The sequence below is a fragment of the Saccharomonospora glauca K62 genome, from assembly GCF_000243395.2.
Lineage (GTDB): Bacteria > Actinomycetota > Actinomycetes > Mycobacteriales > Pseudonocardiaceae > Saccharomonospora > Saccharomonospora glauca.
The window spans coordinates 1052981-1108897 of sequence record NZ_CM001484.1; the positions used below are offsets into that span (position 1 = coordinate 1052981).

At 70.2% G+C, this 55917-nt stretch carries 56 protein-coding genes and 1 pseudogene (1 of these 57 running past the window's edge); 39 read left to right on the plus strand and 18 right to left on the minus strand.

Annotated elements, in window-relative coordinates; genetic code table 11:
* Positions 1-7 precede the first annotated feature (7 nt).
* From trmD to SACGLDRAFT_RS05090, 10 genes are all read left to right on the plus strand, one after another.
* Positions 8-787 (plus strand): tRNA (guanosine(37)-N1)-methyltransferase TrmD, encoded by a 780-nt coding sequence (gene trmD / locus SACGLDRAFT_RS05045; RefSeq protein WP_005462309.1) that lies wholly within the window; start codon positions 8-10, stop codon positions 785-787.
* Positions 788-937: 150 nt separating this feature from the next.
* Positions 938-1297, plus strand: a complete 360-nt coding sequence (rplS, locus tag SACGLDRAFT_RS05050) for a 50S ribosomal protein L19 (RefSeq protein ID WP_005462310.1) — start codon at positions 938-940, stop codon at positions 1295-1297.
* A gap of 30 nt (positions 1298-1327) precedes the next feature.
* Positions 1328-2320 (plus strand): signal peptidase I, encoded by a 993-nt coding sequence (gene lepB, locus SACGLDRAFT_RS05055; protein WP_232284074.1) that lies wholly within the window; start codon positions 1328-1330, stop codon positions 2318-2320.
* A 5-nt stretch (positions 2321-2325) separates the two neighbouring features.
* Positions 2326-3165, plus strand: coding sequence for a ribonuclease HII (locus tag SACGLDRAFT_RS05060; protein WP_040918578.1), 840 nt, complete (start codon positions 2326-2328; stop codon positions 3163-3165).
* Positions 3162-3485, plus strand: coding sequence for a DUF2469 domain-containing protein (locus tag SACGLDRAFT_RS05065; protein WP_005462313.1), 324 nt, complete (start codon positions 3162-3164; stop codon positions 3483-3485). The genes SACGLDRAFT_RS05060 and SACGLDRAFT_RS05065 overlap by 4 nt, the downstream gene beginning before the upstream one ends.
* A gap of 186 nt (positions 3486-3671) precedes the next feature.
* A complete protein-coding gene (locus SACGLDRAFT_RS05070) occupies positions 3672-4073 on the plus strand; it encodes a YraN family protein (protein ID WP_157608888.1) in 402 nt (133 codons plus the stop codon).
* A complete protein-coding gene (locus tag SACGLDRAFT_RS05075) occupies positions 4074-5585 on the plus strand; it encodes a YifB family Mg chelatase-like AAA ATPase (protein ID WP_005462316.1) in 1512 nt (503 codons plus the stop codon).
* On the plus strand, positions 5582-6715 hold the full coding sequence (gene dprA, locus SACGLDRAFT_RS05080; RefSeq protein WP_005462317.1) for a DNA-processing protein DprA: 1134 nt from the start codon (positions 5582-5584) through the stop codon (positions 6713-6715). The genes SACGLDRAFT_RS05075 and dprA overlap by 4 nt, the downstream gene beginning before the upstream one ends.
* A 95-nt stretch (positions 6716-6810) precedes the next feature.
* Positions 6811-7830: a tyrosine recombinase XerC gene (locus SACGLDRAFT_RS05085; protein ID WP_232284076.1), complete on the plus strand. Its 1020-nt coding sequence runs from the start codon at positions 6811-6813 to the stop codon at positions 7828-7830.
* Positions 7802-8974: a FliA/WhiG family RNA polymerase sigma factor gene (locus tag SACGLDRAFT_RS05090; RefSeq protein ID WP_040918582.1), complete on the plus strand. Its 1173-nt coding sequence runs from the start codon at positions 7802-7804 to the stop codon at positions 8972-8974. Before SACGLDRAFT_RS05085 ends, SACGLDRAFT_RS05090 begins: the two co-directional genes overlap by 29 nt.
* Before the next feature lie 48 nt (positions 8975-9022).
* Here the strand turns inward: SACGLDRAFT_RS05090 and SACGLDRAFT_RS21780 are convergent.
* Positions 9023-9586 (minus strand): annotated as a pseudogene (locus tag SACGLDRAFT_RS21780) (murein hydrolase activator EnvC family protein); the annotation flags it as partial.
* A 372-nt stretch (positions 9587-9958) separates the two neighbouring features.
* Between SACGLDRAFT_RS21780 and rpsB the strand changes: the two are divergent.
* The 5 genes from rpsB to SACGLDRAFT_RS05115 all read left to right on the plus strand — a co-directional run bounded on the left by rpsB (position 9959) and on the right by SACGLDRAFT_RS05115 (position 13948).
* Positions 9959-10789, plus strand: a complete 831-nt coding sequence (rpsB, locus tag SACGLDRAFT_RS05095; RefSeq protein WP_005462320.1) for a 30S ribosomal protein S2 — start codon at positions 9959-9961, stop codon at positions 10787-10789.
* 42 nt (positions 10790-10831) lie between these two features.
* The gene (gene tsf, locus SACGLDRAFT_RS05100) at positions 10832-11650 is read left to right on the plus strand and encodes a translation elongation factor Ts (protein WP_005462321.1); all 819 of its coding nucleotides are present in this window, start codon (positions 10832-10834) and stop codon (positions 11648-11650) included.
* Between the two features lie 101 nt (positions 11651-11751).
* Complete coding sequence (gene pyrH / locus SACGLDRAFT_RS05105; RefSeq protein WP_005462322.1) at positions 11752-12501, plus strand: UMP kinase; 750 nt, start codon at positions 11752-11754, stop codon at positions 12499-12501.
* A gap of 2 nt (positions 12502-12503) precedes the next feature.
* Positions 12504-13061, plus strand: coding sequence for a ribosome recycling factor (frr, locus tag SACGLDRAFT_RS05110; protein WP_005462323.1), 558 nt, complete (start codon positions 12504-12506; stop codon positions 13059-13061).
* Positions 13061-13948, plus strand: a complete 888-nt coding sequence (locus tag SACGLDRAFT_RS05115) for a phosphatidate cytidylyltransferase (protein ID WP_005462337.1) — start codon at positions 13061-13063, stop codon at positions 13946-13948. The genes frr and SACGLDRAFT_RS05115 overlap by 1 nt, the downstream gene beginning before the upstream one ends.
* Before the next feature lie 9 nt (positions 13949-13957).
* Here the strand turns inward: SACGLDRAFT_RS05115 and SACGLDRAFT_RS05120 are convergent, their stop codons facing one another.
* Complete coding sequence (locus tag SACGLDRAFT_RS05120; protein ID WP_005462339.1) at positions 13958-14800, minus strand: VOC family protein; 843 nt, start codon at positions 14798-14800, stop codon at positions 13958-13960.
* Between the two features lie 70 nt (positions 14801-14870).
* Between SACGLDRAFT_RS05120 and SACGLDRAFT_RS05125 the strand changes: the two genes are divergently transcribed.
* On the plus strand, positions 14871-15659 hold the full coding sequence (locus tag SACGLDRAFT_RS05125) for a class I SAM-dependent methyltransferase (RefSeq protein WP_005462341.1): 789 nt from the start codon (positions 14871-14873) through the stop codon (positions 15657-15659).
* Positions 15656-16777, plus strand: coding sequence for a 23S rRNA (adenine(2503)-C(2))-methyltransferase RlmN (gene rlmN / locus SACGLDRAFT_RS05130; RefSeq protein ID WP_005462342.1), 1122 nt, complete (start codon positions 15656-15658; stop codon positions 16775-16777). Before SACGLDRAFT_RS05125 ends, rlmN begins: the two co-directional genes overlap by 4 nt.
* Positions 16778-16876: 99 nt before the next feature.
* On the opposite strand, the gene SACGLDRAFT_RS05135 is transcribed toward rlmN, so the two are convergent.
* Positions 16877-17137 carry a DUF2631 domain-containing protein gene (locus tag SACGLDRAFT_RS05135; protein WP_005462344.1) on the minus strand — a complete coding sequence of 87 codons (261 nt, stop codon included), beginning with the start codon at positions 17135-17137 and terminating at the stop codon, positions 16877-16879.
* Positions 17138-17233: 96 nt separating this feature from the next.
* Here SACGLDRAFT_RS05135 and dxr point away from each other — a divergent pair, with 96 nt between their 5' ends.
* The 4 genes from dxr to SACGLDRAFT_RS05155 all read left to right on the plus strand — a co-directional run bounded on the left by dxr (position 17234) and on the right by SACGLDRAFT_RS05155 (position 22147).
* A complete protein-coding gene (gene dxr / locus SACGLDRAFT_RS05140) occupies positions 17234-18460 on the plus strand; it encodes a 1-deoxy-D-xylulose-5-phosphate reductoisomerase (RefSeq protein ID WP_005462346.1) in 1227 nt (408 codons plus the stop codon).
* Between the two features lie 3 nt (positions 18461-18463).
* Entirely contained in the window at positions 18464-19672 is a 1209-nt protein-coding gene (locus SACGLDRAFT_RS05145; RefSeq protein WP_005462349.1) for a M50 family metallopeptidase, read from the plus strand.
* A 126-nt stretch (positions 19673-19798) separates the two neighbouring features.
* The gene (ispG, locus tag SACGLDRAFT_RS05150) at positions 19799-20950 is read left to right on the plus strand and encodes a flavodoxin-dependent (E)-4-hydroxy-3-methylbut-2-enyl-diphosphate synthase (RefSeq protein ID WP_005462351.1); all 1152 of its coding nucleotides are present in this window, start codon (positions 19799-19801) and stop codon (positions 20948-20950) included.
* Between the two features lie 345 nt (positions 20951-21295).
* A complete protein-coding gene (locus SACGLDRAFT_RS05155; protein ID WP_005462353.1) occupies positions 21296-22147 on the plus strand; it encodes a GNAT family N-acetyltransferase in 852 nt (283 codons plus the stop codon).
* On the opposite strand, the gene SACGLDRAFT_RS05160 is transcribed toward SACGLDRAFT_RS05155, so the two are convergent.
* Positions 22144-23139 (minus strand): helix-turn-helix transcriptional regulator, encoded by a 996-nt coding sequence (locus SACGLDRAFT_RS05160; protein WP_005462355.1) that lies wholly within the window; start codon positions 23137-23139, stop codon positions 22144-22146. The two genes, SACGLDRAFT_RS05155 and SACGLDRAFT_RS05160, sit on opposite strands and share 4 nt — an antisense overlap.
* A gap of 61 nt (positions 23140-23200) precedes the next feature.
* Between SACGLDRAFT_RS05160 and SACGLDRAFT_RS05165 the strand changes: the two genes are divergently transcribed.
* The 6 genes from SACGLDRAFT_RS05165 to SACGLDRAFT_RS05190 all read left to right on the plus strand — a co-directional run bounded on the left by SACGLDRAFT_RS05165 (position 23201) and on the right by SACGLDRAFT_RS05190 (position 29278).
* A complete protein-coding gene (locus tag SACGLDRAFT_RS05165) occupies positions 23201-23782 on the plus strand; it encodes a DinB family protein (protein WP_005462370.1) in 582 nt (193 codons plus the stop codon).
* A 1-nt stretch (position 23783) separates the two neighbouring features.
* On the plus strand, positions 23784-24221 hold the full coding sequence (locus tag SACGLDRAFT_RS05170; protein WP_005462371.1) for a VOC family protein: 438 nt from the start codon (positions 23784-23786) through the stop codon (positions 24219-24221).
* 111 nt (positions 24222-24332) lie between these two features.
* On the plus strand, positions 24333-25190 hold the full coding sequence (map, locus tag SACGLDRAFT_RS05175; protein WP_005462372.1) for a type I methionyl aminopeptidase: 858 nt from the start codon (positions 24333-24335) through the stop codon (positions 25188-25190).
* A gap of 90 nt (positions 25191-25280) precedes the next feature.
* Positions 25281-26033, plus strand: a complete 753-nt coding sequence (locus SACGLDRAFT_RS05180; protein ID WP_005462373.1) for a 3-hydroxybutyrate dehydrogenase — start codon at positions 25281-25283, stop codon at positions 26031-26033.
* A gap of 46 nt (positions 26034-26079) precedes the next feature.
* Positions 26080-27399, plus strand: coding sequence for an MFS transporter (locus SACGLDRAFT_RS05185; protein WP_005462374.1), 1320 nt, complete (start codon positions 26080-26082; stop codon positions 27397-27399).
* 4 nt (positions 27400-27403) lie between these two features.
* Entirely contained in the window at positions 27404-29278 is a 1875-nt protein-coding gene (locus tag SACGLDRAFT_RS05190; RefSeq protein WP_198283527.1) for a helix-turn-helix domain-containing protein, read from the plus strand.
* On the opposite strand, the gene SACGLDRAFT_RS05195 is transcribed toward SACGLDRAFT_RS05190, so the two are convergent.
* The gene (locus SACGLDRAFT_RS05195) at positions 29249-29929 is read right to left on the minus strand and encodes a FadR/GntR family transcriptional regulator (protein ID WP_005462383.1); all 681 of its coding nucleotides are present in this window, start codon (positions 29927-29929) and stop codon (positions 29249-29251) included. The two genes, SACGLDRAFT_RS05190 and SACGLDRAFT_RS05195, sit on opposite strands and share 30 nt — an antisense overlap.
* 49 nt (positions 29930-29978) lie before the next feature.
* Here SACGLDRAFT_RS05195 and SACGLDRAFT_RS05200 point away from each other — a divergent pair, with 49 nt between their 5' ends.
* Complete coding sequence (locus SACGLDRAFT_RS05200; RefSeq protein ID WP_005462384.1) at positions 29979-31232, plus strand: CynX/NimT family MFS transporter; 1254 nt, start codon at positions 29979-29981, stop codon at positions 31230-31232.
* A gap of 4 nt (positions 31233-31236) precedes the next feature.
* Here the strand turns inward: SACGLDRAFT_RS05200 and SACGLDRAFT_RS05205 are convergent, their stop codons facing one another.
* Positions 31237-32628 (minus strand): mycothione reductase, encoded by a 1392-nt coding sequence (locus SACGLDRAFT_RS05205; RefSeq protein WP_005462385.1) that lies wholly within the window; start codon positions 32626-32628, stop codon positions 31237-31239.
* A 246-nt stretch (positions 32629-32874) separates the two neighbouring features.
* On the opposite strand from SACGLDRAFT_RS05205, the gene SACGLDRAFT_RS05210 reads away from it, so the two are divergent.
* Together SACGLDRAFT_RS05210 and SACGLDRAFT_RS05215 are read left to right on the plus strand one after the other, a co-directional pair.
* Complete coding sequence (locus SACGLDRAFT_RS05210; protein WP_005462386.1) at positions 32875-33660, plus strand: S1 family peptidase; 786 nt, start codon at positions 32875-32877, stop codon at positions 33658-33660.
* Positions 33653-34120, plus strand: a complete 468-nt coding sequence (locus tag SACGLDRAFT_RS05215; protein WP_005462387.1) for a GNAT family N-acetyltransferase — start codon at positions 33653-33655, stop codon at positions 34118-34120. Before SACGLDRAFT_RS05210 ends, SACGLDRAFT_RS05215 begins: the two co-directional genes overlap by 8 nt.
* 9 nt (positions 34121-34129) lie before the next feature.
* Here the strand turns inward: SACGLDRAFT_RS05215 and SACGLDRAFT_RS05220 are convergent, their stop codons facing one another.
* Positions 34130-35317 (minus strand): 8-amino-7-oxononanoate synthase, encoded by a 1188-nt coding sequence (locus SACGLDRAFT_RS05220; protein ID WP_005462388.1) that lies wholly within the window; start codon positions 35315-35317, stop codon positions 34130-34132.
* 41 nt (positions 35318-35358) lie between these two features.
* On the opposite strand from SACGLDRAFT_RS05220, the gene SACGLDRAFT_RS05225 reads away from it, so the two are divergent.
* Positions 35359-36093: a PIG-L deacetylase family protein gene (locus tag SACGLDRAFT_RS05225; protein ID WP_005462389.1), complete on the plus strand. Its 735-nt coding sequence runs from the start codon at positions 35359-35361 to the stop codon at positions 36091-36093.
* Between the two features lie 7 nt (positions 36094-36100).
* Here the strand turns inward: SACGLDRAFT_RS05225 and SACGLDRAFT_RS05230 are convergent, their stop codons facing one another.
* Positions 36101-37426, minus strand: a complete 1326-nt coding sequence (locus SACGLDRAFT_RS05230; protein ID WP_040918588.1) for a DEAD/DEAH box helicase — start codon at positions 37424-37426, stop codon at positions 36101-36103.
* Positions 37427-37707: 281 nt separating this feature from the next.
* On the opposite strand from SACGLDRAFT_RS05230, the gene SACGLDRAFT_RS05235 reads away from it, so the two are divergent.
* Positions 37708-38823 carry an NAD(P)/FAD-dependent oxidoreductase gene (locus SACGLDRAFT_RS05235; RefSeq protein ID WP_005462398.1) on the plus strand — a complete coding sequence of 372 codons (1116 nt, stop codon included), beginning with the start codon at positions 37708-37710 and terminating at the stop codon, positions 38821-38823.
* On the opposite strand, the gene yaaA is transcribed toward SACGLDRAFT_RS05235, so the two are convergent.
* On the minus strand, positions 38810-39553 hold the full coding sequence (gene yaaA, locus SACGLDRAFT_RS05240; protein ID WP_005462400.1) for a peroxide stress protein YaaA: 744 nt from the start codon (positions 39551-39553) through the stop codon (positions 38810-38812). The genes SACGLDRAFT_RS05235 and yaaA overlap by 14 nt on opposite strands.
* A 194-nt stretch (positions 39554-39747) precedes the next feature.
* Between yaaA and SACGLDRAFT_RS05245 the strand changes: the two genes are divergently transcribed.
* Positions 39748-41496, plus strand: coding sequence for a proline--tRNA ligase (locus SACGLDRAFT_RS05245; RefSeq protein WP_005462403.1), 1749 nt, complete (start codon positions 39748-39750; stop codon positions 41494-41496).
* Between the two features lie 11 nt (positions 41497-41507).
* Positions 41508-42491 carry a hypothetical protein gene (locus SACGLDRAFT_RS05250; protein WP_005462405.1) on the plus strand — a complete coding sequence of 328 codons (984 nt, stop codon included), beginning with the start codon at positions 41508-41510 and terminating at the stop codon, positions 42489-42491.
* Between the two features lie 22 nt (positions 42492-42513).
* Here the strand turns inward: SACGLDRAFT_RS05250 and SACGLDRAFT_RS05255 are convergent, their stop codons facing one another.
* On the minus strand, positions 42514-42924 hold the full coding sequence (locus SACGLDRAFT_RS05255; protein ID WP_005462407.1) for a secondary thiamine-phosphate synthase enzyme YjbQ: 411 nt from the start codon (positions 42922-42924) through the stop codon (positions 42514-42516).
* 119 nt (positions 42925-43043) lie between these two features.
* On the opposite strand from SACGLDRAFT_RS05255, the gene SACGLDRAFT_RS05260 reads away from it, so the two are divergent.
* From SACGLDRAFT_RS05260 to SACGLDRAFT_RS05270, 3 genes are read left to right on the plus strand one after another with little or no spacing between them, the layout of a single operon-like run.
* A complete protein-coding gene (locus SACGLDRAFT_RS05260) occupies positions 43044-44150 on the plus strand; it encodes a Re/Si-specific NAD(P)(+) transhydrogenase subunit alpha (protein WP_005462409.1) in 1107 nt (368 codons plus the stop codon).
* Positions 44150-44470: an NAD(P) transhydrogenase subunit alpha gene (locus tag SACGLDRAFT_RS05265; protein ID WP_005462411.1), complete on the plus strand. Its 321-nt coding sequence runs from the start codon at positions 44150-44152 to the stop codon at positions 44468-44470. Before SACGLDRAFT_RS05260 ends, SACGLDRAFT_RS05265 begins: the two co-directional genes overlap by 1 nt.
* On the plus strand, positions 44467-45846 hold the full coding sequence (locus SACGLDRAFT_RS05270; protein ID WP_005462413.1) for an NAD(P)(+) transhydrogenase (Re/Si-specific) subunit beta: 1380 nt from the start codon (positions 44467-44469) through the stop codon (positions 45844-45846). The genes SACGLDRAFT_RS05265 and SACGLDRAFT_RS05270 overlap by 4 nt, the downstream gene beginning before the upstream one ends.
* Positions 45847-45848: 2 nt before the next feature.
* Here the strand turns inward: SACGLDRAFT_RS05270 and SACGLDRAFT_RS22905 are convergent, their stop codons facing one another.
* Positions 45849-46301, minus strand: a complete 453-nt coding sequence (locus tag SACGLDRAFT_RS22905) for an Lsr2 dimerization domain-containing protein (RefSeq protein WP_040918591.1) — start codon at positions 46299-46301, stop codon at positions 45849-45851.
* 121 nt (positions 46302-46422) lie between these two features.
* On the opposite strand from SACGLDRAFT_RS22905, the gene SACGLDRAFT_RS05280 reads away from it, so the two are divergent.
* On the plus strand, positions 46423-47835 hold the full coding sequence (locus SACGLDRAFT_RS05280; protein WP_040918593.1) for a dihydrolipoyl dehydrogenase family protein: 1413 nt from the start codon (positions 46423-46425) through the stop codon (positions 47833-47835).
* A gap of 13 nt (positions 47836-47848) precedes the next feature.
* Here the strand turns inward: SACGLDRAFT_RS05280 and SACGLDRAFT_RS05285 are convergent, their stop codons facing one another.
* Entirely contained in the window at positions 47849-49129 is a 1281-nt protein-coding gene (locus SACGLDRAFT_RS05285) for a hypothetical protein (RefSeq protein WP_005462419.1), read from the minus strand.
* 371 nt (positions 49130-49500) lie between these two features.
* On the opposite strand from SACGLDRAFT_RS05285, the gene SACGLDRAFT_RS05290 reads away from it, so the two are divergent.
* Positions 49501-49992, plus strand: a complete 492-nt coding sequence (locus tag SACGLDRAFT_RS05290) for a DUF3145 domain-containing protein (RefSeq protein WP_005462420.1) — start codon at positions 49501-49503, stop codon at positions 49990-49992.
* A gap of 87 nt (positions 49993-50079) precedes the next feature.
* Here SACGLDRAFT_RS05290 and SACGLDRAFT_RS05295 read toward each other — a convergent pair whose 3' ends face one another.
* From SACGLDRAFT_RS05295 to aceE, 6 genes are all read right to left on the minus strand, one after another.
* The gene (locus SACGLDRAFT_RS05295) at positions 50080-51327 is read right to left on the minus strand and encodes a beta-ketoacyl-[acyl-carrier-protein] synthase family protein (RefSeq protein WP_005462422.1); all 1248 of its coding nucleotides are present in this window, start codon (positions 51325-51327) and stop codon (positions 50080-50082) included.
* 32 nt (positions 51328-51359) lie between these two features.
* The gene (locus SACGLDRAFT_RS05300) at positions 51360-51605 is read right to left on the minus strand and encodes an acyl carrier protein (RefSeq protein WP_005462424.1); all 246 of its coding nucleotides are present in this window, start codon (positions 51603-51605) and stop codon (positions 51360-51362) included.
* 73 nt (positions 51606-51678) lie between these two features.
* Positions 51679-52659 carry a beta-ketoacyl-ACP synthase III gene (locus tag SACGLDRAFT_RS05305; protein WP_005462426.1) on the minus strand — a complete coding sequence of 327 codons (981 nt, stop codon included), beginning with the start codon at positions 52657-52659 and terminating at the stop codon, positions 51679-51681.
* Complete coding sequence (locus tag SACGLDRAFT_RS05310) at positions 52656-53558, minus strand: ACP S-malonyltransferase (protein WP_269728614.1); 903 nt, start codon at positions 53556-53558, stop codon at positions 52656-52658. Before SACGLDRAFT_RS05310 ends, SACGLDRAFT_RS05305 begins: the two co-directional genes overlap by 4 nt.
* A 152-nt stretch (positions 53559-53710) precedes the next feature.
* A complete protein-coding gene (locus SACGLDRAFT_RS05315) occupies positions 53711-54934 on the minus strand; it encodes a PucR family transcriptional regulator (protein WP_005462430.1) in 1224 nt (407 codons plus the stop codon).
* Positions 54935-55172: 238 nt separating this feature from the next.
* Positions 55173-55917, minus strand: partial view of a pyruvate dehydrogenase (acetyl-transferring), homodimeric type gene (gene aceE, locus SACGLDRAFT_RS05320; RefSeq protein WP_005462431.1) — the end only. Its footprint extends 2072 nt past the window's final position; 745 of the gene's 2817 nt are visible here — the last part of the coding sequence; its start codon lies beyond the right edge, outside the window; its stop codon occupies positions 55173-55175.

A 55917-nucleotide genomic window follows, 5' to 3' on the forward strand; every position in this document is an offset into this window, starting at 1 on the left:
GGAACACGTGAGCGAGCCGAACTCCGAGCGACAGCCACTCCGCATCGACGTCATCACGATCTTCCCGGAATACCTCGAACCGCTGCGGGCCGCGTTGCTCGGCAGGGCCATCGAACGAGGTCTTCTGGAAGTCGGCGTGCACGACCTGCGTGACTGGACGCACGACGTGCACCGTGCCGTCGATGACGCCCCCTACGGGGGCGGTCCCGGCATGGTGATGAAACCGCAGGTGTGGGGTGAGGCGCTGGACGACGTGTGTGGCGAACACACGCGTCTCGTGGTGCCCACCCCGGCCGGACGGCCGTTCACCCAGGAGACGGCGCGGGAGTACGCGACCGAACGACACCTCGTGTTCGCGTGCGGGCGGTACGAGGGCATCGACCAGCGGGTGATGGTCGACGCCGCCCGACGCATGCCGGTGGACGAGGTGTCCATCGGGGATTTCGTGCTCGTCGGGGGAGAGGTCGCCGTGCTCGCCATGGTCGAGGCGGTGGCCCGACTGCTGCCGGGAGTGCTCGGCAACCCGGTGTCGGCCGAACAGGACTCCTTCTCCGACGGGCTCCTGGAGGGCCCCAGCTACACCCGACCGGAGGTGTGGCGCGGTCTCACGGTGCCGTCCGTGCTTCGTTCGGGCAACCATGCGCTGATCGACCGGTGGCGCCGTGACGAGTCGTTGGCGAGGACTTTCCATCGCCGACCCGACCTGCTCGAACGTCTTCCGGAAGGTAGCCTGGACGAGCGGGATCGCGAGGTGCTCGACCGGCTTCGCCAGGAGGCCGGTGACTGACGCCCGCGCACGTCTGCAATACTTGCGAGGTTGGCGCGACCGGTTCACGCGCCGAAGCTCCTGGGCCGCCTGCCGTCGGTGATACCGGCTGACTGGCGCGCGCCCGGACAAGTGAAGCCACATGCCACACAAGGACGAGGACGGACACCGATGAACACCCTGGACGCGTTGGACGCTCAGTCGCTGCGTTCTGACATCCCCTACTTCCGCCCGGGCGACACGCTGAAGGTTCACGTCCGCGTCATCGAGGGCAACCGCGAGCGCAACCAGGTGTTCGAGGGCGTGGTCATCCGCCGGCAGGGCGGTGGCATCCGCGAGACCTTCACCGTGCGCAAGGTCTCCTTCGGTGTCGGCGTCGAGCGGACCTTCCCGGTGCACTCGCCGAACATCGCCAAGATCGAGGTCGTCCGCCGCGGTGACGTGCGTCGTGCGAAGCTGTACTACCTGCGTGATCTTCGCGGCAAGGCCGCCAAGATCAAGGAGCGCCGGGAAACCCCCTCTGCCTCGTGAGTAGTCGGCCGACTACCGTAGTCTGACGACGTGGTGGAGTCAGTGCCCTCGAACGCTGCGGAAGACGAGCCGGATCGCCCTGAGGACGACAAGGAGTCGAGAGCGTCTTCGGACGCCTCCTCGGCCTCGTCGGCTCCGGGCGATTCGTCGTCTTCCGGGGCCGGTGAGGGAGATACGCGGTCGGCCAAGCGAAACAAGCAGCGTTCCTTCTGGAAAGAGCTGCCCATTCTCATCGTCGTCGCGCTCGTGCTGGCGTTTCTGATCCAGCAGTTCGTCGCGCGGGTCTACATGATCCCGTCGGGCTCGATGGAGAAGACGTTGCACGGCTGTCCGGGCTGCACACCGGACCGCATCCTCGTCGACAAGGTCACCTACCACTTCACCGATCCCGCTCCGGGTGACGTGGTGGTGTTCCGTGGCCCGGACGCGTGGGTGGAGGACGACCCGCCGAGCGAGTCGTCGGACAACCCCATCGCGAGCTTCTTCCAGAACATCGGTTCGGTGTTCGGGCTCGCGCCGCCCGACGAGCGTGACTTCGTCAAGCGCATCATCGCCACCGGCGGGCAGACGGTCGAGTGCTGCGACGACCGGAACCGTGTCATGGTCGACGGCAAGCCGCTGGACGAGCCGTACATCTACTGGCAGGGCGGCAAGGCCGAGCAGCGGGAGTTCGGCCCGGTGAAAGTGCCCGAGAACACCGTGTGGGTGATGGGCGACAACCGCAACAACTCGTCCGACTCGCGGTTCCAGGGCGGTGGCGGTGAGCGCGGGGCCGTGCCCGTGGAGAACATCATCGGCAAGGCCCGTCTGATCGTTCTGCCGCCGTCTCGTTGGGCCGTGGTGAGCGACCACAACCCGCAGGAAGCCTCCGAGCAGAACGCGGCCCTGAGCGCCCCCGCGTGGCAACAGGGCCTGCCCCTGGCCGCGGGCGCGCTCGCGGCGTGGCCCACACTGTTCGTGAGCCGCAAAATCGGCTCGGGAGTGCGCCGATGGGTGTCGAGGCGCCGCGGACGGGAGCGATAGCTGCAGTGAGCGCCAACAGCGTGAGCGTGCTTCGTCCACCTCGCGCCGTCATCCGTGGCGACACGGCGTGGGCGTTGCAGTCGGCCCTCGACCGACGGGGCCTGGGCCCCGTGGCCGGCGTGGACGAGGCCGGTCGTGGTGCCTGCGCGGGTCCGTTGGTGGTCGCCGCGTGCGTGCTGCGGCCCCGTGACGCGTCCCGGTTCGCCGAGCTCACGGACTCGAAGCTGCTCACCCCGCTCGCTCGGGACCGCGTGTACGAGCGAGTCGTGCGACGGGCACTGGACTACTCGATCGTCGTCATCCCTCCCGCCGAGGTGGACGCACACGGCATCCACGTCACCAACATCGAGGGCATGCGCAGGGCCGTGGCCGGGTTGTCGGTACGTCCGGGATACGTGCTGATCGACGGCTTCCGGGTGCCGGGACTGCCCGCCCCGAGCGTGCCGGTGATCAAGGGCGACCGCGCGGTGGCGTGCGTGGCCGCGGCGTCCGTGCTCGCGAAGGTGACGAGGGACCGGATCATGGCGGGGCTGCACACCGAGTACCCGGTGTACGGATTCGACGTCCACAAGGGATACACGACCGCGGAGCACGGTGCCGCCCTGGCCGAACACGGCCCGTGTGAGGTGCACCGATGGTCGTTCACGAACGTGGCTTCCGCGGGGGCGGCGCACGGGATGCGGCCGCCTCGGCGGGTGCTGTTGAGTTTCGCCGCGTTGCAGGCGGGCGCGGTGGCTGGTACGCATCCCGCGGCGGGAGCTGCCGAGACGGCGGCGGTGAGCGAGAATGGAGCTTCTGCCGACGACGGGTTGCAAGGCGCGCGAGGAGGGGCTCGGGTTTCATGAGCGCAGAGGATCTCGAGAAATACGAGACCGAGATGGAGCTGTCGCTGTACCGGGAGTACCGCGACATCGTCGGCCAGTTCTCGTACGTCGTGGAGACGGAACGGCGTTTCTACCTGGCCAACGCCGTGGACGTGCAGGTACGCGACAGCGGCGGCGACGTGTACTTCGAGGTGCGGATGTCGGATGCCTGGGTGTGGGACATGTACCGTCCCGCGCGCTTCGTGAAGAACGTCCGGGTGATCACGTTCAAGGACGTCAACGTCGAGGAGCTCGTCAAGCCGGAGTTGCAGCTTCCGGAGGACGGGCCGTTCGGGGCCTGAATCGTCCGTGACGGGCACGTAGCGCGTTCGGGTGCTGTCCGTCCGCGTGCGAGGGAGTTGTCCACAGGAACCCGGTTGTCCACAGCCTCGCCGTGGTGAGCTGGTTGCCCCCGTGGTCGTGCTGGCAGCGTGAGTGCCGGCAACGAACGACCATCGGGGGTGACGAGAGTGAGCGCGGTGCACGCGGTGAGGCCCGGCGGCCGGACACGGGTGTCGGCCGAGGTGGAGAAGGCCGGGCGTTCGGCGCTGCTCGGGCGACGTGGGGAGGAGCTTGCCGCCGACTATCTTCGGCGCCGCGGTTTGGTCGTGCTGGAGCGCAACTGGCGTTGTCGGGAGGGCGAGCTCGATCTCCTCGCCACCGACGGCCGAACACTGATCGTGTGTGAGGTCAAGACCCGGTCGGGCCGAAGCCACGGAACTCCCGCCGAAGCCGTCACGCCGGAGAAACGCGACCGTATCCGAAGCCTCACCCTGCGCTGGTTGGCTGCCAGGAGGGTGGCGTGGTGCCCGCTGCGGTTCGACGTCATCGCCATCGAGTGCCCGCCGGGGCGGGAGCCGGTCCTGCGGCACGTGGTGGGGGCGTTCTGAATGGCCCTCGCGCGAAGTTGGTCCATCGCCCTGCTCGGTATCGAGGGGCGGTTGGTGGAGATCGAGGCGGACATCGGCGCGGGGATGCCGGGAACGAAGCTGGTGGGGCTCCCCGACCCCGGTCTGCGGGAAGCGAAGGATCGGGTGCGGACAGCGGTCCGCAACAGCCGTTACGCCTGGCCCGACACCAACGTCACGCTGGGGCTCTCGCCCGCGAACCTGCCCAAGGTGGGGTCTTCGTACGACCTCGGTATCGCCGTGGCGGTGCTCGCGGCGTCGGGGATCGTCCCCGGCGGGGAACTCGGTGGCACCGTCCTGCTGGGCGAACTGGCGTTGGACGGTCGGCTGCGCCCGGTGTCGGGGGTCCTGCCCGCCCTCCTGGCGGCTCGGCGGCTCGGTCACCGCCGCGCCGTCGTCCCCGTCGAATGCGTACCGGAGGCAGCGCTCGTCGACGGTGTCGAGGTCCTGGGCGCTCCCGCGTTGACCGACGTCGTCGAGTGGCTGCGCCACGAGGGCGAGTTGGTGCGTCCCGACGTTCCCGAGGTCGGTCACGTCGAGCCCGTTCCGGACCTGGCGGACGTGGTGGGACAGCCCGAGGCCCGATGGGCTCTGGAGGTCGCCGCCGCGGGCGGGCACCACGTTCTGCTGACCGGCCCTCCCGGCACGGGCAAGACGATGCTCGCCACCCGGCTTCCCGGACTGCTGCCCCCGCTGTCGAGGGACGAGGCGCTGGAGGTGGCGGCCGTCCGCTCGGTGGATGGATCACTCAGCCGGTCGGCGCCTCTTCCCACGGTGCCACCGTTCGTCGCGCCGCATCATTCGATTTCGGTGGCGGCGCTCGTGGGAGGCGGCAGTGGTCTCGCGGCGCCCGGAGCCATCAGCAAGGCCCATCGCGGGGTCCTGTTCCTGGACGAGGCCGCCGAGTTCGGGGCCGAGCGCCTGGAGTCCCTTCGGACGGTGTTGGAGGAGGGCGAGGTTCGCATCGCGCGTGCCAAGGGCGTGGTGCGGTACCCGGCGTCGTTCCAGCTCGTGATGGCGAGCAATCCCTGTCCGTGTGCGCCGCCGCGCGAGGTCGACTGCACGTGTACCCCCACGGCACGGCGGCGGTATCTGAGCAGGCTGTCGGGGCCGCTGCTGGACCGGGTAGACCTGCGAGTCCGGATGCGCCCGGTCACGGCCAGGAGGGCTCATGAGGCGTGTCGGCCGGAGACCACCGAGGTGGTGCGGGCCCGCGTCGTGGCGGCTCGGAATCGGGCGGCCGCGCGGTGGGCCGAGCACGGTTGGCGTACCAACGCGGCCGTGCCGGGGCCCGCTCTGTGGCGGGAGTTCGCGCTGCCACGCAGCGCCACGGCGTTGGTCGAGCGGAGCCTCCAACGCGGAGCGATCACGGCTCGGGGCGCCGATCGCTGTCTGCGGGTCGCCTGGACCCTGGCGGATCTCGACGGGGCGGACCGCCCCGAGAGCGACCACGTCGCGGCGGCGTTGGAGTTCCGTGACCGGAGGGCCGCATGAGCACCGACGCCATCAGGACGGCGCGGGCCTACCTGCTTCGCGTCGCCGAGCCGCCCGCGCCCGCGCTCTGGCGGTTCGTCGCCGAGTACGGGCCGATCGACGCGGCTCGCAAGGTGCGTGCGGCCGACGTGCCCGACCGGGTGGCGGCCGAGACCGCCGCCCGGCGGCAACTCGATCTGGCCGAACACGACTTGGAATTCGGCGCCGCGCGAGGTGCTCGGCTGGTGATCCCCGAGGACGACGAATGGCCCGCGTGGCCGCTGTTGTCGCTCGAAGTCGCTACCGGTCGTGGCGTCGAGGGGATGGCACCCCCGCTGGCGTTGTGGGTGCGGGGCGAAGCCGTGCTCGACGACGTGCTTTCCGACGCGGTGGCCATCGTCGGTGCCCGCGCCGCGACCGACTACGGCGAGAGCACGGCGACCGAGTTCGCCTACGAGCTCTCCGGTGCCGGGACGACCGTCGTGTCGGGTGCGGCCTACGGCATCGACGGCGCGGCCCATCGGGGAGCCCTCGCGGCCGGGGGAGTCACGGTCGCCGTGCTCGGCTGTGGGCTCGACGTGGGATATCCCGCGGGCCATGTCGGGTTGCTCAATCGCGTGGCGCAGCGCGGTGCCGTGGTCTCGGAGTATCCGCCGAACACCCAGCCGGCACGGCACCGCTTCCTGGTACGCAACCGCCTGCTGGCCGCCTTGACAGCCGGGACGGTGGTCGTCGAGGCGGGGCGTCGCAGCGGAGCCCGCAACACGGCCACCACCGCGGGACTGCTCGGCAAGGCGGTCATGGCGGTTCCGGGGCCGATCACGTCGGCGTCGTCCGTGGGATGTCATCAACTCGTCAGGGACTCGCGGGCCACGCTGGTCGCCTCCGTGGCCGACGTGGTGGAGACCGTGGGCAGGTTGGGCAGCGGTCTCACCCGACACGGTGACGGGCCGCGGCGGCGTACGGACGATCTCGACCCGGAATCCCTGCGTGTGTTCGAGGCCCTGCCCGCCCGAGGCGGTCGCTCGCCCGAGGCGATCGCCACCGAGTCGGGTGTCGGCCTCCGGCGCGTGCGTGCGGTGCTTCCCACGTTGGAGCTCGCCGGTTTGGCGGAGCGGTGCGACGAGGGCTGGAAGCAGCGAAACGCGTGAGTCGGAAGCCGGCGTCGAGGGGATGACGATCACGATCCAGGTCTTGGGCGTGGCGATGCTTGACTGGGTGGTGCCCGGCAGCGCAGCGTCAGAATATGACGACGAAGCGTCCTCACCGCGGAGGCGGCAGGTCCGTCGTGGAGCGGCTGCGCTGCGCTCTCCCGCACCCCGTCACCGAGGTGGTGGACGATTACGAGGAGCATCTGCGTGACGAACGGGGGCTGTCGCAGCACACCGTCCGGGCGTACCTCGGGGACGTCGTCTCGCTCTTGGCGTTCCTCCACGGGGTGACGCCGGACGACGAGCGTGACGAGCAGCCTCCCACTTCCGACGGACCCGCGCGACTCGGAACACTCGACGTCGGGGTGCTTCGGGCCTGGCTGGCTCGGCAACGCGAGCAAGGCCGCAGCCGCACCACGTTGGCGAGGCGGGCGGCATCGGCGAGGACATTCACCGCATGGGCGTACCGGCGGGGGTTGCTGGAGTCCGACCCCGGTGCTCGGCTGGCCGCTCCGCGTCCGCACCGCACGCTTCCCGGCGTGCTCCGGCAGGACGAGGCCGCCGAACTCATGCAGGTCACCGCGTTGGGAGCCGAGGACGGGCATCCCATCGCGCTACGCGATCACGCTCTGATCGAGTTGCTGTATGCCACAGGTGTGCGAATCTCAGAACTGTGCGGACTCGACATCGACGACGTTGACTTCGAACGTCGGGTCGTCCGCGTCCTGGGAAAGGGGAGGAAACAACGAATGGTGCCGTTCGGCCTGCCTGCGGAGCGTGCGCTCCGGTCGTGGCTGAGGCAGGGACGCCCGACCGTGGCGACTCATGACTCCGGTCCGGCGCTCTTCCTCGGTGCTCGGGGTGGGCGGGTGAATCCGCGAACGGTACGCCGAGTCGTGCACGAGGCCGTGGCCGCCGTGCCCGGCGCTGCCGACATCGGCCCGCACGGGCTGCGGCACTCCGCGGCGACCCACATGCTCGACGGTGGCGCCGATCTTCGCAGCGTTCAGGAACTGCTCGGTCACGCTACGCTGGCCACGACGCAGCTCTACACTCACGTGACAGTCGAGCGGCTGAAGGCGATCCATGACCAGACCCACCCCCGTGCCCGGTGAGGCCGCCACTGCCGAGGCGGGCGCAGCGGTTCCGCCACAGGACGGGCGGGGAGGCGGGAAGGTCATGACCGCGGCCCAGACCGAGGACGCCTGTGCCCCCATCCCCGTCGGCGACCGCTCGACCGAACCCTCCGGAGTGCCGGCCGCCGAGCCCGTCGCCGTGGACTCGGTCGGCGGGGCCACCGCTGTCGGCCCCGCTGCGGAGGTCGAGGGCGGAGACGTCGCCGAGCCGGTCGTCGACCCGGTCACGGAGCCGGGTATTGAGGCCTCCGCCGAGCCGATCGCCGACCTCGCCCCGGACCTCCCCGTCGAGCCGGTCGCCGAGTCGCTCGTCAACGAGCCCTCCGCCGACTCGGCTGTGGAGCCCTCCGCCGAACCGGCCGAGTCGACCATCGAGGCGCTGTGGCGGCAGTTCACGCGTTCCCCGAGCCAACAGGTGCGCGACCGTCTCGTCCTTCACTACGCCCCGCTGGTCAAGTACGTCGCGGGTCGGGTCGGCACGGGGCTGCCCACCCACATCGACGTGGCAGACCTCATCCAGTCGGGCATCTTCGGCCTGGTCGACGCCATCGAGAAGTTCGACCCCGACCGTGGCCTGCGGTTCGAGACGTACGCCATGCAACGCATCCGCGGCGCGATCCTCGACGACCTCCGCTCGCAGGACTGGGTACCGCGCGTGGTGCGCAGCAGGGCTCGGGAGGTCGAGCGTGCCCACGAACGGCTCGGCGCCCGACTGCATCGCACACCGACCGACGCGGAGGTCGCGGCCGAACTCGGCATTTCCCTTCGGGAGCTGCGCGACCTGTACAGCCAGCTCAGGCTGACGAGCGTGCTCGCGCTCGACGACCTCATGGGGTCGAACAAGGACAACAACATGGGCTCGCCCGCCGACACGCTGCCGGACGAGGACGCGGTGGACCCCGCCGCCGTGCTGGTCGACCGGGACAACCGCAAACAACTCGCCGAGGCCATCGCCCAGCTCAACGAGCGCGACCGCATCGTGGTGAGCCTCTACTACTTCGAGAACCTCACGCTCGCCGAGATCGGCAAGGTCCTGGGGGTCACGGAGTCGCGGGTGAGCCAGTTGCACACCCGAGCCGTGCTGCGACTGCGCGCCAAGCTGGTCGAGAACGCCGGGTCGTGACGCGGCCTTCCCGCGTCCGGCGGGCCGGGGTGACAGGAGCGTGTCCACCCAGGGCTTGAGCCGGAGGCCCGAGTCCGGAACGACGAGTCGGAGCGGATCGAGGTACTCGCTTCCGCGTCGTACTCCCCAGTGCAGGCACGCTTCCGTGGGGCAGCCGGGATGCCCGCCGGTCACCGTTCCGATGGGCTGACCACGGTGCACGTGCTCGCCAGCCGAGACCTTCCGTTCCACCGGTTCGTACGTCGTACGTAGCCCGCCGGCGTGGTCGATCGAGACGACTCCGCGCCCGGCCACGCGGCCCGCGAACACCACGGTCCCCTCGGCCGCTGCCAGCACCTCCCGCCCCGGCTCGGCCGCGAGGTCGACGCCGCGGTGACCGGGACCGTAGGGGCCGGGTGGTCGGTCGAACACTCGTACCACCGAAGGGCGTCCCCGCAACGGCCACGAGAACCGGGGTGGCTCGGCGCGCGGGCCCGTCGCGGAGTACGTGTCGGTCCGTTCCGCCCACGATCCGGCGACGCCCGATCCGGTCACGATCGTCGCCGTCACCACGGCGAACAGGAGCGCGCCGACCAGCACGGCTGACGGCGCCCGTGTGAGTGCGGGGCTCATGAGGACAGCGTCGGTGGGGCGGGAGCGCGGGGAAAGAAGGAGCACCGACGCTGTGGACAACTCGGTGGAGGTCCTCCGTAGCGGCCCCCGCCCTGTGGACAAGTGGCCGCCGAGTCGAGCTCCGAGCAGGTGGCCGCGTACACTGACTGGCGCAGTCTGTGCTCGCACAGCTGACTTCGCGTGCGCGTGCCGCTCCGCTCGCCAATGGCTTGCCCGATGGTGAACGGCGCACGGGCGCCCGGCGGTCTCCCGGATGTCGCGGGAGTCCGGGTGCTCGCACGGCACCAGGGCGGAGGACCACCCGGCCTCCGCGACAACCGGCCACGCGCGCCTTCCGGGCGCGCTCGAGACAGAAGAGGTGCGAATCCGGCCATGGCCGTCGTCACCATGAAGCAGTTGCTCGACTCCGGCGTGCACTTCGGGCACCAGACTCGCCGCTGGAACCCGAAGATGAAGCGCTACATCCTCACCGAGCGCAACGGCATCTACATCATCGACCTGCAGCAGACGCTGTCCTACATCGACCGCGCCTTCGAGTTCGTGAAGGAGACGGTCGCCCACGGCGGCACGATCCTGTTCGTCGGTACCAAGAAGCAGGCCCAGGAGGCCATCGCCAACGAGGCGCTGCGTGTCGGCATGCCCTACGTCAACCAGCGCTGGCTGGGCGGCATGCTGACCAACTTCCAGACCGTGCACAAGCGCCTTCAGCGGCTCAAGGAGCTGGAGTCGCAGGAGCAGACCGGCGGTTTCCAGGGCCTGACGAAGCGCGAGATCCTGACGCTCACCCGTGAGAAGGACAAGCTGGAGCGGACCCTCGGCGGTATCCGCGACATGTCCAAGGTGCCCAGCGCCGTGTGGATCGTGGACACCAAGAAGGAGCACATCGCCGTCAAGGAGGCGCGCAAGCTCAACATCCCGGTCGTCGCGATCCTCGACACCAACTGCGACCCGGACGAGGTCGACTACCCGATCCCCGGCAACGACGACGCCATCCGCTCGGCGGCTCTGCTCACCAAGGTGGTCGCCGAGGCCGCGGCCGCGGGCCTGATGGCGCGGTCCGGACGCAACAGCGCCGCCGCCGAGGGTGAGGACAAGCCCGCCGTGGCGACGGACGAGCCGCTTCCGGAGTGGGAGCAGGAGCTGCTGGCCGGCTCCGAAGCCGCGGGCTCGGAGCAGTCGAGCGAGCAGACCTCCGCCTCCTGACCTCTTTCACCGCGTACCGCACGAAGGAACGGACAACGCACGATGGCTAACTACACCGCGGCAGACGTCAAGCGCCTCCGCGAGCTCACGGGCTCGGGCATGATGGACTGCAAGAAGGCCCTGGAGGAGACCGACGGCGACTTCGACAAGGCCGTTGAGCACCTGCGTATCAAGGGCGCCAAGGACGTCGGCAAGCGTGCCGAGCGGGCCACCGCCGAGGGACTCGTCGCCGGTGACGGTGGCGTGCTGATCGAGCTCAACTCGGAGACCGACTTCGTCGCGAAGAACGAGGAGTTCGGCGCTCTGGCCGACAAGATCGTCGAGGTCGCGAAGAAGCTGCGCACCAGCGACGTGGAGCAGCTCAAGGGCGCCGAGATCGAGGACGGTAAGACCGTCGCCGAGGCGATCCAGGAGCTGTCGGCCAAGATCGGTGAGAAGCTGGAACTGCGGCGCGTGGTCAGCTTCGAGGGCCAAGTCAACACCTACCTGCACCGTCGTGGTGCGGGTCTGCCCCCGGCGGTCGGTGTGCTGGTCGAGTACACCGGCGACAACGCCGACGCGGCTCGTACCGCCGCTTTGCAGGTCGCGGCGCTCAAGCCGAAGTACCTCACCCGTGACGAGGTTCCCGCCGACGTCGTCGAGAACGAGCGTCGGATCGCCGAGCAGACCGCCCGCGAGGAAGGCAAGCCCGAGCGCGCCCTGCCGAAGATCATCGAGGGCAAGGTCAACGCCTTCTTCAAGGACGTCGTGCTGCTGGAGCAGCCGTCGGTCACGGACAACAAGAAGACGGTGAAGGCACTGCTCGACGAGGCGGGTGTGACCGTCACCCGGTTCGCACGTTTCGAGGTGGGCCAGGCGTAGCCTGCCTGTCCGGCAGTTGTGCCCCGTCTCCCGCCAGTTCAGGAGGCGGGGCACAGTTGTGAGAAACGACGGCACCTAGCACTACAGCGGGCGGAGGCGAGATGAACGAGGACGATAACGCCGGGTCAGGGCACGGTTACCGGCGAGTGTTGCTGAAACTGGGCGGCGAGATGTTCGGCGGCGGCTCCGTCGGTGTCGACCCTGATGTGGTGCACTCGATAGCGGTGCAGATCGCCGACGTCGTGCGTAACGGCGTGCAGGTGGCTGTCGTCATCGGGGGTGGCAACTTCTTCCGCGGTGCGGAGCTGTCGCAGCGTGGGCTCGACCGCGACCGTGCCGACTACATGGCCATGCTGGGCACGGTCATGAACTCCCTGGCGCTTCAGGACTTCCTGGAGAAGGAAGGCGTACCCACCAGGGTGCAGACGGCGATCACGATGGGCCAGGTCGCCGAACCCTACATTCCCCGTCGTGCCGAGCGGCACCTCGAAAAGGGCCGTGTAGTGATCTTCGGTGCGGGAACTGGTATGCCGTACTTCTCGACCGACACCGCCGCGGCTCAGCGCGCCCTGGAGATCGGCTGCGACGTGGTGTTGATGGCCAAGGCCGTCGACGGCGTCTACACCGCGGACCCGCGCGTCGATCCGAGCGCGAAGCTGTTCGACGAGATCACCCACCGCGAGGTCCTGGAACAGGGACTCAAGGTCGCCGACGCAACGGCCTTCAGCCTGTGCATGGACAACAACATGCCGATCATCGTGTTCAACCTCCTCGTCGAGGGCAACATCGCTCGTGCGGTGAGTGGTGAGAGGATCGGCACATTGGTCAGTACACCCACACATCTGGAGTAGCCGTGATCGACGAGACCCTCTTCGACGCCGAAGAAAAAATGGAGAAAGCGGTCTCCTTCGCCAAGGAGGACTTGGCTTCGGTGCGCACCGGCAGGGCGACTCCCGCGATGTTCTCGCGCATCGTCGTCGAGTACTACGGTGCTCCCACGCCTCTCAACCAGCTTGCGAGCATCACCATTCCCGAGGCCCGCATGGCCGTCGTCAAGCCGTACGACGCCTCGCAGCTCGCCACGATCGAGAAGGCGATCAGGGACTCCGACCTCGGTGTCAACCCCACCAACGACGGCAACATCATCCGGGTGGTGATTCCCCAGCTGACGGAGGAACGCCGCAAGGAGATGGTGAAGGTCGCCAAGAGCAAGGGCGAGGAAGCTCGCGTCTCCATCCGTAGCGTTCGCCGGAAGGCCAAGGAGGAGCTCGACCGGATCGCCAAGGACGGCGAGGCCGGCGAGGACGAGGTCGCCAGGGCGGAGAAGGAGCTGCAGAACCTGACGGACCGCTACGTCCACCAGGTCGACGAGCTCGTTAAGAACAAGGAAGCCGAGCTCCTCGAGGTCTGATGACAACTGTGAGCGACCAGGGGGAGCGCGAGAGCGCGGCCGAACCCGATGGGTCGGAGGAACCGGGCAAGAAACCGTCCAGGGCCGGGCGGGATCTGCCTGCCGCCATCACCGTCGCGGTCGCGCTGGGCGCGGCGATCCTGGGGTCTTTGTTCACCGTCCGTTACCTGTTCATCGGCATCATCGCGGTAGCGATCGTGGTCGGCACGATCGAGCTTGCCGGTGCCTTCCGTCGAGCGGCGGGTGTGCGAGTCTCGCTGATCCCCGTCCTCGTCGGTGGGCAGGCGATGATCTGGTTGGCATGGCCCTTCGGCCAGCAGGGTGCGGTGACGGCGTTCGTCGTCACCGTGATCGCGTGCTTGCTGTGGCGGTTGCCATCGGGTGCCGACGGCTACCTCCGCGATGTCAGCGCGTCGGTGTTCGCGGCGGCCTACCTGCCGTTGTTCGCGTCGTTCGCGGCGATGCTCGTGCCGCCGGAGGACGGCGTCGGCAGGGTCCTGTCGTTCATGATCGTGGTCGTCGCATGCGACACGGGCGGCTACGTCGCGGGCGTGCTGGGGGGCAGGCATCCGATGGCGCCCACCATCAGCCCGAAGAAGACGTGGGAAGGCTTCGCGGGCTCCTTCACCGCCGGGGTCGTGGGCGGAGCGTTGTCGGTGTCGTTGTTGCTCGACGGCCATGCCTGGCAGGGGGTCGTTTTCGGCGCGGCGATCGTGCTGACGGCGACGCTCGGCGATCTGATGGAGTCGCTCATCAAGCGTGACCTCGGCATCAAGGACATGGGCACCACGCTGCCGGGACACGGTGGGTTGATGGACCGTCTGGACTCCCTGCTGCCCTCGGCCGTCGTGTCGTGGTTGTTGTTGACCGTGTTCGTTCCGGTGTAGGTCGGCGGGTCAGTCGTCGTACGGGTCGTCGACCTCCGCCCGACCCACCCCCAGGTCGACCGGACAGGAGTGGTCGATCACCGCGAACGGCGCTCCGTCCGGATCGGTGAGCAGCGCGGTGCGGCCGAACGGCGTGTCGTAGGGCTCGGTCAGTATCCCGCCGCCGAGCCCGAGCGCCGTCTCGGCGAGCGCGTCCGTGCCCACCGTCGGATCGGTTTCGAAGTAGACGAGCCAGTGGGGCGGCACGGTGGTGTGACCGTCGTCGATGACGCACCGGTAGAGCACGGGCTCGTGGCCGATGCGCCATTCCGCGTAGTCGATGCCCTCGTCGCCGATCTGTTCGCTGGTGAACCCGAACAGGCGGCAGTAGAACTCGTCGGCCGCGAACCCGTCGTGGGTGTTGAGGTCGGCTCCGCTGAACATGCCGGGGAGGCTCGCGCCGAAAAGCCACCCGGAGGGTGGCTGCCAGAACACCACGGGCGCTCCGCTGGGGTCGATGACGTGCAGCACCGTGCCTCGTTCCGGGATGGCGGCCGGTCCGAGCCGTATCGTGCCGCCGAGGTGCTCCACCCGCTGCGCGGTGGCGGTGGCGTTGTTCACCCGGAGGTGGATCGACCAGCCGGTGGGCTGCCCCCGCGTGGCCCGGTAGAGGCCCGCGGCCTGCACGCCGTCACGAAGGGCGATGGAGTAACGACCGTCGCTGCCGACCGGGTCGCGCTTGACGTGGAACTCCCACCCGAACAACGCACCGTAGAAGGCCTGAGCCGTGGAGACGTCCGGGGTGCAGAGTTCGACCCAGCACGGCGTTCCGAGAGGAGAACCGGGCATGGCGGCCGCTGCCCCGAGTGACATGGAACCACCTCCTCGACGACCGACCGAAAGGTCATCCTAGGGGCCGTCAGGGCGGGTTAGTCTGATTTCCGTGAGAATCTTCGGCCGCCGAACGGAGGTCGTGCCGAGTCCGAACATCTGGTACCACCCGGACGTCTACGAGCGGGAGAACCAGGTACAGGACGTCGACGACGCGGTCTGGACACACCTTGCCACCGAGACGCCCTGGAGCGGTGCCGACGTGGTGGACGTGGGCTGTGGGGCCGGTTTCCACCTGCCGAGGTTCGCCGCCACGGCGGCCTCGGTCGTGGGGGTGGAACCACACCCTCCGTTGGTGCGCAGGGCGCGGGAACGCATGGCCGGCCATCCGTCGGTCACCGTGCTGCGGGGCACGGCGCAGCGACTGCCGCTGCCGGACGCCTCCGCCGACCTCGTCCACGCGCGCACGGCCTACTTCTTCGGGCCCGGCTGTGAACCGGGCTTGCGGGAGGCCGACCGTGTGCTGCGACCGGGGGGCGCGCTCGTGATCGTGGACCTCGACACCCTGTGCGTGCCCTACGGCGAGTGGATGCTCGCCGACCTGCCCCGTTACCGACCCGCCGAGGTCGACGCCTTCTTCTCCGCGAAGGGCTTCGCGTGTCGGCGCGTCACGACCCGGTGGTCGTTTCCCGACCGGGAGACCTTGAAGGCCGTCCTGCGGATCGAGTTCAGCCCGAGGGTGGCCGCTCGTGCCGTGGTGGAGACGTTACGGCTCAACCGCGACCGCACCGGGCCGCTGGACCTTCCGGTGGGCTATCGCGTGCTCGTGCGGCGCAAACCGGCCGGTCTCGTACGGGCGTCCGAGCCATTGGCAGGGCATGGGACACTGACAGAGCCATGACTGCATTGCCCCTGGTCTTCGACGCTCCCCGCCGTGGCCTGCCCCGGCGCCACCTCGCCGACCTCACCGTGTCCGAACGGGCCGAGGCCGTTGCCGCGCTCGGCGAGAAACCGTTCCGCGCGAAGCAGCTTTCGCATCACTACTTCTCCCGGCTCACCGTCGACCCCGACGCGATGACCGACATCCCCGCGGCGTCCCGGCAGCGGCTCGTCGACGAACTGATGCCCTCGCTGCTGACCCAGGTCCGGGTCGTGGACTGCGACGGCGGCAGCACCCGGAAGACGCTGTGGCGGGCGCACGACGGCACGCTGGTGGAAAGCGTGCTGATGCGTTACCCGGACCGCGCCACGCTGTGTATCTCCAGCCAGGCGGGCTGCGGCATGGCGTGTCCGTTCTGCGCGACCGGACAGGGCGGGTTGACCCGCAACCTGTCGACCGCGGAGATCGTCGACCAGGTGCGGGCCGCCGCCGCCGTGATGCGCGACGGTCTGATGCCGGGGCCCGACGGCACGCCGACGCCCGGCCGGTTGTCGAACATCGTGTTCATGGGCATGGGGGAGCCGCTGGCGAACTACAAGCGGGTGCTCGCGGCGGTGCGCCGCATCACCGACCCCGCGCCCGCGGGGTTGGGGATCTCCCAGCGGTCGGTGACGGTGTCCACCGTGGGCCTGGCCCCGGCCATCCGGAAACTCGCCGACGAGGGGCTGCAGGTGCGCCTCGCCGTGTCGCTGCACACACCGGACGACGAGCTGCGGGACGAACTCGTGCCCGTGAACAACCGCTGGCCGGTCGACGAGGTGCTGCGGGCGGCCCGTTACTACGCCGACCGCACCGGCAGGCGGGTGTCCATCGAGTACGCGCTCATCCGTGACATCAACGACCAGCCCTGGCGTGCGGACCTGCTAGCCCAGCGGCTGCGTGAGCACCTCGGTCAGCTTGCCCACGTGAACGTCATCCCGTTGAACCCGACGCCGGGCAGCAAGTGGGACGCAAGCCCGAAGCCGGTGGAACGGGAGTTCGTGCGCCGGGTCAACGCGGGCGGTGTCGCCTGCACCGTGCGGGACACACGAGGTCAGGAGATCGCCGCCGCCTGCGGTCAGCTCGCCGCCGAGGGGTGAGGCCGCGAGGGTGCTCTTTCGGAGCGGTGAGCTGCTTCCCAAAGAATCGGGCACCCCGTTTTGGGGTGCCCGATCGACAAGACTGTTCTCGTGTGGTCGTCAGCGACGCCAGGCGGTGCGGCTGCGGCGCAGGTCGAACAGCACGCCCAGCAGGATGCCGACGCCGGTGACGATGAGCACGACGTCTTCGGTGCGGTTCTGGTGGTTGCCGTACAGCATCAGGAACATGATTGCGGCGGCGGCCACCGCGCCGATACGCGCGGCCTTGGGGAAGGAGCCGTGCCAGCCCCACTCGGCCGACGGCTCGTCCCTGGGGTCGACCTCGGAACCGGTGCGCTTCTCGACAGCCTTACCTGCCACGATCACTCCTCCACTCGCGAGCCCGCTCGGCGCGACTTCGTGTGGCTCGATAATCGCACATGCCTCCCGCCGAGGCCGCAGGGGACGTCCGCGACAATGGTCACCATGACGGTCACCGCGAGCGCACCCCGGACCGTGCTGGTGCTGGGTTCCACCGGCTCCATCGGCACACAGGCCCTCGACGTGACGGGACGGAACCCCGACCGGTTTCGGGTGGTCGGTCTCGCGGCGGGTGGCTCGGACCCGCGTGCCCTGGCCGCCCAGGTGCTCGAGCACGAGGTCGAGGCGGTGGCGGTGACCCGCTCGACGGCGGTGGAGGACCTCCAGCTCGCGCTCTACGCCGAGGCGCAGAAGCGCGGATACGCGCGCGGTGAATTCCGGTTGCCCCGCATCTTCGCCGGGCCCGACGCGGTCGAGGAGCTCATCGACGCGGCACCCGCCGACGTGGTGCTCAACGGCATGCCCGGTTCGCAAGGGCTCGGTCCCACGCTGCGTGCCCTCAAGACCGGGGCGGTGCTCGCGTTGGCGAACAAGGAGTCGCTCATCGCGGGCGGGCCCCTGGTGAAGGCGGCGGCGCGCCCCGGCCAGATCGTGCCGGTCGACTCGGAGCACTCGGCGCTCGCGCAGGCGCTGCGCGGCGGGCGCGCCGAGGAGGTGGACCGACTGGTGCTCACGGCCTCCGGCGGTCCGTTCCGGGGCCGCACGCGGGAGCAGATGGCGAACGTCACGGTGGAGGACGCGCTGGCCCACCCGACGTGGGCCATGGGGCAGCTCGTCACGATCAACTCGGCCACCCTGGTGAACAAGGGACTGGAGCTGATCGAGGCGCACCTGCTGTTCGACGTTCCGTGTGAGCGGATCGACGTGGTGGTGCACCCGCAGTCGATCGTGCACTCGATGGTGACGTTCGTGGACGGCTCGACGTTGGCGCAGGCCAGCCCACCCGACATGCGGCTGCCCATCGCGCTCGCCCTGGGATGGCCCGATCGGGTGCCGGGTGCCGTCCCGCCCTGCCGTTGGGACCGAGCGGCGTCGTGGACGTTCGAGCCCGTGGACACCGTCGCGTTCCCCGCCGTGGAGCTGGCCCGTCACGTCGGGTCGGTGGGCGGGTGCCTGCCCGCCGTCTTCAACGCGGCGAACGAACGGCTCGTCGCCGAGTTCCTCGCACACAACACCAGCTTCACGTCCATCGTGGACACTGTTTCCCAGGTCGTCGAGGCCGCTGACGAGTGGCGCCGTCCGCCCCGTGACCTGGCCGACGTCCTTGCTGCGGAACAATGGGCGCGCGACCGTGCGGCCACGATCATGTCGGGAGGGAAGTAGCGCGTGCTCGTCTACATCCTGGGGGTCGCGCTCTTCGCGCTCGGAATCTGCGTCTCCGTCGCGCTTCACGAAGCCGGCCACATGGTGGCGGCCAAGTCCTTCGGCATGAAGGTGCGCCGCTACTTCGTGGGATTCGGCCCCACGGTGTTCTCGTTCAAGCGAGGCGAGACGGAGTACGGGCTGAAGTGGATTCCGCTCGGCGGTTTCTGCGACATCGCCGGGATGACGGCGTTGGACGAGGTCACGCCCGATGAAGCCCCTCGGGCGATGTGGCGGTTCAAGACGTGGAAACGCACGGTGGTGCTCGCCGCGGGGTCGTTCACGCACTTCGTGCTGGGCTTCCTCGTGCTCTACTTCATGGCCATCTCGATGGGGCTGCCGAACATCTCCGACAAGCCGGTCGTCAGCCAGGTGTCCGACTGCGTGCGCAGTGCCACCACGGTGCAGGAGTGGAACGACCCCACGTGTCGTCCGACCGATCCGGCCCCGGCCAAGGAAGCGGGGCTGAGGCCCGGCGACGAGGTGGTCTCGGTGGGCGGCACCCGCACGGAGACCTGGCAGGACCTCCTGCGTGCCGTGCAGCGGTCCGAGGGGCCCACCGAGGTGCGGGTCCTGCGTGACGGCGAGGCCCTGACACTGACCATCGACGTGGCGAAGGTGACACGTCCCACCGCCGAGGGCGGCACGGAACAGTTGGGTGCCATCGGTGCGTCCCCGGCGGGCATGCTGACGTACGGGCCGGGGGAGGCGTTCGCCGGTTCGGCCGCGTTCACCGGTGAGCTGCTGGTGCAGACCTGGCAGCGGCTGCTCGACTTCCCGGAGAAGATCCCGGCCGTCGTCGAGGCCATCTTCGGCGGGGAACGAGACCCGGACACCCCCGTCAGCGTGGTGGGCGCGAGCCGCATCGGCGGCGAGGCCGTGGAACAGGGGCTGTGGGAGGTCTTCTTCCTGCTCCTGGCGAGCCTGAACTTCTTCGTCGGTATCTTCAACCTGCTGCCGCTGTTGCCGCTCGACGGCGGGCACATCGCCGTGACCTGGTACGAACGAGTGCGGGACTGGATTCGCAAGTTGCGGGGCAAGGCCGCGGGCGGTCCCGTCGACTACACCAAGCTCAGCGCGGTCACGGGTGTGGTGATGGTCATCGGTGGCGCCATCGTGTTGCTCACAGTGACGGCCGACATCGTGAACCCCATCAGGCTCATCCAACAGTAGTAACGTCCGGGCAGCCGGGTTCGGACGTTCACGTATCGTGGATGTCGGCAGCCGGTTCGTTTCCGGCAGTGTGTCTCCGGCGCAGCACGCAGTAGCGCACGCAGTAGCGAAAGTGCAGAGGAATCGATGACCGTCGACCTGGGTTTGCCCGCCACGCCTCCCCCCGTTCTCGCCGACCGCCGCAAGACCCGCCAACTCCAGGTGGGCTCCGTGGGGGTCGGAAGTGACTACCCGATCTCGGTGCAGTCGATGACGACCACCGTCACGGCGGACGTCAACGCGACGCTCCAGCAGATCGCCGAGCTGACGGCGGCGGGATGTGACATCGTCCGGGTGGCGTGCCCCAGCGCCGACGACGCGGAGGCGTTGCCCGCGATCGCGGCGAAGTCGAAGATCCCGGTGATCGCCGACATCCACTTCCAGCCGAAGTACGTCTTCGCCGCTATCGAGGCCGGGTGCGCGGCGGTGCGCGTGAACCCCGGCAACATCAAGAAGTTCGACGACAAGGTCAAAGAGATCGCGCAGGCCGCGAAGGACCACGGCACGCCCATCCGCATCGGGGTCAACGCCGGTTCGCTCGACCCGCGCCTGCTGAAGAAGTACGGCAAGGCCACGCCGGAGGCGTTGGCCGAGTCGGCCCTGTGGGAGGCGTCGCTGTTCGCCGAGCACGACTTCCACGACCTGAAGATCTCGGTCAAGCACAACGACCCCGTCGTGATGGTGCGTGCCTACGAGATCCTCGCCGAGCAGTGCGACTACCCGCTGCACCTGGGGGTCACCGAAGCGGGGCCCGCCTTCCAGGGCACCATCAAGTCGGCCGTGGCCTTCGGAGCGCTCCTGCGGCAGGGCATCGGTGACACGATCCGGGTGTCGCTGTCCGCGCCTCCCGTGGAGGAAGTGAAGGTCGGCACCCAGATCCTCCAGTCACTGAACCTGCGCCCGCGCAAGCTGGAGATCGTGTCGTGCCCGTCGTGCGGGCGTGCCCAGGTGGACGTGTACAAGCTGGCCGACGAGGTCACCGCGGGCCTGGACGGCCTGGAGGTGCCGCTGCGGGTGGCCGTGATGGGGTGCGTCGTCAACGGGCCGGGAGAGGCCAGGGAGGCCGACCTCGGCGTGGCGTCCGGCAACGGCAAGGGCCAGATCTTCGTCAAGGGCAAGGTCATCAAGACCGTGCCCGAGGACCAGATCGTGGAGACCCTCATCACCGAGGCCATGCGGATCGCCGAGGAGAACGGTCACGTCGAGGGCAGTGGGCAGCCGGTCGTCACGGTGAGCTGACCGTCACGGCGCCGGGTGGCACTACCGGATCATCGACACGTCGTCGAGCGGGGACGCCCCGGTGCGCACCCGGCGGGAGCCGGACATCCCGGAGGGGTGGCCCGAGGTGACGATCGAGGCGATCCACCCGTCGCCACCCCGCGGGGACGGCACAATCCGATCACCGACCGAGTTCACGAGGGCCTGGTGCGTGGTCGCCCGGACGACACGGTGGGTCCCCTTCGGGGAAAGGGACGCCGGGCGCCCTCCGCCCCGGTGCCGGATACCGCCGAATTTCGGCGGGATCGCGTGTGGACATCTTTCGACGGTCCCCACGAACGGCTGTGATCTGGCAATCTTGTCGTTGTGTTGCGGCTGGCCGGTGCAAGGCTGCTCGACGAGAGGGATTACCCGGCGGTCCGTTCGCTGCTCGCGGCGGATCCGGTGGGGAGCTGTATGGTTGCCGCTCGGGTCGAGGTCGCAGGGCTCGATCCGTGGCGGCTGGGGGGCGAGCTTTGGGGCACCGAAGCCCGTCGCCGAGTCGGAGGACTCCAGGGGCTGTGCTTCGCGGGCCCCAATCTGATTCCACTGCGAGGTAACTCCGCCGCGTTGCGTTCGTTCGCCGACCGCGCGTTGCGCAGGCCACGGTCCTGCTCGTCGCTGGTCGGGCCCGCGGACCAGGTGTTGGGCCTGTGGGACGAGCTGGTGGACGAGTGGGGGCCCGCGCGCGAGGTGCGTGCCGACCAGCCGCTCATGGCGCTCGACGACGCCCCCGCGGTGTCGCCGGACCCGGCGGTGCGGCGCGTCCGGCCCGAAGAGATCGACGTGTACTTCCCCGCGGCCGTGGCCATGTTCCGCGAGGAGGTCGGTGTCGATCCGCGGCTCGGCGACGGAGGGGCGGGATACCGAGCGCGCGTCACCGAGCTCATCGCGGCCGGACGGGCGTTCGCGAGGTTCGAGGGCGACGAGGTCGTCTTCAAGGCCGAGATCGGCGCGATGTCCGGCAGCGTGGGCCAGATCCAGGGCGTGTGGGTCAATCCCCGGCATCGAGGTCGAGGACTCGGGGCGGCGGGCACGGCGGCCGTGGCCGACCGGTTGGTGCGCGGTTACGGGCGTACCGCGAGCCTGTACGTGAACTCGTTCAACGCGCCCGCGCTGGCCGCCTACCGCAAGGTCGGGTTCCGCCAGGTCGGTCGGTACGCGACCGTGCTGTTCTAGCCGTTCGCGCGGGACCCGGCCGAGGTACGGGGTCGGTCGCTCCCGGCCATCGCCGCGAGCCTTCGGGCGAGTGTCCCGGCGGCCTCCCTCAGCTCCGGGGGTGCCAGCACCTCGGTCTCGAAACCCAGCCGGGCGATCTGCATGGCGAGCCAGTCCGGGTCGTCACCGCCGACGGCGAGCACGCACCAGCCGTCCTCGTCGTCGGTGACCCGACCCACCTGCGGGGGTACCAGCTCCCGCACCCGGTTCGGCGGTGCGTGCACCCGCACACGGGCGAGGTAGCGGTACGGCGACTCGGTCACGGACCGCTGGACGTAGGACACCGGGTCGGGATGCTCCCTCGGTCGGAACTGCCAGGTCGTCGCCACCACCTCGCGCATCCGGTCCAGCCGGAAGGTGCGCCAGTCGTCGCGGTCGATATCCCACGCCATCAGGTACCAGCGGCGGCCGGTGACGACCATCCGCACGGGCTCGACCGTGCGTTCGCGGCGCCCTCCGTGGCGACCGGGGTAGACGAACCGCACCCGGACGGTGTCGCGGCAGGCCCGCGCGAGCGTCACCAGCACCTCGGCGTCGATCTCGACGCCGGGGCCGACGAGAGGTTCGGTGGCGCTGTGCACGGCCCGTACCTCCGCGCGCAGCCGGGGTGGCATCACCTGGTCGAGCTTCGCGAGCGCACGCAGAGCCGCTTCGCCCGCTCCGGCGACCGTGCCGCCCGACGCCCACCGTAGGGACACCGCCGTCGCGATCGCCTCTTCGTCGTCGAGGAGCAGCGGAGGCAGCCGGGTGCCCGCACCGAGCTGGTAGCCGCCGCCGACGCCCGCTGTCGCGTGTACGGGGTAGCCGAGTGCGCGCAGCCGCTCCACGTCGCGCCGCACGGAACGATCGGTGACTCCGAGCTCCGCCGCCAGCTCGGCGGCGGTCCAGGACGGCCTGCGCTGAAGTAGCGCCAGCAGCCGCAGCACTCGTTCGGTCGTCGCCTCCACGGTCATTCGGCCATCGTTGCACGAATCACGGAACGAACCTGTCCGTTATCTGCGGAAGGCTGAAGCCATGACCGAGCAGACGCAGAACGACCTGTTGCGGGACCAGCTCGCCCGGCACTGGACCAACCAGCTGCGCAAGCGCCTCGACGGGCTCACCGACGACGAGTACTTCTGGGAGCCGGTACCCGGCTGCTGGAGTGTACGACCCCGTGGCACCGGCGTCGCCCCGGTGCAGGCCGGTGCCGGGGCGATGACCATCGACTTCGCGATACCGGAGCCCGACCCGGCGCCGTTCACGACGATCGCCTGGCGACTCGGGCACGTGATCGTGGGCGTGCTGGCGATGCGCAACGCCGCGCACTTCGGTCGCGCGCCGACCGACTACCGGTCGTTCACCTACGCGGAGACCGCCTCCGAGGCGCTGGCCCAGCTCGACGCGGAGTACGCCACCTGGCTGGCCGGGGTGGCCTCACTCGGCGAGGAGGGGCTCGCCCGACCGTGCGGGCCGGCGGAGGGTGCCTACGCGGAGAGCTCGATGGCACGACTCGTGCTGCACATCAATCGAGAGGTGATCCACCATCTTTCCGAGGTCTGCCTGCTGCGGGACCTCTACCTGCACTCCCGGCGGGCCCGGCGGGAGGCGAGCTGAGATGACCTGCGACGTTCAGATCACGTTCGACTGTGCCGACCCGGCCGCGCTGGCGGCCTTCTGGGCCGAGGCTCTCGGCTATCGGCTCCAGGACCCGCCCGCGGGCTTCGAGTTGTGGGAGCGAGCCCTGGAGGCGATGGGAGTACCGCCCGAACGCCGGGGCGATGCCTCGGCGGTGATCGATCCCGAGGGAGTGCGGCCGCGGCTGTTCTTCCAGCGGGTGCCCGAGGGCAAACAGGTCAAAAACCGCGTGCACCTCGACGTGCGCGCCGCTCCGGGACTGCGCGGGGATGAGCGCATGGCGGCGCTGGAGGCGGAGGCCGAGCGGTTGGTGGCCCACGGCGCCACCCGATTGCGACGCCACGAGCCCGCCGAACCGTTGGAACCGGGGCACCTCGTGATGGCCGACCCCGAGGGCAACGAGTTCTGCCTCGACTGAAGCGGCGGGTGCCGACCGCGGGCGGTGAGGTGAGCAGTGCCACGCCGTGACGTGGCACGTCGACGGAACGGGCGGGGAATCGATGCCGACCACGGGTCGTAGGCTGGAGACATGCCCGATCGTGCACCGTTGACACCCGGCGTCCTGTCGCCGCCCCGTCCCGTTCCCGCTTCCATCGCCCGGCCCGAGTACGTCGGTAAGCCCGCGCCGAAGCGCGACACCGGCAACGGTGTGCGCTCGCCCGAGGTGATCGAGGCGATGCGCAAGGCGTCTCGGATCGCGGCGCAGGCACTGGAGGAGGGCGGCAAGGCCGTCAAGCCCGGCAACACCACCGACGACATCGACCGCGTGGTGCACGAGTTCCTGCTCGACCACGGCGCCTACCCGTCGACGCTCGGCTACCGCGGCTTCCCGAAGTCGTGCTGCACCTCGCTGAACGAGGTGATCTGCCACGGGATCCCCGACTCGACGGTGATCCAGGACGGCGACATCTGCAACATCGACGTCACCGCCTACATCGACGGCGTGCACGGCGACACCAACGCCACCTTCCTCGCGGGCGACGTCTCCGAGGAGGCGCGGCTGCTGGTCGAACGCACCCGTGAGGCCACCATGCGGGCCATCAAGGCCGTGCGGCCCGGTAGGCAGCTCAACGTCATCGGCCGCGTCATCGAGTCGTACGCCAAGCGGTTCGGCTACGGGGTCGTGCGCGACTTCACCGGCCACGGCGTGGGCCCCGCGTTCCACACCGCTCCCACGGTGCTCCACTACGACGAGCCGTCGGTGACCACGGTCATCGAACCGAACATGACGTTCACCATCGAGCCGATGATCACGCTCGGCACGATCGAGTACGACGTGTGGGACGACGACTGGACGGTCACCACGAAGGACAAGAAGTGGACCGCCCAGTTCGAGCACACGGTGTTGGTCACCGAGGACGGCGTGGAGATCCTCACCCTGCCGTGACCCAGTGTGGTCGAACCACACGACTCACCACGGACTTGTAGTTCGTTCACACATGGTTGACGGGGCGGCCGGCTTCTACTGTCGGCTGTCATGTCCACCAGCCCTTTGACCGGGAAGACGGCTCTCGTCACCGGCGGCGCCAACGGCATCGGACGAGCCTGTGTCTCGGCCCTCCGCGAGGCCGGGGCCACCGTGCATCTCGTCGACGTCGACGGCGCCGCCGCGAAGGACGTGGCCGACGCCCACGGCGCCGTCGCCCACGTCGTCGATCTGACCGACCCGAACGCCATCGACTCGCTGCCCCGCGACGTCGACATCCTCGTCAACAACGCGGGGGTGCAGCACATCGCGCCCATTCAGGACTTCCCGCCCGAGAAGTTCGAGTTCCTCCAACGGTTGATGGTCACGGCGCCGTTTCTGTTGATGCGGCACTGCCTGCCCGCCATGTACGAGCGGGGCTGGGGACGCATCGTGAACATCTCCAGCGTCCACGGGTTGGTCGCCAGCCCGCACAAGGCGGCCTACGTCGCGGCCAAGCACGCTCTCGAAGGACTGTCCAAGGTGGCCGCGATCGAGGGCGCCGAGCACGGCGTCACCAGCAACTGCGTCAACCCCGGCTACGTCCGCACCAATCTCGTGGCCAACCAGATCGACGCGCAGGCAGCGTCGCGTGGCATCCCCACCGACGCGGTCCTCGACGAGGTGTTCCTGCGCCGCACCGCCATCAAGCGCCTCATCGAGCCCGAGGAGGTGGCCTCGCTGGTGGTGTGGCTGTGCGGAGACGAGGCGAGCTACCTCACCGGGGCCTCGATCCCGCTCGACGGCGGCTGGACCGCCACCTGAATCGCTCCTTCCCCCTCCCCATCAGCACAACGAAGTGGTGATCAACATGTCTTCGTCGAGAACGTCGATCAAACGTGTCGTGGCCGCCAGCATGATCGGCACCACGGTCGAGTGGTACGACTTCTTCCTCTACGGCTCGGCCGCCGCGCTCGTCTTCAACTCCCAGTTCTTCCCGGAGAGCGACCCGCTGGTCGGCACCATGTTGGCGTTCGCGACCCTCGCCGTCGGCTTCGTCGCCAGGCCGCTCGGGGGATTGGTGTTCGGCCACTACGGGGACAAGATCGGCCGCAAGAAGCTGCTCGTGGTCAGCCTCCTGATGATGGGCGGCGCGACCTTCGCGATGGGGCTGCTTCCCACCTACGCCACGATCGGGGTCGCCGCACCGCTGTTGCTGGTGTTGTTGCGCCTGATCCAGGGCTTCGCCGTGGGCGGCGAATGGGGTGGCGCGGTGCTCATCGTGTCCGAACACGGTGACGACCGCAGGCGTGGGTTCTGGGCGTCCTGGCCCCAGGCCGGGGTTCCCGCGGGGAACCTCCTCGCCACGGCGGTGCTGGCCGTCCTCGCGGTGGTGCAGAGCGACGAGACGTTCAACGCGTGGGGCTGGCGTATTCCGTTCCTGCTGTCGGGCCTGCTGGTGCTGATCGGCATGTGGATCAGGTTGGCGGTCGAGGAGTCCCCGGTGTTCGTGGAGGCCGTGAAGAAGGCGGGGGACAAGCCCGCCGCGGAGAAGGCTCCGATCGTCACGGTGCTGAAGCACAGCTGGCGTGAGGTGCTCATCGCGATGGGAGCCCGGTTCGCCGAGAACGTCTCCTACTACGTCATCACGGCCTTCGTGCTCGTCTACCTGACCACGCACCTGGAGCTGCCCAAGTCGCTGGGTCTGAACGCCGTGCTGGTCGGCTCCGCCATCCACTTCGTCACCATCCCGATGTGGGGATGGCTGTCCGACGTCATCGGCCGCCGGATCGTCTACCTGTTCGGCACCGCGAGCATGCTGGTGTGGAGCTTCGTGTTCTTCCCGATGCTCGATGGCGCCACGTCGCTCACCACGATCGTCGCCGTGTCGGTCGGGTTGTTCCTGCACGGCGCGATGTACGGGCCGCAGGCGGCGTTCTTCTCGGAGTTGTTCGGCACCAAGGTGCGCTACTCCGGTTCGTCGATCGGCTACCAGCTCGCCTCGATCGCCGCGGGCGGTGTCGCGCCCCTCATCGCCACGGCGCTGCTGGACTCGTACGGCACCAGCATGCCGATCTCGATCTACGTGGCCGCCACCTGTGTGGTGACGTTCGTCGCCGTCTACTTCGCCAAGGAGACCCGTGGTTCCTCTCTCGCCGACGCGGAACGCCAGCCCTCGGTGGCAGCATGATCAGGTGACCGACACACGCTCGGAGGGCGACGCCGCCCGACGACTGCTGGAACTGCTGGCCGCGGGCGCGAGTGGCGAGGAACTCGCTCGCGTCCCCGCGGACAGCGGCACCAGGCAACTGGCCATGGACATCCGGCGAACGCTGGACGCGCACAGCAGGCGGGAGGCGGAGCTCACGGCGCTGTTCGCCACCGCGAGCGACCTGGCGAGGCTGCGCGACCTCGACGCCGTGCTGCGTTCGATCGTGCGTCGGGCCCGCATGCTGCTGGGCGCGGACGTCTCGTACCTCACGTTGAACGACGACTCCGGCGACGGCAGCACCTACATGCGGGTCACCGACGGGTCCGCCTCCGCCCTGTTCCAACAACTCCGGCTCGGGGCGGGGGAGGGCCTCGGGGGCCTGGTGGCACAGACCGCTCGTCCTTACGCCACTCGCGACTACCCGAACGACGAGCGGTTCGATCACACCGGGCCGATCGACCGTGCGGTGAACGACGAGGGACTCATCGCGATCCTCGGTGTTCCCCTGTCGCTCGGGGAGCGCGTGATCGGCGTGCTGTTCGCCTCGGAACGGCGACCGCGCTCCTTCTCGCCGGACGAGGTGGCGCTTTTGTCCTCGTTCGCCGACCACGCCGCCATCGCCATCGACAACGCGCGGTTGATCGAGGAGAGCACGGCGGCGCTCGCGGAGCTGGAGGAGGCCAACAAGACCATCAAGGCCCACCACGAGAGTCTGGCCAGGGCGCAGGAGGCGCACGACCGGCTCACCGAACTCGTCCTCGGGGGCGCGGACGTACCCGAGATCGCGGCCGCGGTGGCGTCGGTGTTGGGCGGCGGCATCGTGGTGTGTGACGCCGACGGCGCGGAACTCGGCCGTTCCGGGGGGAGGCGACCGCCGGTGCGGGCGTTGTCGCGGGCGATCGCCGCCTCCCGCGCGGCCGGCAAGGCCATCGCCGAGGGCGACATGTGGGTGTGCGCGGTGATGGCGGGACCGCAACTGCTGGGCAGCATCACCCTCACCGGTCGTCCCGAGCTGTCCGACGCCGACCGCAGGTTGTTCGAGCGCGCCGGGGTGGTGACCGCCCTGTTGCTGCTGCTGCGCCGGTCGGCCGCCGAGGCGGAGGACCGGGTGCGGGGTGAGCTCGTGGCCGACCTCCTCACCGCGCCCGAACGCGACCCGGCCACGCTGCTCGACCGAGGACGTCGGTTGGGAGTGGACCTCACCGCGCCCCACGCCGTGCTGACCCTGCACGCCGAAGGGATCTCGCGGGCCCGGCTGGCCTCGGTGGCCGCCCGCCGTGCGGCGCTGGCGGGGGTGTTCGCGGAGCAGGTCGTGATGCTCGTGGCCACCGACCGCCCCGGTGAGCTGGCGCGCCGGACGGCCTCCGAACTCACCGCCTCACTGGGACGTCCGGTCACCGTGGGCGCGGCCGGTCCCGCGGCGGGACCCACGGAGCTGGCTCGGGCCCACGCCGAGTCGGTGCGCTGTGTGCGTGCCTTGCTGGCCCTCGGCAGGCACGGGCACGGAGCCGCGCCGGAGGACCTCGGTTTCGTGGGACTCGTGCTGAGCGACCGCACCGACGTCGCGACGTTCGTGCGCTCCACCCTCGGGCCCGTACTGGACTACGACTCCGCGCGGGGGACCGAACTGCTGCGGACGTTGCGCGCCTACTTCGCCGCCGGGGGCAACCTCACGCGCGCCAAGGACAGCCTGCACGTCCACGTCAACACGGTCGCCCAGCGGTTGGAACGGATCGGCTCGTTGCTGGGCGCCGACTGGCAGCAGCCGGATCGCGCGCTGGAACTTCAACTCGCCCTGCGGCTGCACACGTTGGCCGGTGGGGACCGGTCAGTCCTCGGCGGGATGGCGGGTGAGTAGACCGTCCAGGAATTCGCGGGCGTGCCGGGCCGCGCGCTCGGGATCGCGCTCGGCGATCGCGGTGACGATGTTCCGGTGGTCGGCGGGTTCCGGGGTCTTCTCCTCGAGACGTACCGTGGTCGCGACGCAGGAGGTCACCAGCTCCGCCATCCCCCGGTAGAGCTCAAGGAGCGCGTTGTTGTGCGCCGCCTCGACCATCGCCACGTGGAACTCGGTGTCGACACGGGCGAAGGCGTCCTCGTCGCCGTTCGCCCACACGCGGTCGCGTTCGTCGAGCAGTCTCGCCAACGCGGCGAGGTCGTCGTCCGTGCGTTCCGTCGCGGCCAGCCGGGCCGCCTCCACCTCCAGGGCCCGACGCACCTGCAGGGCCTCCCGTAACCGGGAGCCGCACAGTCTGCGCAGTGCTCCGGAGACCTCGCTGGTGGCCCTGACGTAGGTGCCGTCACCCTGCCGCACCTCCAGCAGACCGTTGTGCGCGAGCGCGCGGACCGCCTCGCGCACGGTGTTACGACCCACGCCCAACGTCGCCGCGAGTTCCGGCTCGGTGGGTATCCGTTCCCCGAGCGCCCATTCCCCCCGGCGCACCGCGTCGCGCAGCTGCTCGATGACCTGGTCGACAAGCCCCGCCCGACGAGGGGAGGACAACGGCATGTAAACATCCTTTCAGCCGATCATCCTATGAATTGCTAGAGTAACCGACATGTCGATCGATCGCGAGGTATCCGTGCAAGACACGACGAGCTCCGAGGGGCCCGAGCCGGGAGCCGATTCGGTCGATCGCACGAGCCTCGCGCTCGGTGGTGGACTCCTGGCCGTCGCCGTGGTGCTGGCGGCGCTCAATCTCAGGCCCGCCATCACGTCGGTGGGGTCGGTGCTCGACGAGATGCGCGACGGCCTCGGCGCCTCCAACACCTGGGCCGGTGCGCTGACCACATTGCCCGGTTTGTGCTTCGCTCTCGCCGGCCTCGCCGCGCCGCGGCTGGCTCGGCGGATCGGCCTGCGGGCCGCCGTCGCCACGGCGTTGCTCGCGCTGGGGATCGGCACGGTCCTACGGGTGCTGGCGGGCCCGTTCGTGGTGCTCGGGGGCACGCTGGTGGCCTGCACGGGCATCGCGTTGGCCAACGTGCTCATCCCCGTGGTGGTCAAGGCGTCGTTCGCCGCCAGGGTGGGGTTGGTGACCGGGGTCTACACCGCCGCGATGCAGCTCGGCGGTGCTCTGGGGTCGTCGGTGACGCCCCCGATGGAAGGGGCCTTCGGAGGCTGGCGAGCCGCGTTGGGGAGCTGGGCAGTCCTCGCGGTCGGAGCCCTGATCGTGTGGCTGATCGCGACCACGAACGCCTCGGGGCTGCGGAGCCGGGGCGCCACGGAGGAGTCCGAGGGCGGGCGCCGTTCGCTGTTGCGAGTGCCGTTGGCCTGGGTCGTCACCGCCTTCTTCGGTTGCCAGTCGTGTCTCGCCTACATCGTCATGGGCTGGTTGCCTCAGGTGCTCATGGACGCCGGTGTCAGCCGGGGAACGGCGGGGCTGCTGCTCGGACTGGTGTCCCTGCTGGGGTTGTCCGTGAGCCTGACCATCCCCGCCGTCGCCGCCCGCAGCGGAAGCCAGAGCGGCTGGATCGTGTCGCTCAGCCTGCTCGGCGGCGCGGGTGTCCTCGGGCTGTTGTTCGCGCCGTCGGCCTCCCCCGTGCTCTGGTCGGTGCTGATCGGGTTCGGGATGAGCGTGTTCTCCCTCGCCCTGACCACCATCGCGTTGCGTGCCAGGAACAGCGCCGACACTGCAGCCCTGTCCGGGATGTCCCAGGGCTTTGGCTACCTTCTGGCCGCCGCGGGACCGTTTTTGTTCGGACTGCTGCACGATCTCACCGGCGGCTGGACCGTGCCGTTCGTCTTCCTGTTCGTCGTGGTGGTCTTCCAGGTCGTCTTCGGCTACCTCGCCGGACGCCCCCGCTACGTCTGACGGCTCAGTCGTCCAGCGGCAACGCCAGCAACGCGTTCTCGACGAGTTCCGGCATCGCGGGGTGGATCCAGTACTGGCCGCGGGCCATCGAGGCGGCGTCGAGCCCGAAACTCATGGCCTGGATGAGCGGCTGGATCAGCGTCGGGGCCTGCGCACCGATGATGTGCGCGCCGAGCAGCTGCCCGGTGCTCGGGTCGGCGAGCAGCTTCGCGAAGCCGGTCTCGTCCTCCATCGCCCAGCCGTAGGCGATCCCGGCGTACTCCTGGGTGGCGGTCACGTAGCGGAGGCCGCGGGCGGCGGCGTCGCGCTCGGTCAGGCCGACGGACGCGATCTGGGGCGAGGTGAACACCGCGTGCGGAACGAAGCGGTGGTCGGAGGCCACGGGGTCGTCGGGGTGTAGAAGGTTGTGCTGCACGACTCGGGCCTCGTGGTTGGCGACGTGCTTCAGCTCGTACGGCGACGACAAGTCGCCGAGCGCGTAGATGCCGTCCACCTCCGTGCGCTGGTACTCGTCCACGACGACGTGTCCACTGGGGAGGGTGGAGATGCCGGTGGCGGCGACGTCGAGGAGGTCCGAGTTCGGCCTGCGTCCCGTGGCGACGAGCAGCAGGTCACCTTCGACGGTCTCGGCTCCGCCGGGACCCTCCAGGTCGAGCGCCACTCCCTCGGGCGTGCGGCGGGCCTTCACCGCGCGTCGGTTCAGCCGTACGTCGAAGCGACGGGAGGCGAGTTCGGTGAACCGGCGGCTGATGTCCTCGTCCTCCCGGCGCAGGAGCGCGCCCGAACGGGCCACGACGGTGACGTCGACGCCGAACGACGCGAACACGTGGGCGAACTCGGCGCTGACGAACCCGCTGCCCAGGATCACGACGCGGCGCGGCAGCTCGTCGATGCGCATCACGGTGTCGGACGTGTGGTAGTCGACGTCGGCCAGTCCGGGGATCTCGGGCACGGTGGCCCTGCCCCCGGCCGCCAGGACGAACTGATCGGCCGTCAGTGTCTCCTCGCCGTCGGCCAGGCGCACGGTGAGCTTCTTGTACCCGGTGAAGCGAGCCTCGCCCTCGTACACGGTGACGTTCGCGTTGTCCTCGTGCTCGATGCGGTATCGCCGGCCGCCCTCGGCGATGGCGTCGATACGACCGAAGATCCGGTCCCGGATCTCGCGCCACCGCACGTTGCGAAGCTCCAGGTCGACCCCGAGGCGACCGGCGGGCGCTGGGGAGGAGGCCAGGTCGGCGGGGTGGACGAACATCTTCGTGGGGATACAACCCACGTTCAGGCACGTGCCGCCGAACACCCCCTTCTCCACGATCGCGACTTTCCGGTCGGCGAAGCGGGCGTCGAGGATCGAGTTGCCCGATCCCGTTCCGACGATGACGAGGTCGTAGTGGGGCACGGCAGCACCTTTCACGGTCGGCACGACGACGTGGCCGGGGTTCGGCCACGCCCTTGGGCTCGAACGGGGAAGCCGCCCGCATTGTTCCCGTTCCCCGGTGTGACGCCGAGGTGGGGACCGGAAGGCGAGGTCCCCGCCTCGTGTGGTTCTCGCGGGGTTCGTGGCAATCCACCCCTTTCAGTGACAGCACGTGACGGGTCTTGGACCTAGGGTGGTTGTGTTGTGCGACAGGAGGGGAGAGCCAGCGTGTTCACGAACATCCGACGCCGACTCGGAGTGACCTTGGCGGTGCTGACCGGGGCGGTGTGCGCGTCGGCCGGTCACGCGGCCGGGATGCAGCCCGTCGTCGGCGGCGACTCGGCGTCCATAGAGGACTATCCGTACGCCGTGTACCTCGTCGACGGCCGAGGCAACCAGTACTGCGGCGGCACGGTGATCTCGGAGACCGAGGTCCTCACCGCCGCTCATTGCGCGCTCGCCGTGCGACAGGCCGACATCGGGGTGGTCGTGGGCCGCGAGCGCACGGCTTCGAACCGGGGCACGGAGGTCGGCGTCGACGACGTGTGGGTGGCGCCGGGATACAGCGACCCGCTCTCCGGCGACGACATCGCCGTGCTCACGTTGTCGGAGCCGGTGTCCGCGTCTCCCGCACGGTTGCCGAGGAGCTCCGACGACCACCTGTACGAGCCGGGAACCATGGCCACCGTCGTGGGGTGGGGGCGGCTGTTCGAGAACGGTCCCAAGCCCGGTTCCCTGCGCGCCGCCGAGGTCCCGTTGGTCTCGGACAGCGAGTGCGCGCGGGTGTTCCGCTCGTTCGACGCGGACACGATGGTGTGCGCCGGATACGACTCGGGTGGCATCGACGCCTGCCAGGGCGACTCCGGTGGTCCGTTGCTGGTGGGCGACGTCGTCATCGGCATCGTGTCGTGGGGCGACGGGTGCGCCAAGCCCGAGACGCCCGGTGTCTACACGCGGGTGTCGACCTACACCGACGACATCAGGGCCGACCTGGTACGCAATACGGGTGACTGATCCCGCTGTCTCCCGTCGTCCCGAGCAACTCTCCATCGCCGTCCGCTCCGGCACCGAGCTGACCTCGGCCGAGCTCTACGCGTTGTTGCGGTTGCGGGTGGACGTCTTCGTGGTCGAACAGGAATGCCCGTACCCGGAACTCGACGGAAGGGACCTGCTTCCGGACACCCGTCATGTGTGGGCCACGACGTCCGACGACCGGGTCGCGGGGTGTCTGCGGGTCCTGGCCGAGGAAGGCGGCGTCCAGCGGATCGGGCGGGTGTGCACGGCCCGGTTCGCGCGTGGCACCGGTGTGGGGGCCGTGCTGATGCGCGAGGCGCTGGAGTTGATCGGCGACACGGAGTCCGTGCTCGACGCCCAGACGTACGCGACGGGCTTCTACGAGCGCTTCGGCTTCCGGCCCGAAGGGGAGGAGTTCCTGGAGGACGGCATCCCGCACGTGACGATGCGCCGTCGCTGACGGACCTCGTCAGCGACGGGCGCTCGGCGGGGCGGTCTCGGTGAGGACCGTGACCGCGCGGTCGAGCTCCGGCTCGGAGAGGTCGGCTTTCGCGGTCAGGCGAAGACGGGCCACGCCGTCGGGCACCGACGGCGGGCGGAAACACCCGACGTCCACGCCCCTCTCCGCGCAGCGAGCCGCCCAGGCCGCGGCCTCGTCCGCGGACGGGGCGCGCACCGACACCACGGCCGCCTCGGGTGCGCTCACCCCGAACCCGGCGTCCGTCAACCGGTCGGCCAGCTCGCGTGCTCGGGTGCGGACACGCTCGGCCAGCTCCGGTTCGTCGCGCAGCACGCGCAGGGCCGCGAGGGCGGCCGCCGCGCTCGCGGGGGCGAGTGCCGTGTCGAAGATGAAGCTCCGAGCCGTGTTCACCAGGTGCTTGATCACTCGCCGAGGTCCGAGGACGGCACCGCCCTGCGCCCCCAACGACTTCGACAGCGTCACGGTGGTGACGACGTCGGGCTCTCCGGCGAGCCCCGCCGCGTGCACGGCGCCCCGCCCGCCGTCCCCGAGAACCCCGAGGCCGTGGGCGTCGTCCACGAGCAGGGCCGCGGAGTGCCGTCGGCACGCGGCCGACAGCTCGCGCAGCGGAGCCAGATCGCCGTCCACGGAGAACACCGAGTCGGTGACCACGAGGGCGCGCTGCTTGCGTCGGGTCGCGAGCGCGTGCTCGACCGCTCCGGGGTTGTTGTGCTCCACCACGGCGAGGTCAGCGCGGGACAGCCGGCAGCCCTCGACCAGGGACGCATGGATGTAGGAGTCGGTGACGATGGCCGCCTCCTTGCCGGTCAGCGCCGTCACGGCACCGAGATTGGCGGCGAATCCCGACGAGAACACCAGGGCCGCCTGTGCGCCGCAGAACCGGGCCAGTTCGTACTCCAGCTCGGCGTGGACCTCGGTCGACCCGGTCACCAGCCGCGAGCCCGTCGCCCCGGCTCCCCACTTCAACGCCGCGGCGGCGGCCGCCCCGGCGACCCGCTTGTCGCGGGCGAGACCGAGGTAGTCGTTGCCCGCGAGATCGAGCCGCTTCGACTCGGCCGGGCGCGAGGTCAGCGTGCGGACCAAGCCCGCGTCGGCGCGTCGTGCCGCGGCGTCGTCGAGCCAGTCGAAAACGTGCTCCGGAGGCGTTGCCGAGCGGGTTGAGCCTGGTGCGTTCACGCTGGCAGTCTCGCATTGAACGGGAGTTGAGGAGGGACAGGGTGAGCGACGACGCGCGGCGGCTACTGCCGATGCCCGAGGACTGGCGGCGGGCGTTGGCGGTGGTGGCTCATCCCGACGACATGGAGTACGGCTGCGCCGGAGCCGTCGCCGGATGGACGGCCGAGGGGCGCGAGGTGTCGTACCTGTTGGCCACCCGAGGAGAGGCCGGCATCGACCACATGCCCCCGGAGGAGGCCGAGGTGGTGCGCGAGCGGGAGCAGATCGCCAGCGCCCGCGTGGTCGGGGTCGAGCGGGTGGAGTTCCTCGACCACCCGGACGGCGTGATCGAGTACGGCCTGGAACTGCGCCGTGACATCGCCGCGGCGATCCGCAAGCACCGGCCCGAACTCGTGGTGATCATCAACCACCGGGACACGTGGTCGGGAGGCGGCCTCAACATGGCCGACCACCGGCACGTGGGCCAGGCCACCCTCGACGCGATCCGGGACGCCGGGAACCGCTGGGTGTTCCAGGATCTGCTCGCCGGTGGGCTTCACCCGTGGCAGGGAGTCCGGTGGGTGGCGGTGGCGGCCTCACCGATGGCCACGCACGCGGTGGACATCACCTCGACGTTCGAACGTGCGGTGGAGTCCCTGCTGTGCCACCGCGCCTACCTGGAGGGACTCGGGCAGACCGAGGAAGACGCGCGTCGGTTCCTGCGCGAGTACGCCGAGGCGTGCGGCCGTCGTTTCGGTGGCGTACTCGCCACGGATTTCGAACTCATCACCCTGTGAACCCGCGTCACGCCGCGGCGTTCCGGCGGCCGGCGGAACCACGCCGAGGTTCGCGCCCCCGGCCGTGCCGTGGTCGCGGTCCGCGTACGCCCGGACGTGACGGCCGGTAGGAGCGCACGCGCTCGACCACGGGGACGCCGCTCGGGGTGCGGGCACCGGTGATCCGGGCCAGCTCCGCGTCGCCGGGACGCACGATGGCGTGTCGCGGACGTACTCCGGCCCGGTCGGTCATCCGGCGAACGGTACGGCGTTGTTCGCGCGTCACCAGGGTCACGACGACGCCCGAGGCGCCCGCCCGCGCGGTACGGCCCGCGCGATGCAGGTAGTCCTTGTGATCGGCCGCCGGGTCGACGTGGAGCACGAGGCTCACGTCGTCGACATGGATGCCACGGGCGGCGACGTCGGTGGCCACCAGGACGGGGACCCGACCGCTGCGGAAGTCGTCGAGCACCCGGTTGCGTTGGCCCTGGGTCTTACCGCCGTGCAAGGCGCCCGCGTGGACCCCGTTGGCGCGCAGCCGAGTGGTGAGCCGGTCGACGTGGTGCTTGGTGCGCACGAACAGGATCGTGCGTCCCTCCCTCGCGGCGATCTCCGTGACGACGGCCTGCTTGTCGCGGTGGTCGACCTGCAGCAGGTAGTGGTCCATGGTGTCCACGCTCGCGGTGGCGGGGGCGACCGAGTGGGTGACTGGATCGGTGAGATAGGCGCGGACGAGGTTCTCCACGGCGTCGTCGAGGGTCGCCGAGAACAGCAGGCGCTGCCCGTCGCGGGGCGTCAGATCGAGGATCTCGCGCACCTGCGGCAGGAAGCCCATGTCGGCCATCTGGTCGGCCTCGTCGAGCGCGACCATCTCGACCTCGTCGAGTACGCAGGTGCCCTGCCGCACGTGGTCGGACAGGCGTCCCGGGGTGGCGATGAGCAGGTCGACGCCGCGAGCGAGTGCGTCAACCTGGCGCTGCATCGACATGCCGCCCACCGCGGTGCGGCACCACAGGTTCGTGGCCTTGGCCAGCGGAATGAGCACGTCGGCCACCTGCATGGCGAGTTCGCGGGTGGGGACGAGCACGAGCGCCCTCGGGCGCCGGGCGGCGGCCTTGCCGCCGGACAACCGGGCCAGCAGGGCGAGGCCGAAGGCCAGCGTCTTGCCCGAGCCGGTCTGGGCGCGGCCGAGTACGTCGCGCCCGGCGAGCGCGTCGGGCAGGGTGGCCGCCTGGATGGGGAAGGGAGTCCGCATTCCCGCCTTTCCCAGCGCGCGGTTCAGCGGTTGCGGAAGGTTCAGCTCGGCGAACGTGGTCACGCCGGACACGGAAGGGGACGCGGCGGGGGCTGTCATGAGGGTTTCGGTCACTAGTGCCTCTCGGACGTGGCACGTCACAAGGAGGCGCCCGAGTGCCCGAGTGCAGGGCGGACCGCGACGGAGGTCGGTGGGCGTGACCAAGGACGAACCCGGCGCGGGGCGCGCCGTTGACGGATGAATCGCACCGCGACACGGCAGTGGTGTCCGGGCGGTGCGTACCCGAAGTCTACCCGAGACCGCGGGGGCCGCCCCGGCCGCCGAACTGGAGGCCGAAAAAGACCTTGCTCCTCCGGCGGGCCGTTGCGAGGCTTGCGACCATGCGAGTGGTCGTGATCGGTTCGGGTATCGGGGGAGCGTCGTGCGCCTACCACCTCGCCCGTCGTGGGGCGGAGGTCGTCGTCGTGGACGCGAACGAAAACGGGGCGGCGACCTCGGCGGGAGCGGGCATCATCAGCCCCTGGACCTCGCGGCGCGCCGAGGAGGACGTACTCGCGCTGGAAGTGAGGGCGGGCGCCTACTACCCGACCCTCATCGGTGAACTCGCCGAGGAAGGCGAGGACAACACGTCGTTCGCGATCGTCGGTGGACTGGTGGTCTCGGAGGACGACACCGTGCTGGCCGAGACGGCGGAACGACTCACGCGACGGGCGCGGCGATGGCCGGAACTCGGCGAGGTGAGCGTGCTCGACCCGAAGGAGGCCCGTGAACTGTTCCCACCCCTGGCCGAGGGCTTCGGTGCCGTCCACGTCACCGGAGCCGGACGCGTGGACGGCCGGGCGCTGCGTGCGGCGTTGCTGAGGGCGGCCGGGCGGCACGGGGCGCGCTCCGTGACCGGACGGGCGGAACTCGTCACCACGGACGGAAGGGTCCGTGGCGTCGTGGTCGCCGGTGAGCGGGTGGACGCCGACGCGGTGGTCGTGGCGGCCGGGGCCTGGAGCCCGGCCGTGCTAGCTCCGCTCGGGGTGCGCCCGGCGGTGGAGCCGCAGCGTGGGCAGATCAGTCACTTCGGACTGTCCGGTACCGACACGTCGGCGTGGCCGGTGGTGCTGCCGCCGTCGAGCCACTACCTGCTGGCCTTTCCCGACTCCCGCGTGGTGGCGGGCGCGACCCGCGAGACGGGATCGGGGTTCGACTACCGCGTCACGGCCGAGGGGCAACGCGAGGTCCTCGACCACGCGCTCCGCGTCGCGCCGGGGCTGGGGACGGCGACGGTGATCGAGACCCGTGTCGGGTTCCGGCCCGCCACGGAGGACGGGTTGCCGGTCGTCGGGGCCCTCGACGATCACCCGGAAGTGGTGTTGTCCACCGGATTCGGGCCCGCGGGGCTGACGGTGGGGCCGTACGCGGGACGACTCGTGGCGCAGATCGTCCTGGGCGAGCGGCCGGAGACCGAGCTCGACGCCGTGAGCCCACGGCGGTTCACGGCCCGGTGACGATCTCCAGCGCGGTTTCGGAGACTTGCTCGCACCTGATGCCCGCGGCTTCGGCCACCGCCACGACGTCCTCGGGGCCGGCGGGTTCGGTCGCGGTGGTGGCCAGCGCGGCGGCGAGCCTGCCCTTGTGGGCCTTGTTGTGGTGGCTCACCGTCTTGCGGCGTCCCCGAGCGTCCTCGGTGACGACCCGCACGGTCACCGCGCCGGGAATGCGGGCGAGAGCGGCGTAGGCGCCCGAACGCAGGTCCACGACGAGGTCGTCGACGTCGGCCAGCACCGGTTCGAGTACCGGCCGCCACACCGAGCGCAGTGATCCGAGACCGGGCAGCGTGGAGCCGCCCGACAGCCGGTAGGCGGGAATCGGGTCGCCCGCGCGCACCACGCCGAACAGCGCCGAGGCCACCGCGAGTCGCCGATGTGCCCGCTTCCGTTCCGCGTCGGTGAACTCGGCGGCTGCGAGAGCGTCGTAGAGCACGCCCGTGTAACGCAGCAGGGCCGGGGTGGTCGGCGACGACCACAGTCGCGCGTTGCGCTCCACCTCGCCGCGTTGCCGTTCGGACAGTCCCAGTGCCGCCAGGCTGGCGGGCACGTCGGCGGCCAGTTCCACGAGCGCGTCGGCCAGTTTGCGGCGCACCGGGTTCAGTTCGGGAAACGACAGCGCGTCCAGGTCGAGGCAGCGGCCGTCGCCGCCGTCGGCCTTGGTCTCGGAGGGAGGCAACAACACGAGCACGGCGGGCAGCTTAGTGGCGGGCGACCACCGCCGAGAGCGAGCCGGGCCGGTCCCCCCCGGCGGCCGTGTCGTGGCACGCCGGTGGGCGGCGGGAGCGACAAATCCCGGTTGCAGTCGCGCGAACGGTGCCGACTAGTCTTTCCAGACAGCCCTTCTCGCGGGTCATTCCGTGCCGAAACGCCAAGGAGAACACCGTGATCACCAGGATGTCGTCGCTGTTCCTGCGCACCCTGCGTGAGGACCCGGCCGACGCCGAGGTGCCCAGCCACAAGCTGTTGGTCAGGGCCGGATACGTCCGACGGGTCGCGCCGGGCGGGTACTCCTGGCTGCCGTTGGGGCTGAAGGTCCTGCGCAACATCGAGGCGATCGTGCGCGAGGAGATGGACGCCATCGGCGCGCAGGAGATCCAGTTCCCCGCTCTGCTGCCGAAGGAGCCGTACGAGAAGACGGGCCGCTGGACGGAGTACGGCCCGAGCCTGTTCCGCCTCGTCGACCGCAAGGGCGCCGACTACTTGCTGGGTCCCACCCACGAGGAGCTGTTCACGCTCACGGTGAAGGGGGAGTACTCCTCCTACCGGGACTTCCCGGTCATCCTCTACCAGATCCAGACCAAGTACCGTGACGAGGCGCGTCCGCGAGCGGGCATCCTGCGTGGCCGCGAGTTCGTCATGAAGGACTCCTACTCGTTCGACCTCGACGACGAGGGACTGGCCCGGTCGTACCAGCTCCACCGCGACGCCTACCTGAAGATCTTCGACCGCGTGGGGCTGGACTACGTGGTCGTCGCGGCCACGTCCGGGGCGATGGGCGGTTCGGCGTCGGAGGAGTTCCTCGCCGTCGCCGACACGGGTGAGGACACCTACGTCCGCAGCACGGAGTCCGACTACGCGGCCAACGTCGAGGCCGTCGTCACGCCCGCGCCGCCGGAACAGTCCGTGGACGACAAGCCCGCCGCGCAGGTGCACTACACGCCGGGAACGCCCACTATCGAGAGCCTGGTGGACTTCCTCAACAACGCCGACCTCGGCAGGACCTTCACCGCCGCCGACACCCTGAAAAACGTCATGGTGAAGACGCGCATGCCGGGGGAGAAGGAGTGGAAGCTGCTCGGTGTCGGCGTGCCCGGTGACCGCGAGGTCGACATGAAGCGGCTGGAGGCCTCCCTCGCGCCCGCCGAGGTCGAGCTGCTGGAGGACGCCGACTTCGCCGCCAATCCCTTCCTCGTCAAGGGCTACATCGGGCCCGGAGCGTTGCAGGCCAACGGCGTGCGGTACCTGGTGGACCCGCGCGTGGTGCGCGGCACCGCGTGGGTGACGGGCGCGGACAAGCCCGACCACCACGTCGTGGACCTCGTGTGCGGCCGTGACTTCACCCCCGACGGCACCGTGGAGGCCGCCGAGGTACGGGAGGGCGACCCCTCGCCGGACGGCAAGGGCACGCTGGTGTCCGCGCGCGGCATCGAGATCGGCCATATCTTCCAGCTCGGCCGCAAGTACACCGACGCGTTCGAGCTCGACGCGCTGGGCCCCGACTCCAAGCCGATCCGCATCACGATGGGGTCGTACGGCATCGGGGTCTCCCGCCTCGTGGCGGCGATCGCCGAGCAGCACCACGACGAGCTGGGTCTGGTGTGGCCGCGGGTGGTGGCTCCGGCAGACGTGCACATGGTGATCGCGGGCAAGGACGCGAGCATCGCCGAGGGCGCGGAGCGGCTCGCCGCGGAGCTGTCCGAGCGCGGTGTCCGAGTGCTGCTCGACGACCGCAAGGCCACCCCCGGAGTCAAGTTCGCCGACGCGGAGTTGATCGGTGTGCCGACCATCGTGGTCGTCGGCCGAGGGCTGGCGAAGGGCGTCGTCGAGGTCAAGGACCGTGCCACGGGTGAGCGCACCGAGGTGGCCGTGGATTCGGCCGTGGACCACCTGTTGGAGATCGTCCGCGGGTAGGCTGCCACCGCATGGGGTGGTTCCGCAGGCGTAAGGAACAGTTCCAGGGGTACGAGGACCGCGCGGCGCTCAAGGGCTTCGGTGGGTACGAGCCGGCCGAGCCCACGCCGCCCACGTTCGGGACGTCACCGCAGCCGTTGACGCCGTCGTCGCGGCCCCTCACACCGTCGTCGCAACCACCTCTGCCGACGGCCTCGCCGGAGCCGAGTTCGTCCGAGGCGTCGGGGCCTCGGCGGGGCCGGAAGGTGGGGTCGGTGGTCGGGCTCATCCCCGTCTTCTTCTTCGGCCTTCTCTACTCCTTCTTCGGGGGTGACACGGACGACGAGGACGAGTCGTTCGTCGACTACTCACCTCCCCCTCCCCGCCCGGAGACCCGTGTCGTCGCGCCCCCGGCGGTGAAGGGGTGGCAGTCCGTGGTGCACAGCGACGGCGTCTACGCCTACGACGTGCCGCCGGACTGGGAGCCAAGGCCGGACACGATCCACGGGTGGGAGTCGGACGGCTCCCAGTACGTCCTCGTGACGAGCGCCTTCGTCGACGAGGGTTTCTGCCCCGGCGATGAGACCCTTCAGCGCGGGGGCAGCGGGATGGCAACGGCCTCCGGGAACGACGCCGCCGCGGCGGCGACCGAGCAGGTGGAGGAACTCGCGCGGTACGCCTACACCCCCGACGGCGGCGAGGAGCCGAAGGTCGAGGTGGTCGAGCGGCGATCCGTCAAGGTGTCGATCGCGGAGGGGACACGGGCGGAACTCGTCCTCGCCGAGGTGACCGTGACGGACCCCGGCGAGGAGGAGTGTCTTCCGGAGAAGGCGCTGGTCGGTGCGCTCGCCGTCGAGCCGCCGGAGAAGGAGAAGTCCGTCCCGGTGCTGATGGTCTACGAGGGCCGGGTCGGTTCGGACAGCCCCTCGGAAAGCGACTTCGTTCGAATCCTGACGAGCCTGCGGACGGTGCCCGAGGACGAGCTGGAAACCACGGTCGTGACTCCCACGCGCTGACGCGAGTGCCCCGCCGTCCCGGTCAGCCCGCCAGGTACGAGAACCGGACGCGGCGCGTGGGGTTGTCGACGTTGGTGTCGACGAGACAGATCGACTGCCAGGTGCCGAGCGCGAGCGAGCCGTCCAGTACGGGCACCGTGGCGTACGGCGGGAGGAACGCGGGCAGCACGTGGTCGCGGCCGTGTCCCGGGCTGCCGTGCCGATGCCGCCACCGGCCGTCCCTCGGCAGGAGGTCGTCGAGGGCCGCGAGCAGGTCGTCGTCGCTGCCCGCCCCGGTCTCGATCACGGCGAGTCCCGCGGTGGCGTGCGGCACCCACACGTGCAGCAGTCCGTCGCGCGCGTCGGCCTCGGCGAGGAAGTGCCGGGCGTCGGCGGTGAGGTCGTGCACCACGGCACGGGAGCCGGTCTTGATCTCGATCTCCGTGGAGTACATGCCTCGACGGTAGTCGTTGGCGGGTTCGATCCGCCGCTTCCGCTATGGCGTGGATCACGTGAGGTGAATACCGTAGCGGGAGAGCGAGCTCGTCGTACTCGCCCCCGAGGAGGTCACCAGTGACCGACACATCGACGCCGGTTCGTATCGGGGTGGTGGCCGAGACCGCTCCGGGAGAACGCCGGGTGGCGCTCGTGCCGTCCCACGTCGCCCAGCTGACCGCGCGGGGCCTGCGGGTCGTCTGCGAGCCGGGAGCGGGCGCGGCGGCGTGGCACAGCGACGAGGACTACCGGGCCGCGGGAGCCGAGCTGGGCGATCCCTGGGACGCCGACGTCGTGCTCAGGGTGACTCCGCCGAGCGTCTCCGAGGTGAACCGGCTTTCCTCGGGAACGGTCCTGATCGGGTTCCTCGCCCCGGCCACGCACGGCGAGGAGCTCACGGCCCTGCGCAAGGCGGGCGTCCACGCGTTCGCCGTGGAGGCCGTGCCCCGGATCTCGCGGGCCCAGAGCATGGACGCGTTGTCGTCGCAGGCCAGTGTCGCGGGATATCGGGCGGCGTTGCTCGCGGCGGAGCGGCTCCCGCGTTTCTTCCCCATGCTCACCACGGCGGCGGGCACGGTGCCCCCCGCCTCAGTGCTCGTTCTCGGTGCCGGGGTGGCCGGGCTCCAGGCACTCGCCACGGCCAAGCGCCTCGGCGCGAGGACCACGGGCTACGACGTGCGGCCCGAGGTGGCCGACCAGGTCCGGTCGGTGGGGGCGACCTGGCTCGACCTCGGCGTCGTGGCGGAGGGGGAAGGGGGCTACGCACGGGAACTGACCGAGGACGAACGCGCCGAACAGCAGCGCCGACTCACCGAGGCGATCTCGGACTTCGACGTCGTCATCACCACGGCGCAGGTACCGGGCCGTCGCGCGCCGACTTTGGTCACCGCCGAGGCCGTCCGCGGAATGAGGCCCGGCAGCGTGGTGGTGGATCTGGCGGGGGAGACCGGGGGCAACTGCGAGCTCTCCGTCCCCGGCGAGGAGACAGTGGTCCACGACGTGACGATTTGCTCGCCGCTCAACCTGCCCTCGGAGTGCGCCGTCCACGCCAGCGACCTCTACTCCCGCAATCTCATGGAGCTGCTCGGCCTGATGCTCGACGACGAGGGACGCCTCTCCCTCGACACCGAGGACGAGATCCTCGCGAGCGCCCGCGTCACCGCGAACGACGAGGAGGGCGACTGATGCTGGTGCAGAACCTGGCGGTGCTCGTCCTCGCGGGCTTCGTCGGCTTCCTGGTGATCTCGAAGGTGCCCGCCACCCTGCACACGCCGTTGATGTCGGGAACGAACGCCATACACGGCATCGTGCTCCTCGGCGGCCTCATCGTGCTGGGGCTCGGCACCGAGGGGGTGCTCAACAAGGTCCTGCTCGTGCTCGCCATCGCGTTCGGAACGATCAACATCGTCGGCGGTTTCCTCGTGACCGACCGGATGCTCGGGATGTTCAAACGGAAACCGGAGTCCTCCGGTGACTCCGAGCCGTCGCGGGGAGCGCGCTCATGAGCACGGTCGCCTCGGTCGGGTACCTCGTCGCGTTCTCGCTGTTCATCCTCGGACTCATGGGGCTGCGGGGCCCGAGGACGGCCGTGCGCGGCAACTGGACCGCGGCGGCGGGCATGGCCGTCGCCATCGTTTCGACGCTGCTGCCCGGCATGGGGAACTGGTGGCTGATCGTGCTCGGCCTGGTGCTGGGAACGATCGTGGGGGTCCCCGCGGCGCGCCGGGTGAAGATGACGGCGATGCCGCAGATGGTGGCGTTGTTCAACGGCGTCGGCGGCGGTGCCGTGGCGCTCATCGCGTGGGTCGAGTTCCGGGACACCGCAGGCTACGTCGGGTTGCCGCTCTACGTCGCCGTGGCGTCGCTCTTCGCCGCGCTCATCGGTTCCATGTCGTTCTGGGGTTCGCTGATCGCGTTCGGCAAGCTCCAGGCCTGGCTGCCCACCCGGCCGATCACCATCGGGTTACTGCACCGCCCTCTCACGGTGGTGGCGCTGGCCGCCGCGCTCGCCTACGCGATCACGGTCATGGCGGGCGGTGTGTCGGAGTGGCTCGTCATCGGGGTGCTTCTGTCGTCGGCGTTCTTCGGCGTGCTCATGGTGCTGCCCATCGGCGGTGCCGACATGCCGGTCGTGATCTCGTTGCTCAACGCGGCCACGGGGTTGTCGGCCGCCGCGATGGGGCTCGCGCTCGACAACACGGCCCTCATCGTGGCGGGCATGCTCGTCGGCGCGTCCGGGTCGATCCTCACCCACCTGATGGCCAAGGCGATGAACCGGTCGCTGGTCTCGATCCTCGCCGGTGGTTTCGGCGCGTCGGAGTCCTCGGGGGCCGCGCGTACCGACGACCGGCCCGTGCGGTCCACGACTGCCTCCGACGTCGCCATCCAGCTCGCCTACGCCAACCGGGTCGTCGTCGTGCCCGGCTACGGCATGGCCGTCGCCCAGGCCCAGCACGTGGTGCGCGAGATGGCCGACCTCCTGGAGCGCAAGGGCGTGGAGGTCAGCTACGCCGTCCATCCCGTGGCCGGGCGGATGCCGGGGCACATGAACGTGCTGCTGGCCGAGGCCGACGTGCCGTACGAGGCGCTCAAGGGACTCGACGAGAGCAACGCGCTGCTGCCGCAGACCGACGTGGCGTTGGTGATCGGCGCCAACGACGTCGTCAACCCGGCCGCCCGCACGGACCCCGACTCACCGATCTACGGCATGCCCGTCCTCGACGTGGTGTCGAGTCGGTCGGTCATCGTGCTCAAGCGGTCGATGAGCGCCGGGTTCGCGGGCATCGACAACGAGCTGTTCGTCGACCCGAAGACCACCATGCTGTTCGGCGACGCGAAGTCGTCGGTAGCCGAGGTGGTCAGCGAGCTCAAGAACCTGTGACCTCAGCTCGCGGGCGCGGAGAACGTCACCGCCGGCACGGGGGAGGGTGCGGTCGCCTCGGTGTTCCGCGCCGGACGCCGCCGGGTGGGCCTGGGAGTCAGCGTCGTGGTCGTGTTCCGCCGCGTGCTCGCGCCACGCCGGGACCGGCGCGCCGCCCGCGTGGGCTGCTCGGAATCGGACTCGGTGGCCTTCCCGCGCTCGGCGGACTCGGACCGCAGCCGGGCGGACGCCCGTCGGATCGGCGTCGGGCCCTTGACCAGCTTGCGCTTGCGCCTGCGTCCCCCCGTGCGCCTGCCGTGTTCGACGTAGGGCCGGAGGATGCCGCGGAGGTCGTCCGCGTGCTCGGCGGTGAGGTCGATTTCGTAGCTAACGCCGTCGAGAGCGAAGAACACGGTCTCACGGGCCGGTTCCCCCGTGATGTCGTCCAGCGTGTGGATCGCTGTGACCCTGGCCAAGCGCCTACCTCCACCTGCCACCGTCGAACTCCTGTGCGCCGGAAAGGATAGCGTCCTCCCCGAGGGGCCAGCGCGGGCTCCGGTTGCGACACGCGACGGTGTGGTGTGCGCTTACGAAGGTATGACGGAGCACACTGTGGACGGACTTCCCGAGACCGTCGACGTCGTCGTGATCGGTGGTGGTCCCGCCGGTGAGAACGTCGCCGCGAGGGTGGTGCGGGGTGGTCTGAGCGCGGCCCTGGTGGAGCACGAGCGGCTCGGCGGCGAGTGCTCGTATTGGGCGTGCATTCCGAGCAAGGCGTTGCTGCGGCCCGGCAACGCGCTGGCCGCCGCCCGGCGGGTGCCGGGGGTTGCGAGCGTGGGCCGGATCGACGAGCACGCCGTGTTCGCGCGGCGGGACAAGTTCGTGTCGGAGTGGGACGACGGCGGGCAGGTCGCGTGGGCCGAGGGCGCCGGGGTCACCGTCGTGCGGGGCCGTGGTCGACTGTCGGGGGAGCGGGAGGTCACCGTGGACGGTGGCGCCGTCCTACGGGCGAACCACGCGGTGGTGGTGTGCACCGGCAGTGTGCCGGTGATCCCGAACGTGGAGGGGCTGGCCGACGTGCCGGTGTGGACCTCGCGCGACGCCACCTCGGCGTCGTGGGTTCCCGAGTCCCTGGCGGTGGTGGGCGGTGGCGTGGTGGGCGTGGAGATGGCTCAGGCGTGGGCCCGGCTGGGCTCTCGCGTGGACCTGCTCGTGCGCGACGATCGCCTGCTGACGAGGATGCCGCGGTTCGCCGGTGAGGCGGTGGCCGAGGGACTACGGGCCGACGGGGTGCGGGTCCGCTTCGGGGTCGAGGTCCGGCGCACCTCGGCGGTCGACGGGGGAGCGCGGGTCGAGCTGGACGGCGGTGAGGCCGTCACGGTGGAGCGACTGCTCGTGGCCACGGGGCGGCGGCCCGCCACGTCGGACCTCGGGCTGGAGCGGGTGGGCCTCACGCCGGGACGCCCCCTGGAGGTGGACGACACCGGCCTGGTCTCGGGAGTGGACGGCCGGTGGCTCTACGCGGCGGGGGACGTCACGGGGCGCGCTCCCGTGACGCATCAGGGCAAGTACGAGGCGCGCGTCGTGGGTGACGTCGTTGTAGCCCGTGCCCGAGGGGAACGCGTGAGCCTTAAGCCGTGGGCCCGCTACGCCATGACGGCCGATCACCATGCCGTCACGCAGGTGGTGTTCACCGACCCCGAGGTGGCGAGCGTGGGCCCGGCGGAGCCCGCGGAACCGTCGCATCGCGCCGTGGACCTCCCCATCGACGTGGCCGGTGCCTCGCTGCACGCCGAGGGCTACGAGGGACGTGCCCGGCTGGTGGTGGACACCGACCGGGAGGTGGTGGTCGGAGCGACGTTCGTCGGCCAGGACGTCGCGGAGCTGCTGCACGCGGCCACGATCGCCGTGGTCGGCGAGGTGCCGTTGCGGCGGTTGTGGCACGCCGTACCGGCGTTTCCCACGATCAGCGAGGTGTGGCTGCGGCTGCTGGAGGAGTACGGCTTGTGAAGCCGCGGCGGGGTCACCGCAGCGGCAGATCGAGCGCGGCCCTGGCGACGCGGAACGCCACGTTCTCGGACTCGCCGTCCGCGTCGGCCAGCACGGTCCGGACCGTGGTCCCGTTCCGTCGGGTCGTGTAGGCGGCGCCCTCGAATGAGGGGGTGGTGTCGTCCCACCGGTTCGTCTCGGTCGCCACGTCGGTGAGGACGCCCGTGCCGGGGGCGTCGACGAGTCGCTCGAACTCGTCGGCCAGCTCGGCGTTCGGGAAGGTGACCGCGCCGACGGACACCGAGACCACCCGGCCTTCCACCACGGTCCGGAAGCTGGCGCGGACCACCTCGGTGCAGCCGTGATCGAGCAGGAACGACTGCACGTCGCCCACGGCGTGGTGCGGCTCGCACGTCGTCGCGACGTCCCGAGCCACCGGACTGAAGCTCAGGCCTCCGGCTTCCACGGTGGCCGTTCGCGCGGCCGGGGACTCGGCGGAGACGGAGGTGGGAGCCTCCCGCAAGTTCCCGACGACGATCGCGGTGAGAGCCGCGACGACGAGCAGCGCGGCGGCCGCCACGGCGGTGCGACGACGGAACACCCGGCGCCGGTCGGACGCGGGTGCGACGGGAGCGGGAGGAGCGGACGGGGTGTGCTGCGTCGACGGCACCTCCGCCGTGCCCGGCGGGGCGAATCCCTCGGCCGTCAACGCGGCGTCGTCGAAGGTCGTCGCGGAGGGAGCGAGGTCGCGCAGGACGGCCCGCGCCTGCTCCGTCGAAAGCGGTCGCGGAGGAGGCGGGAGGGCCGCCGTGGCCTCCAGGAACGACGACGCCGTCGGATAGATCACCCTCACCGGTCCCGCCAGGTCCTCGGGTGGTTGCTCGACGTTCTTCACGAACGGGCCCACCGCGATGACGACACCGACTCCGACGGTGGGGTCCGTGGCGTGGATGCGGTCGGCGAACCGGCCCGCGAGCGCGAGGGCCTTCGTGGCCGGATTGACGTGGTCCCGATCGGTCTCCTCGGCGGGGCCGTCGGTTCCGTGACGGACGAGGGGCCAGCCGTCGGCCTTCCACTCGCCGTTCAACGGAGCGGTGAGTGTCACGGCGGGATCGGGCAGGTCGACGCCGACGACGATGAGGACGCCGCGGGGGAGCACCAGCGCGGCGTCGACCCGAAGGTCGGAATCGGGTGGCGCCACGCCCAGGACCGCCACACCACCGATGATGTCCCCGCCCCGGCCCAACGAGGCGAGTGCCGCCCGGATGTCGTCGGCTACGCGGGTGGGCCTTGCGGGAAACCGGACGACTCGCACGTGGTCTCTCCCTCACCGCCTGGCTTGCTCTGTGTTTATAACCGAGTCCACTCGCGATCGCCGGGCGGTATGCGCACAACGTAACCGCCGCAGTGATTGCTGTCACCGGAAAGGCGGCTACCCATCGGTATTACACCTGAGTATTGCTTCGTTGCGGATACTCGATGCGGTCTGCGCTGCGTAGAAGCAGGTATCCCCGAATTGAGTGTTTCGGTAATGGGAACATCACAGAGGTGTGATTTCTGGGGTTCATGTGGCCAAATGGGTGAGGCGTGTGCAGAATAGCGGGGGAGTTGCCACGAGCTGATTAATCCGCTTCGGAGACGAGGTCGTAGGGGAAGACGCCCCTCGTCGAGTAGCGGAGGTCAGCAGTGAGCACTCGTGGCGTGGTGTACGTCCACTCGTCGCCGTCTGCGGTTTGCCCGCACGTCGAGTGGGCGATTTCCGGTGCGCTCGGCACCAGGGTGGAGCTGCGGTGGACTGCGCAGCCCGCCGCTCCGGGGCAGCTACGTGCCGAGTGCGATTGGCGCGCGCCCGCAGGTACCGGTGGCAAGCTCGCCGCCGCCCTGAAGGCTTGGCCGATGGTGCGGTTCGAGATCACCGAGGAGCCGAGCTACGGGGTGGACGGGCAGCGGTTCTGCTACGTGCCAGGGCTGGGCCTGTGGCATGCCCGGACCAGCGCCAACGGCGACATCGTCGTCGGGGAGGACCGGCTGCGCACCCTCGTGTCGAAGAGCCGTGCCGGCGAACAGCTCGCGCACGAACTCGACAAGCTGCTCGGTTCGAGCTGGGACGAAGCGCTGGAACCCTTTCGGCACGCCGGCGACGGCGCCCCGGTGACCTGGCTGCATCAGGTGGGTTGATCCGCCCCGAGGTCCGGACACGGTGAAGGCCACCTCGACGCGCGTCGAGGTGGCCTTCACCGTTCGTCGTACGGCCGTCGGCCGTGCTTACGCCTTCGTGAACAACAAGGCGGTGTTGTGGCCCCCGAAGCCGAACGAGTTGCTGATGGCCGCCGTCAGGTCGATCTTGCGCGGCTCGCCGGACACGACGTCCAGTTCGACCTTCGGGTCCTGGTTCTCCAGGTTCAACGTCGCGGGCACGATGCCGTGGTAGATCGAGAGGATCGTCACGATGCTCTCGACGGCACCGGCGCCACCCACCAGGTGTCCGAGCGCGCTCTTCGGAGCCGTCACCACCGGGTGGTCGCCGATGGCCTTGCGAATCGCCGCGGCCTCACCGACGTCACCGACGACGGTGGACGTGGCGTGAGCGTTGACGTGGCCCACGTCGGAGGCCGTGAGACCCGCCATCCGGATGGCGTTCTCCATCGCGGCTATCTGCCCGACGCCGTCGGGGTGGTTCCCGGTGATGTGGTAGGCGTCCGAGGTGATGCCGTAGCCCCCCAGTCGCGCGTACACCCGCGCGCCCCGCGCGGCCGCCCGGTCGGCGCGCTCCAAGACCACCGCACCCGCGCCCTCGCCGAGAACGAAGCCGTCGCGGTCGGTGTCGAACGGCCGTGAGGCCCGTTCCGGTTCGTCGTTGCGTGTGGAGACGGTGCGTGCCTGCGCGAAACCGGCGATGGTGATCGGCGCGATGCAGGCCTCCGCACCACCCGCGATCACGACGTCGGCTCGACCCGACTGGATCATCTGGACTCCGACCGCGATCCCCTCGGCTCCCGAGGCGCATGCCGAGGCCGGGGAGTGCACCCCGGCTCGGGCCTTCAGGTCGATGCCCACGTGTGCCGCGGGCCCGTTGGGCATCAGCATCGGCACCGTCAGCGGCGACACCTTGCGGATGCCGTGCTGCTCCAACAGGTCGTCCTGCTTCAGCATCGTGACGGGACCGCCGATCCCGGAGCCGATCGAGACGCCGAGCCGCTCGGGCTCGACGTCCTGCGACTCTTCGGTGGGCGGTTGGAAACCGGCGTCGGCCCACGCCTCGCGCGCGGCGAGCAGGGCCACCTGCTCGCAACGGTCGAGCCTGCGGGCCTGCACGCGCGGGATCTTCTCCGTCGGTTCCTCGGCGAGCACGGCGCCGATCTTCACCGGCAGGTCGACCTCGTCGATCCAGTCGGCTTCGAGACGGCGGACGCCGCTCCGGCCCGCCAGCAGCGCGTCCCAGGTCGAGGGGGCGTCCCCACCGAGCGGAGTGGTGGCCCCGAGGCCGGTGATCACGACGTCGATGTTGCTCATTGGTGTCTCCCCGAGGTGTGTTGCGAGAAGCTCTACTTCGCGTTGGCCGCGACGTAGTCCACGGCGTCGCCCACCGTCTTCAGGTTGGCCAGCTCGTCGTCCGGGATCTTCACACCGAACTTGTCCTCGGCCTGCACGGCGATCTCGACCATCGACAGCGAGTCGATGTCGAGGTCGTCCACGAAGGACTTCTCGGCGGTCACGTCGTCGGCGGACACACCGGCGACCTCCTCGACGATCTCGCCGAGGCCGGCCAGGATCTCGTTCTTGTCTGCCACTGGGCTTCCTTTCTCCGGTTTCGGGATCGCGACGGGCCTAGCGCCGTCGGCGTCAGTGGTATCACGTGGTGGTTCAAGGGCAGACGAGCACTTGCCCCGCGTAGGACAGACCCGCCCCGAAGCCGACGGCCAACACGATGTCCCCGCGCTTCACGGTGCCCGCGGCGCGCATGTGGTCCAAGGCGATCGGGATGGACGCCGACGACGTGTTGCCCGAGTAGCGGATGTCGTCGGCCACCACCATGTCCTCCCGTGCGCCCTTGGCGCGCAGTCGCTTGGCGATGGCATCGACGATACGCAGGTTCGCCTGGTGCGGGATGAGCACGTCGATGTCGGACAGCTCCAGGCCGGCCAGTTCGACGGCCCGCATGGCGACGGGGGCGATCTGCGTCGTCGCCCAGCGGAACACCGGCTGGCCCTCCTGGTGGATGTAGCGGTTGTCCCGCATGTAGATCATGTCCACGAGGTCGCCCGCGCTGCCCCACGCCACGGGGCCGATGCCCGGCTCGTCGGAGGGACCGACCAGGGCCGCCCCCGCGCCGTCGGCGAAGATGATCGCCGTCGAGCGGTCGGTGGGGTCGACGACGTCGGTGAGCTTCTCCGCGCCGATGACGAGCACCTTCTTCGCGGACCCGGCGCGGATGAGGTCCGACGCCACTCCGAGCCCGTAGCAGAAGCCCGCGCACGCGGCGTTGAGGTCGAACGCACCCGCGGCCTTGATGCCGATGCGGTCGGCCACCTGGGCCGCCGCGTTGGGGATCGGGGCGGGCAGCGAGCAGTTCGGCACGATCACCGTGTCGACCTCCGACGGGGCGACCCCGGCGTCGGCGAGTGCCTTGGCACCCGCGGTGACGGCCATGTCGACCAGTCGTTCGTCCTCGGCGGCGAAACGGCGTTCGATGATGCCCACGCGCTCGCGAATCCACTGGTCGCTGGTGTCCAGGTGCTGCGAGAGCTCGTCGTTCGTGACGATCCGGTCGGGCTGGGTGCTACCCACGCCGAGCACTCGGGTCGCCTTCGCGCCTTGGGCCAGGGAGAGTGTCGGCCGGGTCATGCCAGCTCCTCGAGTTGCGTAGGCGTCTTCAGAGCGAACGGGGTGGTCACCGTGCCCTTGAGCTCTCGCCTGACGAGCCCGGTCAGCGTCCCGGCGGGAGGCAGTTCGATGGTCCGGTCGACGCCGAGCTCGGCGAGGCCCTGCATCGTCAGGTCCCACCGCACCGGGCGGGTCACCTGCGAGACCAGCCTGCGCAGGTACTCCTCGCCGCTGGTGACCACCTTGCCGTCGACGTTCGACAGCAGGGGCCGGGTGGGGTCGGAGGGGGTGATCTTGTCGGCGTGGCCGCGCAGCGCCTCCTCGGCGGGGGCCATGTACTTCGTGTGGAACGCGCCCGCCACCTTCAAGGCCCGCACCTTGGTGCCGGGCAGCGGCTCGGCCACGATCTTCTCGATGGCGTCGGCGGCGCCCGAGGCGACGATCTGGCCGGCGCCGTTGCGGTTGGCCGCCTCCAGTCCGTGCTCGTGCAGCCAGGCCACCACCTCGTCGGGGTCGCCGAGCATCACGGCGGCCATGCTCGTCGGTTCGACCGCGCACGCCGCGGCCATCTCGGTTCCCCGCACGGCAGCCAGCGCCACGGCCTCGTCCGCCGTCAGCACACCGGCGACGGCGGCGGCGGCCAGCTCGCCGACGGAGTGGCCCGCCACCGGGGCGTCGGCGGTCACGTCGGCCGGCAGGTACTCGTAGGCCAGCAGCGACGCGGCGACGATGAGCGGCTGGGCGACCGCGGTGTCCTGGATTTCCTCGGCGGTTCCCTCGGTGCCGAGCCTCACCAGGTCGAGTCCGGTGTTCTTCGACCACTGCGCGACGCGGTCGCGCGCTCCGTCGAGTTCGAGCCAAGGCGTCAGCATGCCGGGGGTCTGGGAGCCCTGTCCGGGGCAGAGGAGAGCGGTGGTCACTCCTGTAGGGAACACGGATCTTGGGGTCCGGGGGCATGCTGCCCAGTCACCAAGTCCTCGGAATCGGGTTGTGGACTCTCTACAAAGAGCGACCACGATCGTGTGTGATCACAGCAACGTTGTGTCTCGGCTCACCGCGTGGGGGACGGCGGTCACCACAGCCCACGCGAGCGCGCCAACCTGCCCACGGTCAGGGCCGTCCGCAACACGAGTGCGTCGCGGGGGTCGGCCGCGTTGCGACCGGTGAGTTCGGTCGCCTTCTTCAACCGGTAGCGCACGGTGTTGGGGTGAACGAACAACTGGCGCGCACACGTCTCGAGTACGCCGCCGGTCTCCAGATAGGTCTCGATCGTCTCCAGCAGCGCCGGTCCCGCCTCTTCCAGTGGCTTCGCGATCTCGTTCACGAGGACCCGCTCCGCCTCGGCGTCGCCCGCGAGCGCGCGTTCGGGCAGCAGGTCGATCGAGCGCGTGGGCCGGGGAGCCGCGGGCCAGCCGACCACGGCGCGCAGCCCGGACAGTGCCTCCGCCGCGCTGCGGTGCGCCTCGGCGAGGCTGTCCACGGTGGGTCCGGCGACCACGGGGCCCTCCGCGAACGCGGTGGCCAGCGTGGGCAGCACCTCCTCGTCCTTGGGGGTGCCCTCCGTCGGACCGGCCACCACCACGACCAGGCGTGAGCCCTGGACCCCCAGCAGCACCGGTCTGCCCACCCTGGCGGCCTTGCTACGCACCTCGAACACCACCGACGGCGGATCGTCCGAGGGGGGATTGCCCACGAGCACGGTGGCGCCCGCGGCCGGGTCCCATCCCAGGGCCGCGGCCCGTGACAACACCGATTCCTCGGCGTCACCGCGGACGACGCCGTCGACCACGAGCGCCTCCAGCCGCGCGTCCCACGCGCCTCTGGCCTCGGCGGCGGCGGCGTAGGAGTTGGCGGCGGCGAACGCGATCTCCCTGCCGTAGCGGAGGATGCCCTCGGTCAGCGCGGCCCGTTCGGCCTCGTCGGCGGCGAAGCGGGGCAGTTGTTCCTCGAACACGTCCACCGCGAGTCGCACGATCTCCACGGTCTGGCGGAGGCTGATCCAGCGCGACAACTCCCTCGGTGCCGAACGGAACGCCTCGGTGGTGAGCTTCAACGCCTCCTGCGAGTCGCGCATCCAGCGGACGAACCCGGCCGCTCCGGCCTGGGTGATCAGCAGCACGCTCGCGCGCTGGTCGGCGGGCAACCTGGCGAACCAGGGTAGACGTTCCTCGATGGCGGCCACACTGGCCCTGGCGAGCCTTCCGGAGGCCCGTTCGAGCGCACGCAGCGTGGCCTCGGACAGCTCGTGCCGAGGGAGGGCGGGCTGATCCAAGGGTGACGACGGCTCAGTGGACATGCTGTTGCCGAATCCTACGCGGGGTTTCCCGGAAGGTGGGACCGCACGGTTCGGCGGCGTCATCGACGCGAAAGAGGCCGCCCGGCACGCCGTGAGCGGTCGTGCCGGGCGGCCCCACTTCCCCGGTCCCCACCGGTGCTTCCACTATGGACTTCGAGATCAAGCCCCGCCACCGGACTCACCCGTTCGTGAGATCCGGTCAGAGGGTCCCTTCATCCACATCGGACACCGGGTCGGGTCACGCCACGCCGGAGTCCGACGTCTGCGGGCCCGCGGCCATCACGTCGTGGATCCGGTACTTCCGCGCCGCCTCCACGACTCGGTCGCGCGGAATCTCCCCGCGGCGGGCGAGCATCGTGAGTACACCGACCACGACCGACTCCGCGTCCACGAGGAAGTGGCGGCGCGCCGCGGGACGAGTGTCGGAGAACCCGAACCCGTCCGTGCCCAGCGTCAGCATGTCGGTGGGCACCCACGGCCGGATCAGGTCCGGCACCGCGCGCATCCAATCCGACACGGCCACGACCGGCCCCTCGGCTTCCGACAACTTCTGCGTCACGTACGGCACCCGCGGGGTGTCGGCCGGGTGCAGGAAGTTGTCGCGGTCGACCTCCACGGCCTCCCGACGCAGCTCCGACCAGGAGGTCGCCGACCACACGTCGGCCCGCACGCCCCACTCCTCGGCGAGGAGGTCCTGAGCACGCAACGCCTCCGGCATCAGCACGCCCGAGACCAGGATCTGCGCCTTGGGGCCGTCGCCCTCCGGAGCGGTCCGGTAGCGGTAGAGGCCCTTGAGCAGGCCCTCCACGTCCAGGTTCTCCGGCTCGGCGGGCTGCTGATAGGGCTCGTTGTAGACGGTGAGGTAGTACATGACGTTCTCACCGTTGCCGTCCGGCCCCGTCTCGCCGTACATGCGGCGCAGCCCGTCGCGCACGATGTGGGCGATCTCGAACGACCACGCCGGGTCGTAGGCCACCACGCCG

Bases quoted from the DNA above. Each gene is read 5' to 3' on its own strand.
- rplS (WP_005462310.1), top strand. From the start codon at position 938: ATGAACACCCTGGACGCGTTGGACGCTCAGTCGCTGCGTTCTGACATC.
- SACGLDRAFT_RS05065 (WP_005462313.1), top strand. From the start codon at position 3,162: ATGAGCGCAGAGGATCTCGAGAAATACGAGACCGAGATGGAGCTGTCG.
- SACGLDRAFT_RS05075 (WP_005462316.1), top strand. From the start codon at position 4,074: ATGGCCCTCGCGCGAAGTTGGTCCATCGCCCTGCTCGGTATCGAGGGG.
- dprA (WP_005462317.1), top strand. From the start codon at position 5,582: ATGAGCACCGACGCCATCAGGACGGCGCGGGCCTACCTGCTTCGCGTC.
- SACGLDRAFT_RS05085 (WP_232284076.1), top strand. From the start codon at position 6,811: ATGACGACGAAGCGTCCTCACCGCGGAGGCGGCAGGTCCGTCGTGGAG.
- SACGLDRAFT_RS05090 (WP_040918582.1), top strand. From the start codon at position 7,802: ATGACCAGACCCACCCCCGTGCCCGGTGAGGCCGCCACTGCCGAGGCG.
- rpsB (WP_005462320.1), top strand. From the start codon at position 9,959: ATGGCCGTCGTCACCATGAAGCAGTTGCTCGACTCCGGCGTGCACTTC.
- tsf (WP_005462321.1), top strand. From the start codon at position 10,832: ATGGCTAACTACACCGCGGCAGACGTCAAGCGCCTCCGCGAGCTCACG.
- pyrH (WP_005462322.1), top strand. From the start codon at position 11,752: ATGAACGAGGACGATAACGCCGGGTCAGGGCACGGTTACCGGCGAGTG.
- SACGLDRAFT_RS05115 (WP_005462337.1), top strand. From the start codon at position 13,061: ATGACAACTGTGAGCGACCAGGGGGAGCGCGAGAGCGCGGCCGAACCC.
- SACGLDRAFT_RS05120 (WP_005462339.1), bottom strand. From the start codon at position 14,800: ATGTCACTCGGGGCAGCGGCCGCCATGCCCGGTTCTCCTCTCGGAACG.
- rlmN (WP_005462342.1), top strand. From the start codon at position 15,656: ATGACTGCATTGCCCCTGGTCTTCGACGCTCCCCGCCGTGGCCTGCCC.
- dxr (WP_005462346.1), top strand. From the start codon at position 17,234: ATGGTCACCATGACGGTCACCGCGAGCGCACCCCGGACCGTGCTGGTG.
- ispG (WP_005462351.1), top strand. From the start codon at position 19,799: ATGACCGTCGACCTGGGTTTGCCCGCCACGCCTCCCCCCGTTCTCGCC.
- SACGLDRAFT_RS05160 (WP_005462355.1), bottom strand. From the start codon at position 23,139: ATGACCGTGGAGGCGACGACCGAACGAGTGCTGCGGCTGCTGGCGCTA.
- SACGLDRAFT_RS05165 (WP_005462370.1), top strand. From the start codon at position 23,201: ATGACCGAGCAGACGCAGAACGACCTGTTGCGGGACCAGCTCGCCCGG.
- SACGLDRAFT_RS05170 (WP_005462371.1), top strand. From the start codon at position 23,784: ATGACCTGCGACGTTCAGATCACGTTCGACTGTGCCGACCCGGCCGCG.
- map (WP_005462372.1), top strand. From the start codon at position 24,333: ATGCCCGATCGTGCACCGTTGACACCCGGCGTCCTGTCGCCGCCCCGT.
- SACGLDRAFT_RS05180 (WP_005462373.1), top strand. From the start codon at position 25,281: ATGTCCACCAGCCCTTTGACCGGGAAGACGGCTCTCGTCACCGGCGGC.
- SACGLDRAFT_RS05185 (WP_005462374.1), top strand. From the start codon at position 26,080: ATGTCTTCGTCGAGAACGTCGATCAAACGTGTCGTGGCCGCCAGCATG.
- SACGLDRAFT_RS05195 (WP_005462383.1), bottom strand. From the start codon at position 29,929: ATGCCGTTGTCCTCCCCTCGTCGGGCGGGGCTTGTCGACCAGGTCATC.
- SACGLDRAFT_RS05200 (WP_005462384.1), top strand. From the start codon at position 29,979: ATGTCGATCGATCGCGAGGTATCCGTGCAAGACACGACGAGCTCCGAG.
- SACGLDRAFT_RS05230 (WP_040918588.1), bottom strand. From the start codon at position 37,426: ATGACAGCCCCCGCCGCGTCCCCTTCCGTGTCCGGCGTGACCACGTTC.
- SACGLDRAFT_RS05235 (WP_005462398.1), top strand. From the start codon at position 37,708: ATGCGAGTGGTCGTGATCGGTTCGGGTATCGGGGGAGCGTCGTGCGCC.
- SACGLDRAFT_RS05250 (WP_005462405.1), top strand. From the start codon at position 41,508: ATGGGGTGGTTCCGCAGGCGTAAGGAACAGTTCCAGGGGTACGAGGAC.
- SACGLDRAFT_RS05255 (WP_005462407.1), bottom strand. From the start codon at position 42,924: ATGTACTCCACGGAGATCGAGATCAAGACCGGCTCCCGTGCCGTGGTG.
- SACGLDRAFT_RS05265 (WP_005462411.1), top strand. From the start codon at position 44,150: ATGCTGGTGCAGAACCTGGCGGTGCTCGTCCTCGCGGGCTTCGTCGGC.
- SACGLDRAFT_RS05270 (WP_005462413.1), top strand. From the start codon at position 44,467: ATGAGCACGGTCGCCTCGGTCGGGTACCTCGTCGCGTTCTCGCTGTTC.
- SACGLDRAFT_RS05280 (WP_040918593.1), top strand. From the start codon at position 46,423: ATGACGGAGCACACTGTGGACGGACTTCCCGAGACCGTCGACGTCGTC.
- SACGLDRAFT_RS05295 (WP_005462422.1), bottom strand. From the start codon at position 51,327: ATGAGCAACATCGACGTCGTGATCACCGGCCTCGGGGCCACCACTCCG.
- SACGLDRAFT_RS05305 (WP_005462426.1), bottom strand. From the start codon at position 52,659: ATGACCCGGCCGACACTCTCCCTGGCCCAAGGCGCGAAGGCGACCCGA.
- SACGLDRAFT_RS05315 (WP_005462430.1), bottom strand. From the start codon at position 54,934: ATGTCCACTGAGCCGTCGTCACCCTTGGATCAGCCCGCCCTCCCTCGG.